Below are 54,770 nucleotides of genomic sequence, written 5' to 3'. Positions count from 1 at the left end.
GCTGGCGTGGTCCTGGCGACGGGTGCGCCGCTTATCGCCGGGCTCCCGCTCTTGGCCTATGGCATGCTCGCCCTCGCGCCGCTTTGCATGATCTGGTCCGGCGCGGCTCTGTTGGCTCAGGCGCAGCGGCTTGCGGCGGAGGTAGGCCGCACACGGTCGCTCACGGACGCCATGTTGGCGCCCTCGCTCGCCGTGGCCGGCGAGGTGTCTGTCGTGGTCTCAGACATTCGCAATGAAGTCGACAGCCTGGAGGCGCGCGTCGCCGTCGCGGTCGCTACGCTGTCCGCCGCCTCGGAGAAGCTGCGCCTTATGGCCGACGCCGACGCCACGACGGCGCGGCGGCGGATCGACGAGCTCGGTGAGGCGGCCTTCGCCGCAGGTCGCACCGCCAATCAGGTGTTCGAGGCCCGGATAGCCGACGCTGACGCCTTGGTGCGCCGGGCGGTCGAAATGGTCGAGGAGGTGGCCGCGAACGGGGAGGCCCGCCTGACCTCGGCCGGCGAAGACGCCCGTGCGGCCCTTGTCGCCCTTGACGCTCTGGTCAGCGAGATCGATGTGCGCGCGTCGCGCCTTCCTCAGGCCATGAGCACGCAGGCCGATCAGGTGCGAACCACGGTCGCTGTCGGCCTGACCGCCCTGGCTGCGGAGGCGCGCCGCACGGCCGAGCAGGCCGCCCTTGCCGACGAGGCGCTGCAGGCCCGTGTCCGGCGGAACTTTGAGATGCTCAGCGAGACGGTGAAGCTGATGGGCATGATGGCCTCTGCGGCGCCGGCTATCCGGCCGGCAGACGCCGCGCCCCCTCCAGCCGTCGAGCCAGAGGTCGTCCCAGAGGTCCTCCCTGATCCTGACGAGGAGTCAGCTGCGAAGGCTGAGCATCCGCGCCTGCGCCTTGCGCCGACTGAGCGGGACAGGGCGTACGCCTCGGTGTTCGCGGTCGGGGAGGGGGTGGCGGCAGGGACAGAGGCACACCCGCCGCCGGAGCCGGACGATGAGGCCTCGGCTGAGACCTGGACCTGGAGCGACCTCCTCGCGTCTATTGGGCCCGAGGCCGGCTCAAGCGAAGTCCGCGACAATGCGGCGACCGCACTTGAAGCCGAGCTCGCCGCTATGGGCGTAGACCCCGCCGCCGCGCCGCCAGCGGGCCGGGTCATGGAAGCCTTAGGCTCGGCGCGAGACATCTCGCTCGCGCGCGACCTCGTCAGGCGCCTGGCGCCGGCGCAAATCCGCCGAATTGAACGCCGCCTGCAGATTGATGACCGACTAAGCGCCGACGTCGAGCCGTTCCTGGTGCGCGGCAGAGCACGGCTGGCCGAAGCCGCCGCCGCGGGAGACGCGGTGTTTGAGCGACGCCTCGCCTCGCGTGATGGTCGTCTCCTGCTTATGCTCGATGCGGCGACGGAGACCACCGGCTGAGATCCCTGGCCGCCCGCGCGGAATCCTGGCCGATCCGCGGCGCCTTCGTCATCTCCCGTGGCGCGAAGACGACAGCGGAGGTGCTGGTGGTCGAAATCGCGCAAGAAGCCGACGTCGGGCGCGGGGAAGCCGTCGCCTATGCCCGCTACGGCGAGACCCTCGACAGCGCGCTCCAGCAAATCGAATCGCTGCGTAGCCAGATCGAGGCGGGGATGGACCGGGCGCAATTGCAGCTGGCCTTGCCCGCAGGCGCGGCGCGCAACGCCATCGACTGCGCCCTATGGGACCTTGCGGCGAAGCAGGCTGGCGTTCGCGCCTGGACCCTGGCGGGGTTCCCCAGGCTGGACCCAGTGAAGACCTGCTTCACCATCAGCCTGGGCGAGCCGCAGGTCATGGCCGAGCAGGCGCGTCTGGAGGCGCGCCGGCCGATGCTGAAGATCAAGATCGGCGGCGCGGATGACCTGGATCGCCTCGTCGCCGTCCGCGCCGCCGCGCCGCGCAGTCGCCTCATCGTCGACGCCAACGAGGCCTTCGACTGGCCGACGTTCCAGGCGCTCGCCCCTGAACTCGCTCGCCTAGATGTGAAACTGGTCGAGCAACCCATGCCCGCCGGCGCCGACGAGGCGCTGGCGGCCTATGCCGGGTCCGTGCCGATCTGCGCCGACGAGTCCGTCCGCACGACGGCGGACCTGGCCGCCTGCGTCGGCCGCTACGCCATGGTCAACATCAAGCTCGACAAGGCGGGCGGCCTAACCGAGGCCCTCCAGATGGTCGGGGCGGCGCGGGCCATGGGGTTTGAGATCATGGCCGGTTGCATGGTGGCCACGTCCTTGGCGATGGCGCCGGCCTTGTTGGTCGCCCAAGGCGCGGCGGCCGTCGATTTGGACGGCCCTCTGCTGCTGGAGCGCGACAGGACGCCAGGCCTGACCTTCCAGGGCTCCGCCATCCTGCCGCCGCCCACTGAACTCTGGGGCTAGGCCGCACGTTGGCTTGTCATGGACAAGCCTGCTCAGCGCGCCCACCAGGCCTGGCGTTCGGCCGAACGGATCAAACAGCTGTCCGACCGCGTCGTGGCGGTTGGCCCTTTCGGCCTGGGCGTTGACGCCCTCATCAACTGGGTCGGCGGCGGCTTGATCTACAGCCTCGGCGCTGGCGCGCTTTTGATCCATGAGGCGGTTCAGGCGCGCGCGGGCGTCGCCACACTCGCGCGCATGGGCGCCTATCTGGCGTTCGACACGGCGACGTCCAGTATTCCCATCGCCGGTTGGGCGGTCGATGCCCTGTTTCCCGGACACCTGATGGCGGCCAAGGCGCTGCAGAAGGACATCGAGGCGCGGCACGGACCTGTGACGGCGCCGGAGCCCTGGCGACTGCGATGGCGGCGTCGGCGCGCCTCTCACGCCTGACAGCGTAGAAGCTGCTTCCCCTGGCGCCAGCAGCGCTCTAGTCACGAATCGATGACATTGATGAACCCCTTCGCCGCTGCGCCCGCGCGGATCGGCGTCATCGGCCTGGGCTATGTCGGCCTGCCCTTGGCGTTGGCCTTCGCCAGGGACGTCGAGGTCATCGGCTTTGATCTGAGCGCAGGGCGCATCGCTGAGTTGTGCGCAGGCGTTGATCGAACGCTCGAAGCCACGGCTGAGGATTTCGCTGCGGCTCGCCGTTTGAACCTGACCGCCGACGAGGCCGATCTCGCCGGCTGCAATGTCTTCATCGTCACCGTGCCCACGCCGATCGACGCCGATAAGCGCCCGGATCTCACAGCCTTGATGGCGGCCAGCCGCACTGTCGGCCGCCGCATTCGCGCAGGCGGCGTGGCGATCTACGAATCCACCGTCTATCCTGGGGCGACCGAGGATGACTGCGTGCCAGTGATCAGCGCGATCTCCGGTTTGACCTTCAACCGTGACTTCTTCGCCGGCTATAGCCCCGAGCGCGCCAATCCCGGCGATCCGGCGCACCGGCTGTCGACGATCATCAAGGTGACGGCGGGATCGACCGCCGAGGCTGCGGATTTCGTCGATGCGCTCTATGCCTCGGTGGTCGACGCCGGCACCCATCGGGCCAGTTCGATCCGCGTCGCCGAGGCGGCCAAGGTGATCGAAAACACCCAGCGCGACCTGAACATCGCGCTGATCAATGAGTTCTCGCTGATCTTCCGGCGTCTCGGAGTTGACACCAATGAGGTGCTGGCGGCGGCGGGCACCAAGTGGAACTTCCTACCGTTCCGCCCAGGGCTGGTCGGCGGCCACTGCATCGGCGTTGATCCCTATTACCTGACGCACAAGGCCGAGGCGCTGGGCTATCATCCGGAAGTCATCCTCGCTGGCCGCAGGATCAATGACGCCATGGGCGGCAAGGTCGCCGATGAACTGCTGCTCGGCCTCGCCGCCAAAGGCGTGGCGGCAAACGGCGCTCGCATTCTCATGATGGGCCTGGCGTTCAAGGAGAATTGCCCGGATATGCGCAACTCCGGTGTGATCGACGTCATCGCCGCCCTGGCTGCGGCGGGTGCGGTTCTGGATGTGTGGGATCCCTGGATTGATCCTGTCGGCGCTGCGGCCGAACATGGCCTGGACCTTATCGCCGAGCCTGAGGCGGGCGCCTACGACGCCATCGTCGTGGCGGTCGCCCATCGCCAGTTCATCGCGCTGGGCGCGGGCGTGCGCGCCTTTGGAAAACCCGACGCCTTGGTCTTTGATGTGAAGGGCGTCCTGCCCGCCGCGGCCGCGGACCTGCGCCTCTAGCGCTTGTAGTAGTCGCGGTACCAGTCGACGAAGGCGCCGACGCCTACCTCGACCGGGGTCGACGGCGAATAGTCCAGCAAGGCGCGAGTCTGGGTGACATCGGCCTCGGTGCGTTGGACGTCGCCAGGCTGCATCGGCATCAGGTTCAACTGCGCCTTCTTGCCTAGCTTCTCCTCCAGCACCTGGATGTAGCGCATCAACTCGACGCGCTGGCTGTTGCCCAGGTTGAGAATACGCCAGGGCGCAACGCCGCTCGTCGCCGGATCAGGGTTTGCCGCATCCCAAGTCTCGTCGGCCGCCGGCGGGCGATCGAGACCGGCGACCAGCCCCTGTACGATATCGTCCACATAGGTGAAGTCGCGCTGCATCTGGCCCTGGCCGTAAACGTCGATCGGCCGGTCGGCGAGGATCGCGTCGGTGAACTTGAACAGCGCCATGTCCGGCCGGCCCCACGGCCCATAGACCGTGAAAAAGCGAAAGCCGGTCGAGGGGATGCCGAACAGGTGCGCATAAGCGTGGGCCATGCGCTCGTTCGCAATCTTGGTGGCGGCGTAGAGCGTGATTTGGTGATCGGCGTTGTCGTGCACCGAAAAGGGCAACTTGGTGTTTGCGCCATAGACCGAGCTGGTGGAGGCGAAGACCAGGTGCTTGGGCTGGGTCGCGCGGCAGCCCTCCAGAATGTTCAGGAAGCCAACGAGGTTGGACTGGCCGTAGATATGGGGCTGCTCAAGGCTGTAGCGGACGCCGGCCTGGGCGGCGAGGTTGACCACGCCTTCGGGTCGCACGTCGGCGAACAGCTTGGAGACCGCCTCCGTGTCGGCCAGGTCGATCTTGGCGTGCCGATAGCGCGAATTGGCTTCGAGCTGGGCCAGCCGTGCGGCCTTCAGCGTCGGGTCATAGTAGCTGTTCAGTGAATCCAGACCGACCACGTCCTGGCCGCGCGCCATCAGCGCCTGCGCGAGGTGGAAGCCGATGAAGCCCGCAGACCCCGTGACCAGGACCGCCATTGAAACCCCCATTTACGCTGACGCTGGCAGATAGCCTTTTTGCAACCGCGCCGTCGACTCCCTGAGCCTTCGAGAGGGCGTAGGACACGGCTTTTTGCGCTTAGTCGGGCAGGCCGTTCAAACGCTTGGCCGCGGTCACCGTGTTCTGCAGCAAGACCGCGACAGTCATCAGGCCAACGCCGCCCGGCACAGGCGTGATCGCGCCGGCGACGGCTTTGGCGGCCTTGAAGTCGACATCGCCGACGACCTTGGTCTTGCCAGCCGCGGCCTTCTCCGGGTCGTCAAAGGGCACGCGGTTGATGCCGACGTCGATCACCGTCGCCCCCGGCTTGATCCAACTGGCCTTGATCATCCGGGGCCGGCCCACGGCGGCGACCAGGATATCGGCCTCACGGCAGACCGCCGCCAGGTCCTTGGTGCGCGAATGGGCGATGGTGACGGTGCAGTCGGCTTGCAGCAGAAGTTGCGCCACGGGCCGGCCCACCAGGACTGAACGGCCGACGACGACGGCGCGAAGCCCCGTCAAGTCGCCCAGAGTCTCGCGTAGGAGAATCATGCAGCCGAGCGGCGTGCAGGGCGTGAGCGCCGCAAGGCCGCTGGCCAGGCGGCCCGCGTTGATCACGTGTAGGCCGTCGACATCCTTGTCGGGATTGATCTTGGCCAGCACCGACTTTTCGTCCAGCGGCGCGGGCAGCGGCAGTTGGACCAGGATGCCGTGGATCAACGGGTCTGCGTTCAACTCGCCGATCAAACTCTCGAGCGCCTCCTGCGAGACGTCGGCCGGGAGCCGGTGGGTCACCGAGTGCATGCCGACGGCGAGCGAATGTTCACCCTTGGAGCGGACATAGATCTGACTGGCGGGGTCATCACCGACGAGCACCACCGCCAAGCCAGGCTGCAGACCGTGTTCGGCCACCAGCTTCGCCACCTCCAGCCGCACCTGCTCTCGCAGGTGCTCGGCATGGACCTTGCCGTCGATCAACGCCGCTTCAGCCATGGGTCAGGGCAGGTCTTCCGCGAGGATCGCCATTTCGAACATGAAGGAGCCGTCGTCATCTTCATCCTCGAAGACCACGCCGACGAACTCTTCGCCGACATAAACCTCGGCCGAGTCCTTCTGCTTCGGACGCGGGGTCAGGACTATGCGCGCGTTGGCGAAGGTGCCACGCAGGTGCGTCTCGATCTTGCGGATCGTCTTTTCGTCCACGCGAGGACTCCTGAAGTTGATTTGGCGCGGAACGTAGCCGCTCACGCGGCCCGCGGAAACCACAGAAGGCGCTTTGCGAGCACTTCCGGTCAGATCACGTAGTCGTAGACCACTTCAGCCAGGGTGTGATCCATGCTCCGGGCCGGCTCCTCGCATGTCGGGCAATTGACCAGGCGAGCCGGCACGCCAGCGGCTGTGCAGCCGGCCGGGACGGGCTTCAGCACCACTGAGCCGGACGCGATCTTGGCGTAGTCGCCGATCTGGATGTTGCCCAGCACCTTCGCGCCCGCACCCAGCAGCACGCCCTTGCCGATCTTCGGGTGGCGATCGCCGCGCTCGGCGCCGGTGCCGCCAAGGGTGACGCCCTGCAGCATCGAAACATCGTCGCCGATGACCGCGGTCTCGCCGATGACGATGCCTGTGCCATGGTCGACGAAGATCCCGCTGCCGATCTGGGTCGCCGGATGGATATCCACCTGGAAGACTTCCGACATGCGGCTTTGCAGATACAGCGCCAGGGTCTCGCGACCTTCCTCCCAGAGCCAGTGGGCGACCCGCTGAACCTGCAGGGCTTGGAATCCCTTGAAGAAAAGGAACGGCTGGACATAGCCCTTGCACGCTGGGTCACGCTCGAAGACGGCGCGCAAGTCGGCCTCGGCCTTGGCGACCAGCGTCCCGTCAGAATCGTAAGCCTGCTTGGCGATGTCGCGCAGGGACATGGCGCGAAGCTCCGTGTCACCTAGCTTGCGGGCGATCTGGTAGGAAAGGGCGTCACCCAGGCGGTCATGGTTCAGCACCACCGAAGCGAGCAGGCTCGCCAGGGCGACTTCTTTGCGCGAGACCGCTTCAGCTTCGTTGCGCAGCGAGGCCCACACCGGCGGCGGCGTGGCGGGGTCGATCACTTCAAGACGCTGGCTCATGACTTCTCTTCCGTCCATTGGCGGCCCCTATAGCATAAGACGTGCGAGCGCACCCGGCAGGTCGCCTTCCCGGGCCATATGGTAAGTCCTCAACAACATCGCCACCGTCAGGGAATCCTGAAGATGGCCGTCGAGCGCGGCGGCAAGCGCCTCGCGAAAGGGCGGACGCGCTAACGTGATGTCTTCAGTTTCATCCGGCTGATGTCGCTCCACGGCGGGTGATAGGTCCAACGCGAGGTAGCCGATCGCGGTTTCGTCCGTGACCGAATTGGACAACTGCATGCGCAGCACTTCGCGCCAGGTGGCGGCCTGTAGCCCGGTTTCCTCGGCCAACTCGCGCTTGGCGCCCTCCAGGGGGTCGAGGCCCAGCGTCACGCCGCCTTCGGGCAATTCCCAGGTGTAGCCAAAGGCGAACCGATCTTGGCCCACCAGGGTCACCGTGCCGTCCGCGTGCAGCGGGAGGATCGCCACGGCGCGGGTTCTGAAGTGGACGAGGCCATAGCTGGCGGGTCGACCCGTCGGCGCGACGGCGTCATAGCGCTCAAGCGCGATCCATGGATTCTCAAAAACCGTATCGGGCTCTGAGCGCGTCCAGGCCGAGCCATGACGTTTCAGCCAGTCTGGTGCTTCCGCCATCGTCGCTGTGCCTTGCTCTCAATCATTGCGACCAATAAGCATTAGCTTTGTGGCCCGCCATCAATGCGAGACATCATGGTTAGCGAATCTCCGGCCTTCGGCGAACCCGTGGCGTTGCAACCTCAGCCGCAGGTGCTTGATTTCCTCGCGCGACGCCGCTCCCACTCCGCGCTGACGCTTACCGCACCGGGCCCCAGCGCCTCGGAACTTTCCGAGCTGCTCCGCCTGGCCGCCCACGCGCCGGATCATGGCAAGCTCAGCCCTTGGCGCTTCGTCATCTTCGAAGGCGAGAGCAAGGCCCGCTTCGCCCAGGCGCTTGAAAATATCGCTCGCGGCCGGGGCGATGAACGCCTCGTGGCCAAGCTGGCCAAGTTGCGGACGCCGCCCCTGACGGTCGCCGTCGTCTCCTCGCCCAAGCCCGGCGCCATCCCAGAGTGGGAGCAGAGGCTTTCGGCCGCCGCAGTCTGCCAGAACCTGCTGATCGCGGTTCTGGCCATGGGGTACGGCGGTAACTGGATCACCGACTGGTATGCCTACGACGGTGAGGCCGCGGCCGTCATCGGATTGGCCCCGGGCGAGCAGGTGGCCGGCTTCCTGATGATCGGTACGTCTTCGGAATCGCCGCGCGAGCGCGAGCGCCCGGACATGGCGGCGATCACCACCCGTTGGGACGGCTAGGCCGCCTCAACCGCGCCCGCGGTAGGCCGCGACGCCCTGGTCGGGCAGCCATAGTCCTTCGGGCGGCGCGGCTGTCTGCCAGAAGACGTCGATCGGAATCCCGCCGCGTGGGTACCAGTAGCCACCGATCCTCAGCCAAGCCGGCGCCAGTTCGCGGACCAGGCGCTGGCCGATCGCGATCGTACAATCTTCGTGAAAGGCCCCGTGATTGCGGAACGAGCTCAGATAGAGCTTCAACGACTTCGACTCGACCAGCCACTCGGCAGGGACATAGTCGATCACGATATGGGCGAAGTCGGGCTGACCCGTCACGGGGCACAGCGAAGTGAATTCCGGGATGGTGAACCGGGCCAGATAGGTCGTGTCCGGGTGAGGGTTCGCGACGCGCTCGAGCACCGCTGCCTCAGGGCTGGCGAAGGCGCCGGCGGCCTGCCCGAGTTGCGTCAGGTGGGTGGTGTCCATGCTGAGGCTTTAGCGCCTGAGGCTTTCGCCGACAACGAATCCACGCCGGGGCGGCGTTCCGTCCTCGGCGGCGCTTGCGGATGTGGGGCTTAGATTTCGCATGAAGGTCACCAACGCACCTGCGAAACGAGCCGCTTTTCGCCATTTAAATAATCGGCGGTGCATTTATGAGGGCATAAAATAGGCGCCTTTGCAGCCTCTGAGCCCCACTTAGGCCCGCTCCGCCTCCCCGCGAACCCTGACTGTGGAATACCGGCGATACGCCCGGAAATCGGGGAAAAAGGGGATACCGATGAAAACTCTGAAACTCTCGCTCGCCGCCGCCGCGGCGACCTTGGCTGTCGCTGGCGCCGCCAGCGCCCAGGACGCGCCGACCTTCGCCTTCAACGTGGGCGTCAACAACGATTATGTTTTCCGTGGTGTGAGCCAGACCAATGAGGATCCGTCGGTCTTCGGCGGCGTCGACGCCAGCTCGGGCATCTTCTATGCGGGCGTCTGGGCCTCTAACGTCGACTTCGGCAACGACACCGACCTGGAATACGATCTGTACGCTGGCGTGAAGCCGGTCGTCGGCGCCGTGACCTTCGACCTCGGCGCCGTGCGCTACGGCTATACGGGAAGCCCGTCGGGTTCGAACCAGGATTATTGGGAATTCAAGGGCGCGGCTTCGGTGCCGGTCGGCATCGGCGCCGTCGGTGTCGCGGCCTACTATTCGCCCGAGTTCTTCGGCGGCATCGACTCGGCTCTCTATTACGAAGTGAACGGCTCGGTGAGCATCCCGGAGACCAAGCTGTCGATCAGCGGCGCAGTCGGTCATCAACAACTGGATGGCCCTGGCGACTACACCACTTGGAACGCCGGTATCGGCTACGCCCTCACCGATCACTTCGCCATCGACCTGCGCTACCACGACACGGACGAACACAGCTTCGGCAAGATCTACGACAGCCGCTTCGTGGCCACCATCAAGGCCATGTTCTAAGCCGTCAGGGCTCGATCGCTGCGGAAATGGCCGTCGCCCGAAGAGGCGGCGGCTTTTCTGTTTGCGCCGAATGGTCGCGGTTCTTAATCTGATGGTGTCGTTCTATTGGCGGAATATCCGCTAGCGGACATCCTGGGCGGACAGATTCTGGCCCCAATGGTGTCGGACTCGGACCTTCCCTTCTGCGGACGTCCTGCGGATTGGGCGAATCGCCTGTCGCGAGAGACATCGGAGTACGCCTATGGAGGGGATGGCCCCGCGAGCCCAGACCGTCGCCATCGATATGGTCGTCGCCGCCGGCGCCTTCGCCCTGGCTTATCTGATCGCTCCGGCTGGCCGCGCTCTCGTGGGCGCCGGCGGCATCACCGGCCTGAATGTGCTGCAACTCGCGATGATCTACGCGGGCATCGCCGGCGCCTTCGCCATTGTCTTCCGCCGGGAGCTGTCACCCTGGCGCTATGCCTCGATCCCCGACGCTTTGGTGCTGGCCCGCATCGCGTTGCTGACGGCCGGTGTGTTTCTCCTGGCGGTCTTCGTCCTTGATCGCGCCCGTGGCCTGCCGCGGGCGGCCTTGTTCCTGGCGCCGATGTTTCAGGTGATCGGCGCCGTGGGGGTCCGGATTATGCGTCGCGCCCTGCATGAACGCGCGCTCGACAGCTTCTCGCCTCTGAAGACGGTCATCGATCGCGTCTCAGCCTCGCCATCGTTGCTGCTGATCGGTCCGCCGGCGCTGGCGGACACCTATCTGCGTGACCTCGCCCGCAGACGTGACCGCTCCTATACGCCGGTTGGCATCGTCGGCGTCGATCCCCGCGACAAGGGCCAGCAGGTGCGCGGGGTCTGCGTGATCGAAAGCCTCACTCGCATTGATGAGGCCCTGGCCGACCTGCGTCGCTGGAACCGCTTCCCCCGCGCCGTCCTGTTTCTCGATGAGCCCGCGCGCCTGAAGGGTCTGTCGGTCGACTTGCTGGGCCGCCTGAAGGCGGAGGGCGTGCGCCTGCTCCGACTGCCCTCCATTGTTGAACTGCCCCAGCACGACAGCGTCACCCTGCTGCCGATGCGGGAGATCAATATCGAGGAACTCCTGACACGCGATCCGATTGAACTCGATCGCGAGGGCATCGCCAAGCTGATCAAGGGCCGGCGTGTTCTGGTGACCGGAGCCGGCGGCAGCATCGGCGGCGAGCTTTGCCGTCAGGTCGCGGCTTTCCAGTGCGCGCACCTGACCTTGCTCGACTTCTCAGAAACGGCGCTCTTCGAGATCGATCGTGAGATGGCGGAGACCTATCCCGCGATGTCGCGACGCGCGCTGCTGTGCGACGTCCGCGACGAGCAGCGGGTCAACGCAGGCTTCGACGTCGAGAAGCCGGATCTCGTCTTCCACGCCGCGGCGCTCAAGCACGTCTCCATGGTTGAGCGCCACCCGGTCGAGGGCGTGCTGACCAACGTCGTTGGCACCTCCAATGTGATCGAAGCCGCCAAGACCAGCGGGGCGGCCCAGATGGTCTTGATCTCCACCGACAAGGCCGTCGACCCGACCAACGTCATGGGCGCCACAAAGCGCCTCGCCGAATCGGTGATCCAGGCGCAGCAATCAACGGGTGGCACGCGCTTCTCAGCCGTGCGTTTCGGCAATGTGCTGGGCTCTGCGGGCTCGGTGGTGCCGATCTTCAAGTCGCAGATTGAGCGGGGAGGGCCCGTGACGGTCACCCACCCTGATATGGCCCGCTTCTTCATGACCATCCCCGAGGCGAGCCAGCTGGTGCTTCACGCCACGGCGACGAATGCGGAGGGCGATGGCCGCCATGCCCGTCTTTTCCTGCTGGAGATGGGCGCACCCGTGCGGATCATCGATCTGGCGCGCCAGATGATCGCGCTCTCGGGCCGCACGCTTGGCAAGGACATGGAGATCGAGGTGACGGGCCTCCGCCCCGGCGAGCGGCTCAGCGAGTCCCTGCTGGACGAGACTGAGCGCTCCGTGCCCTGCGCGCCGAAGGTGCTGGAAGTGATCTCCAGTTCCGCCCTGCGCGTCACGCCCGGCCATCTGCAGCACCTTAAGGAACTGGCCCAGGCCGGTGAAACCGACAAGGTTCGCACGGCGCTTTTCGATCTGGTCGCACAGATCCGCGGCGAGAAGCCGGGCGCTGCGCCGGCCCTGCGCGTTGTGGCGAACCGCTAGATCAGGGGATCGGCTTGGCGCTCGCGTTGGCCCAGCTGACCAGCTTGGTCATCATCTGGGTCACGGCCTGGTCATAGGCGGCGACGATGGCGCCGACCCTGTTGTCGCCGGCCCGCACTTGAGACTCCAGATACTGCTCCGCGACCAGGGTGCGATCGTCGTTGTTGGTGAGGGCGACCCGGGCGCGAACGACGACGAGCGGCGCAGCCTTTTCGCCTTGGTCGTAATGGGTTTCGAAATTCCGCACGTCGATCCGCAGGGCGTAGGCGGCCTTGCCAGCCTCGCCTCGCGCCAGCAGCCTGACCGGGCCCCCATCGCGATCGAAGGCCGTCAGCAGCGCTTCGTCGAACAGTGTGACGGCGGGCGCCACCCAGCGGGTCTGAGCGACATAGGCCGCCTTATCGCCGGTGATGGTCAGCAGGCGGTCGCCGGCTGACTCGCGCTGGAACGAGCCCATCGCACGAAACACCACGACATGGCCGGTCACCGGCGTCGGCTGGACGCTCGCCGCGGGCGCGGCCTGTCCAAAGCGGTAGAGCGTGGCGGGCTTGGCCTTCGGCAATAGGGAAACGCAGCCGCTGAGCGCGAGGGCGCTGGCGCAAAGAAGCGGCAGGGCCCAGGCGGAAGTCTTCAGTCGGGCGGTCATGGCTTCACCTTCACTTCTTCTGCGGGGGCTTTGCCCAACGCGCCCGTCGGGCTTGACTGGACGTCGTTAACCAGGCGCTCAAGCGATTCCGCGGCGTTCTGCAGCTGGATCACCGCGCCGCTGATCTGCGGCAGGCCGTTGGTGGCGAAGTCCGAGGTCGGACCCTCCAGCTTTCCGATCATCTGCTGCGCCGAGCGAGCCGCCCCCTTGGCCTCTGTGGCGGCGTCGGCGACTTGGCGCATGGCCCGGCGGCCGTCGCCGTTCAGGATGTCGTTGCCGGTCACCGCCAGGGTGTTGAAATTCTCCGTCGCCGCGCCGATCTGCTGCAACGCCTTCTGAGCGTCGGCGATGATCTGCTTGCGCTCGCGCAGCTCAGCCGTGAAAGCCTGGGTGTCCGATACCGTCGCTGAGAAGTTTTTGATATTCTGGTCGGACAGAACCCGGTTTACGCGGTCCAACGCCTCGATCGTCCGCGTCAGCACGGTGCCGCCGCCCTCCAGCAGGTCCGACAGCGCGCTGCGTTGGCTGCGCAGGACCGGCACCTCGTTGCGCGGCGTCACGTCCTTCAGCAAGGCCTTGGCGGGCGTGCCGGCGGTGATCTGAATATAGTTCACGCCCGTGATGCCTTGCGGCTCCAGCGTCGCGTAGGAGTCGATCCGGATCGGCACGTCGGAAGTCACTCGAGCCCGGGCGATCACGCGGCTGGCGTTGGTCTTGTCGAGTGCGATCTTGCTGACCTCGCCCACCTTGATGCCGTTGAAATGTACCTCGCCGCCCTGGTTCAGGCCGCGAACCGGCCCTTGGAAAACGACGTCATAGAGGTCGTAGTCGCGCGCCAGGGAGAACCGCGCCAGCCAGACAACGAACACGACCAGGCCGAGAAACAGAAGCGTCGACGACAGGCCGACCAGGAAGTAGTTGGCGTTTTTTTCCATCAGCGGTCGGTTCCAGTCTTGGCGGCCGCGCGACCGCGCGGTCCCAGGAAATATTCTTTGATCCAGGGATGATCCGAACGCTCCAGTTCGTGCACCGGAGCGATCGCAACCACCTTCTTGTCGGCCAGCACCGCCACGCGATCTGTGATCGCATAGAGGGTGTCGAGATCGTGGGTGATCATGAACACCGACAGCCCCAGGCTGTCTGACAGGTCCTTGATGAGTTCGTCGAAGGCGCCGGCCGAGATGGGATCGAGACCGGCTGTCGGTTCGTCCAGAAAGAGCAGCTCGGGATCGAGCGCCAGCGAGCGCGCCAGCGCCGCGCGTTTACGCATGCCGCCAGACAACTCGGCGGGCTTCAGCGCGCTAGCCTCAGGCTTTAGGCCGACCATGGCGATCTTCAACTCGGCAAGGTCATAGATTTCGCTGCGCGGCAGCTTGGTATGCTCGAAGAGCGGCGCTGCAACGTTCTCCTTGATGGTCAGGTTGGAGAACAGCGCGCCCTGTTGGAAAAGCACGCCCCAACGCCGTTCGATCGCCACCCAGCGCCTGCGAGACGCGCGCTGGATATCCTGGCCGAACACTTTGATCAGGCCGGACGCCGGCTCGCGCAGGCCGATGATGGTGTTGAGCAACACCGACTTGCCCGCGCCGGACCCTCCGACAACGGCGAGCACCTCGCCGCGCCGCATCTCCAGGTCAACGCCGTCGTGGATGACATTTGCGCCGAAGGCGGTGACCAGATCGCGCACCTGGAGAACTGGGCCCTTAAGGTCCAGGCCGTCGTCGGCGTCAGCCTCGGCGAGGGCGGTCTCACCGAACACCGTCAAATGTCCATCTCCATGAAGATCAAAGCGAAGACCGCGTCGATCATGATGATCGCGAAAATGGCGTGGACGACGGCGGCGGTCACGCGACGGCCAAGCGATTCAACGTCCCCGCCGACCTCCAGGCCCTGGCGGCAGCCGATACCGGCGATCACGGCCGCCATCACCGGAGCCTTCACCATGCCGACCAGGAAGTGGGTGACCCCGACGTTGTCGATGATCCTCTGGAAGAAGAAGGCCGGGCCCAGGCCCAGCACCGACCATGTGACCAGCATCCCGCCCAACAGGCCCGTGAGGGTGGCGACAAACGTCAGGGGCCAGATGGTGATCAGTAGAGCGGCCATCCGCGGGAAGACCAAAGCTTCGTACGGGTCGACGCCCATGATCCGCATGGCGTCGATCTCCTGGTTCATCTTCATCGAGCCGATCTCGGCGGCGAAGGCCGAGGCCGAGCGACCGGCCAACAGGACAGCCGTGATAATGATGTTGAATTCGCGCAGCACCGCGATGCCGATCAATTCGACGGCGAACACCTGGGCGCCGAATTGCTGGAGCATGTTGGCGCCCAGCAAGGCCACGACCGCGCCGATGAAAAAGGATGTGGTGCCGATGATCGGGATGGCGTCCAAGCCGGCCCGCTCGCACAGAGACACCACCGCAGGCCAGCGGATCGTCCACGGCCGCATAATCGATTTCACCAGGACGATCAACAGATGGCCAAGAAACACCAGGGTGTCGGTGCCCTGTTCGGCCAAGTCGATCACGCCCTTGCCGACACGAACCATGAGGTTGTGGAAGCTCTTGGGTTCGCGCGTGACGACGGGTCGTTCCTTTACCGCCGAGGCGACCAGTTCGATCAGGCGAATCGTTTCCGGGCGGGCGTCGATCCGTCCGCGATCGAAATCGCGGCCCAGGAGACCGATCAAGGCATAGGCGCCGGCGGTGTCCATTCGCCCGACGCCCGTGAGATCGACCGTGGCTTGGTCGTCGAGATTACGCTGCAAGCGCTGGGGCGCATCGCCGAGGTTCGTCGCCGTCCAGTCGCCGGACAGGCTGATCGTCGGGCGGTCGCGCCCAGCATCAGCAGTGAAGTCGGCGGCGTCGGTCATGATGGGCGTAGGCTCGCCGGCTCCTTACAGGTTCTCTAGTGAAGCCTAGCAGAACGCAACTCAGGGGCGAACGGCTTACGGCTCAGGTTGTTCCGATGCGACGATCCTCTGGATTGTCGTGCAAGATTGTCGCAACACCACCTAAACGCCTCCTTTTGGCCCCAGTCGATCGGGAGTCAGGGCAGGCGAGGCCCGCGCCTGCGTCGCCGGACAGGAGAGTACCGTTGAGCCGTCAGATAGATGTCGCTGGAAAGTCCGGCGCCCGATACCGCTATGCGCCTCTGGACGAGGACCGCTTCCTAGCGCCTTCAGGCGCGAACTACCTGATCGGCGAGGACTCCGAGGACGGTCTGAAAATCATCTACGCTGGCGAAACGGAGAATCTTTCGAATCGCCCGTGGCAGGCGGCCCTGGATGAGGCTCGTCGCGATCGCGCGGCGGCCTACATCCTCACCCGGTTGAACGTCACCCGGTCGATTCGCGTCTCGGAACAGGCCGATATCGTCGCCCAGCACGCGCCGCCCATGAATCCAAACCCCGCTGCCGACAACGCGTCAGCGGAGGGCGAGGGCGAACCTTAGCACGCGAATGGCGTTCAGCTTTCCAAACCCAGGGAGAGCCAAGTCATGAAAATCGTCATCGCCGCCGCCGCGACCTTCGCGGCGCTCAGCCTCACCGCGTGCGACCGACCTACCGGCACGGCGCCGGCTAACAGCGAGGTCGGGGCGGCGATGCCGGATACGGCTGCGCCCCGTGCGCCTGACGCTGAGATGACGGCGCCGGACGCCGCTCAGACCGGAACAGTGCCTGGCGCTGGCGCGCCAGCGGTCGCTGAAACGCCTGCGGAAGGCACGGCTGGCGGCCAACCCGTCACCAAGTAGGCAAATCGGCGGGGCCGATCTCGGCCCCGCCGATTCTTCACGAGCCCGTGGTCATCCGGCTGACGGCGTTGGCGTCCGGTCCATCCGGCCCGGCCTTGGTCAGCGAGGCCTCGCCGGTTCGCTTTGTCGCGGCCTTGCTCACCAGACCCGAGCGCTCACCCAACGGCTGAGCAGCGTTCGCCTTGCGACCCGCAGTCTGCGCCTTATCCGTCTTCGCCATGGTCGTCTCCTTCACCTGATGAAGGCAACGCGCGTGCTATGGCATGGGTTCGCGGGATGCGGCTTAGCCGGCGAGGGCGGCGGAGACCACCATCTTGGCCTCGCTCTGAACCTGCGCCAGGTGGTCGGCGCCCAGGAACGACTCCGCATAGATCTTGTAGACATCCTCGGTGCCGGAGGGTCTTGCGGCGAACCATGCGTTCTTCGTCACCACCTTCAGTCCGCCGATGGCCTCGCCGTTGCCGGGCGCGTTGGTCAGGGTCTGTTCGATCGCTTCGCCCGCCAGCGATGTCGCGGTGACGTCAGCGGGGCTGAGCGCGCTGAGACGCGCCTTCTGCTCGCGGCTGGCTGGCGCATCGAGGCGCGCATAGGCCGGCGCGCCATACTGTTCGGTAAGGCCCTTGTAGAGGGCGCTGGGGCTTTCGCCGGTCACCGCAAAGATCTCGCTCGCCAGTAGCGCGAGCAGCAGGCCGTCCTTGTCAGTGCTCCACACCGAGCCATCCAGTCGCAGGAAGGACGCACCAGCGGACTCCTCGCCGCCGAAGCCGACTGAACCGTCCAGCAGGCCGGGCACGAAATATTTGAAGCCGACCGGGACTTCGATTAGCCGCCGGCCGAGGCCCGCGACCACACGATCGATCATCGAGGACGAGACCAGTGTCTTGCCGACCGCCACGCCCGCGCCCCACGCCTGCCGGTGGCTGAACAGATAAGCGATCGACGCCGCCAGATAGTGATTGGGGTTCATCAACCCGCCGTCGCGGGTGACGACGCCGTGGCGATCAGCGTCGGCGTCGTTGCCGGTGGCGATGTCGTAGCGGTCCGCGCCCTCCATCGCGCGGATCAGACTGGCCATCGCCGATGGCGACGAGCAGTCCATCCGGATCTTGCCGTCAGCGTCGAGGGGCATGAACGCGAACTGCGGGTCGACGACTGGATTGACCACAGTCAGGTTCAGCCGGTGTCGATCAGCGATTTCCCCCCAATAGGCGACGGAAGCGCCGCCCAGGGGATCAGCCCCAATCCGCACCCCTGCGTCGCGAATCGCATCCATGTCGAGTGCGCTCGGCAGGTCATCCACATAGTCGCCCAGAAAATCCGCCGCCCCGGCCGCGGCGCGCGCTTCGGTGAAGCTCACCCGCCGGACACCCGTGTTGCCAGCCGCCAGAAGTTCATTGGCCCGTGTGGCGATCGCCTTTGTCGCGTCGGAGTCCGCCGGCCCGCCGCTCGGCGGATTGTACTTGAAGCCGCCGTCACGCGGCGGATTGTGCGAAGGCGTAATCAGCACGCCGTCCGCAAGGCCGCGGTCGCGGCCTCGATTGTAAGCCAGGATCGATCGCGAGATCGCCGGAGTCGGGGTGAATCCGTCACGGCTGTCGACCAGCACTGTCACGCCGTTCCCAGCCAGAACCTCCAGCGCCGTGCGCCAGGCGGGCGCCGATAGGGCGTGTGTGTCTCGCCCCATCATGAGCGGCCCGGTGATCCCGGCGGCGGCCCGTTGCTCGACTATGGCCTGTGTCGTCGCGGCGATGTGCGCCTCGTTGAACCCGCCATCGAGGCTGGATCCGCGGTGCCCGGAGGTGCCGAACACGACCCTCTGGCCGGGGTCGGATGGGTCCGGGGTGATCTCGTAATAGGCCCTTTCGAGGGCCGCCAGATCCACCAGGTCTTCGGGTCGGGCGATCTGCCCCGCGCGCTCATGCATGGGCGAATTTGGTAGTCCGCCGGCTCCGGCCGCGCAATGCGGCGCTTGCGAACCTTGACGCTCGGCGATTGTGCATCTCGAAACGCGGGCATAGCGTCCGCGACCATGGTTCAGCTCCGCACAGCGCTCACCGCCGCCGCCCTGATCGCCGCCGCCAGTCAGGCGACCGCCCAGCCCCTCCCCCCTGCTAAGATTGCCAGTCCCGTGAAGGGCCTGGAGAAGCCGGCGGAGATTCGCATCGACCGCTGGGGCGTCGCCCACATCTATGCCGCCAGCATTCGCGACGCTTTCTTTTTGCAGGGCTACAACGTCGCCCGCGACCGCCTGTGGCAGATCGACCTTTGGCGCAAGCGCGGCCTGGGCTTGTTGTCGGCCGACTTCGGGCCCGCCTATGTCGAGCAGGACCGCGCCGCGCGCCTATTGCTCTATCGCGGCGACATGGCCGCTGAATGGGCCGCCTACGGGCCCGCCGCCCAGGGCCAGGCGAGCGCCTTCGTCGGCGGCGTGAACGCCTATGTCGCCGAGATACGCGCCGGGAAACAGCCGCTGCCTGCGGAGTTCAAACTGGCCGGGACCACGCCCAGCCCATGGTCGGCCGAGGATGTGGTGCGTATTCGCAGCCACGCCCTGTCCCGCAACGCGCCGACCGAGGTGCGCCGGGCTCAAATCGCCTGCGTCGCCGGCATCAACGCCGCCAAGCTTTTCCGCAACATCGAGCCGAAGTGGGATCCGACCCTGCCGTCGGGGCTCGACCCCTGCGATGTGCCCGGCGACGTGCTGACCGATTACACGCGCGGCACGCAAGGGGTGCGGTTCGACCCCGCGACCCGCAAGCTGGCGCTGTTGGACGCGCCCGATGATATCCAAGGCTCCAACAACTGGGCCATTGCGGGCCAGCGCACGGCCACGGGCCGGCCGATCCTCGCCAGCGATCCGCACCGCGAGCACAGCGCGCCGTCCCTGCGCTACGTGGTGCACATGGAGGCGCCCGGCCTGTCCGTCATCGGCGCGGGTGAGCCGGCGCTGCCGGGAGTCTCGATCGGCCACAACGACAAGATCGCCTTCGGCCTGACCATCTTCCCGGCTGATCAGGAAGATCTCTATGTCTACGAGTTGAAGTCCGCCGCGCCGCGCACCTACCGCTATCAGGGGAAGTGGGAGGACATGAAGGTCATCCGCGAGGCCATTCCCGTGAGGGGCGAGGCGCCCCGCATGGTCGACCTCGTCTTCACCCGGCACGGTCCGGTCCTGAAGACCGATCCGGTCCGCGGTCGCGCCTTCGCGCTGCGCAGTGTGTGGTGGGAGCCTGGCACGGCGGCCTATTTCGGCTCCAGCGGCTACATGCAGTCGGCGAACTACGCCGAGTTCAAGACCGCGCTCGAGCGCTGGGGCGCGCCGTCGGTGAACCAGGTGTTCGCCGACGTGAGCGGCGCGATCGGCTGGGTCGCCTCAGCTAAGACCCCCGCACGGACCAACTGGGATGGTCTGACGCCTGTGCCCGGCGACGGCCGCTACGAATGGAAGGGCATGATCGCGCCCACTGACCTGCCCAGCGAAGAAAGCCCGGCGCGCGGCTGGATCGCCACCGCCAACCAGATGAATCTGCCCGACGGCTATCCCTACGACGCTCGGCGCATCGGCTTCGAGTGGACGAACGGATCGCGCAAGGCCCGCATCAGCGAGGTCTTGGCCGACAAGGGAAAGTCGACGCTCGCCGATTCCATGGCGCTCCAGATCGACCCGACGGACGTCCAGGCCCGGCGGATGAACGCCGTTCTGCGGGGCGTGCGGACGCGCGACGACAAGCTGAAGGCCGCCGTCGCCCTCCTGCGCCGCTGGGACGGCCGATCGACGACCGACAGCGCCGCCGCGGCGCTCTATCAGGTGTGGATCACCAACCACCTGGGCGCGGCCATCGTCGCCCGCGCCGTGCCGGAGCGGGCGCAGCGCCTGGTGGGGCAGGGCGACTTGGCGGCGGTCATGCTCTTGTTAGAGAATCCGGACGAAACGCTGCCCCGCGCCGCACGCGACGTGGCCCTGCTGGAAAGCCTGGGAGCGGCCTATGACGAGGTCGTCCGCAGGCTGGGCCCCGATCCGAGGGGCTGGACCTGGGGCGCTCTGCACCAGGCACGCTTTGAGCACGCCCTGACGCCGCTGGTGTCAGCCGCCCAGAAGGACGCCCTGTCTTCCGGGACCGCGCCCATGGCGGGCGGGGCCTATTCGCCGCTCGCCGCCAGCTATCGGCCCAGCGACTACCGTGTGATCGCGGGCGCCTCGTTCCGTATGGTTGTCGACGTCGGCCAATGGGACGACAGCCGCTTTATCAATACGCCCGGCCAGTCAGGTAGCCCTGGCAGCGCCCACTTCCGCGATCTGTTCCCGCTATGGGCCAAGGGTGAATATGCGCCGCTCGTCTTCACGCGCGCGGCGGTGGAGGCGGCGACGGAGACGACGCTCAAGCTGACGCCGGCGGTCGAACCCGTCGCGGCGCCCGCAAGGACCAGGCCCGGGAAGAGGCGCAGCCGGCGCTGAGCCTCTCGCCCCGTCCGACGCCTACTCGCTCCTGGCTGTCTTGATCTCGGCGTCTGCGGCCGAGATCTTCTGGTCCTTGTTGCGATCCTGCTGGGCGAAGGCGCGGGCGCCGGAGGCGTCGTACTCGGCCTTGCTCATCTTGCCGTCCTTGTCCGTGTCCAGCACGCCGAAGCGCACGTGGGTCTGGCGGACCTCGCGCTGGCGGTGCGAGACCTTGTCCTCGGCGGACTCGTCGGAGACGGCGAGCTTCGCGTCGAGGCGGACCTCATACTCAGCCAGGTATTCGGTGGCGGAGACCCAGCCGTCGCTGTTGGCGTCGGTCGCGGCGAACCGCGTCGTACGGCCCGCGTCGAACTCGGCCACGGTCACTTCGCCGTCCTTGTTGGCGTCATAGTCTGAGACGAAGGCTGACAGTTCGTGGGGCGCCGACAGCGCCGGACCGGCCGCGACCAGCGCGACGGCGAGGGCGCTGACGGCCCCGGAAAGCATCTTGCGAAGGTTCATGTGATCATTCTCCAAAAGAAGGCAGGCCGCTATTCGGCGGCTTCGAAGCTCAGGGTGTGGGTGTAGGAGCGGTAAGGCGTGGCCGCGCCAGGCGGCGCGGCGGCGCGATAGCGCACAATGGTCATGTAGAGGCCGGGATCGGGCGCGTTGAAGCTGAAGACGCCGTCTGCGCCGGTGGTGGCTTCGCCAGCGACCTTCTTGCCATCGTAAAGGCCGTGGCCGCGGTAGAGCCGCACGATCTGCCCGGGCAGCGGCTTGCCGTCAATCAGCAGCAGGAAGCGGGCAGGGGACCCGGCGGCGATGTCGCTGGGATGGGTCAAAGGCTTGAGCTCAAGGCCTGCGCCCTTCGCTTCAAGAGCGGCGGTGCTGGGCTTTCCCCGCGTCAGATAGGCCTCCGCCGTGGTGACGCTCTGGGCGTCGACGACGGTGGCTGGATCGGGCTTCACCTCGCTTTCCTCGCCGACGAACAGCCATGGGCCGGCCGCGCTTTTGTACATCTTGGCCGTGCGGCCGAGTCGCGCGCCGCTGGTGACGCGGTAGGTGCCCTCGCTGGTGATTGGCGCCTCCATCACCGCCAGTTCACGCAGATAGGTCGGCGTGGCGATCGCCGTGTCCTGACCGTCGGGGCCGCGGACGGAGAAGAGGTCCGACTTCATCACGACGTCCGGTTGGAAGGGCTCCTCGGTGAACGACGCCTGTACCGTGACGGTGGTCGGCTTTTCGCCAGCGGCGACGGCGAAGTGACTCGGCAGCACGTAGGGCATGTGGGCTGAGGCCGCGCTGGCGAGGCCCAGCGCGGCGCCTGCGGCAAGTATGGTTCGAAGAGTCTGCATGAAGGCTCCATTCGCCGCGCTCACGTGAGGTCACGCGGCGTCGCTATCGCATCTTCATATTAAAACTGAGAATCACTTGCAATTGCAATCCACCCCGTGTCACTAGCCGACGATAGGAATGCGTCGCAATAACGATATGGGGGTTCTCGTTTCATGGTTTTGTTTTCAGTCCGAAAGGCGGCGCTGGTCGCTGGCGCGTCGATCGCGCTGCTGGCCCAAGCGGCGCACGCCCAGGAAGCCGTGCTGACGCATGACGACAGCGCTGCGGCGCGCCTTTCGCTCGGTCGGGTCATCGTTTCGGCTGGCGCCGAGAAAGTGGCGATCGATACGCCTCAGGCCGTGACCTCGCTGGATCAGCAGGACATTGACGACGCCCAGGCCTCGACCATCGGCGAGCTTTTGGAGTTCATCCCGGGCGTTAGCACCCAGGGCGGCGTCAGCGCTCTGGGGCAGGGCTTCAACATCCGCGGGCTGGGCACCGGCCTCGCCGATTCCGACAGTCGCATCCTGATGCAGATCGACGGCGTCACGAAGTTCTTCGAACAGTACCGCATGGGCTCGTTCTTCAGCGAGCCAGAACTCTACAAGCGGGTGGAAGTCCTGCGCGGGCCGGCGTCCTCGACGCTCTATGGCGCGGGCGCCCTGGCGGGTGTCGTTAACTTCACCACCAAGGACGCCTCGGACTTCTTGAAGGACGGCGATCGCTTCGCGCTTCGCCTGCGAGGCGGCTACGAGACCAACGCTGACGCCCGCTTCGGCTCGGCCATTGTCGCGGTCCAGCCTGTCGAGAATCTCGATGTCCTGGCGATGTACACCCAGCGCAAGAGCGACAATTACGAGAACGGCGCGGGCGTGGAGATCAACCCGTCCAACGTCGACTCTAGCGCCTACCTCGTGAAGTCGCGTTACTACGTTGGCGGCGACCGCAAACACTCGATCTGGGCCAGCTACCAGAACTGGCTGAGCGACTCCGCCCAAATCTATGACCAGGCCGAGGGCTTCGGCACGACGCCGGTTCGCCGCAAGGTCGACGACGACACCGCCGTCGTCGGCTACGAGAACGACTTCGGCGGCTCCAAGCTGTTTGACCTTAGCGCGCAGGTCTCGTGGGCCATGTCCAAGGTTGAGCAGCGGGAGACGACCTTCCTGCCCGGCGTCGTCTACTCTGAGTTCTCCTACGAGACTTGGCAGTCGCGCGTCGAGAACCGCTCGCGCTTTGACCTCGCGTCGGATCTGTCAGCCTTCCTGGTCCTGGGTGTCCAGACCTACAAGCAGGAGCGCCGCAACCCTCGGACGACGGCCGCCGGCATGATCACGCCAGGGGCCGCGACGCACCCCGAAGGCGACATGGCCAAGAACGGCCTCTACGCCCAGGCAGAGGTCGTCTGGTCCGACAAGCTGACGATCATCCCCGGCGTCCGCATGGACTGGACCAAGCTCAAGCCCGGCGCCGGCGTCACCACCGCCAATGTCGTCAAGAACGACGCCGCCTCGCCGAAGATCGCGGCGATCTACGCCTTCGGCGACGCGTTTGCGGTGTTCGGCTCGGTCGCCCATACCGTTCGAATGCCGGTGCTGGATGAAATCTACAGCCGCACCAGCGCCACGGCTTCCAACTTCTCGCTCAATCTCAGCCCGGAGAAGTCGGACAACTATGAGCTTGGCTTCACCGTGTCCTTCGACAGTGTCGCCTTCCCGGGCGACGCCTTCCGCCTGAAGACCACGGCGTTCCGCAACGATGTCTCCAATCTGATCGTCCGCGGCGCGGCGACCACGCCCTACTTCATCAATGTCGGTGAAAGCCGCTTCGAGGGCGTCGAGTTCGAGGCCGAATACGCCTCGCGCGGCCTCTTCGCGCGGGCGGGCCTGGCCTTCATCCGCGGCGACGACGAGATCCGCGGTGTCCCGCTCAACACCATCCCGGCGGACGAACTGAACCTGACCGTCGGCTACAACTGGCGCGAACTCGGCCTCTCGGCGGGCTGGCGCGGCGAGTTCGCCGCCGACCAGAACCGGGTGTCTACTGTCAGCCAGCGGTCTGGCGGCTATGCGGTGCACAACCTCTTCGTCGCCTGGCGCCCGGTCTCCGGCGCTCTGGAGGGGCTGGAGGTGCGCGGCTCGGTCGACAACCTGTTCGACGTCACCTTCCAGCGCCACCTGGCGACCTTCGACGCCGAGGGCCGGACCTTCAAGCTGACGCTCGCCAAAGACTTCTGAGGTGAGGGGACGCGCTAGCGCCAATTCGTTAGTCTGGACGGCGACCGCCGCCGTCCACGGCCTTGCGGCCTGGGGCCTGGCGCTCAACCTTGCCCCGAAAGGCGTGTTCCTCGACCCGCCGGTGATGTCGGTGGAACTGGCCGAGGTTCTGGGCGGCGAGGTTCGTCCGCGCCAGGCGGCGTTGCCGCCGGTGCAGCAGACCGAGGTCCTCAAGGACCCGCATCTCGACGCGCCGATCCAACGCTATGTCAGCGTCGCTCCGCCGGAGCCGGCGGCTGCGCAAAGCGTCGGGCCGATCCGATCGCAGGTCGCGGCCGCGCCGCAGGGCGCTGCAGAAGCCGCCCCTGCGCCGCCCGTCGCGCCCGCGTCGCGGCAGGGCGTCGCGCATGGGCTGGATGCCGACGCCCCGCATGGCCCGGGCCGCGACTATTCATCAAGGCTGCGAAGCTGGCTCGAGGCGCACAAGACCTATCCACGGCGCGCGCGCATGCGGCACGAGGAGGGCGTCGTGCAGGTGCGCTTCGTGCTGGACCGCGACGGCCACGTGCTGGACGGCGGCATCCTGCACACCTCCGGGCACCCGACCCTCGACGCTGAGGTCTTGGCGATGCTCGTGCGCGCCGATCCATTTCCACCGGCGCCGCATCACTTGGCCGGCGATCGAATCGAGATCGCCGCGCCGGTGGAATTCTTTTTGCAGAACTAGCTGCGCGGTGGACCTCGGCGGTCCGCCTAGCGGTACATCTGCTCGACAACCTCATCGAGGGTCTCGCGGTCGGTCCCGTAGGTCTTGATGAGCGCCATCGCCTCATCGATGTCCATGTCGTGATCGGCGGCGAACGAACGGGCCTCATCGAGAACGCGGGTCTGACCACGGGGCGCAGTACGGGCCTGAGCAAGGGTAGGCAAGGGGCTTCCTCCACTGACTTGTTACTTGAGTAACGACGAACAAGCGCCGCCGTTCCAAGAAGGAGGCTATGACGGGCACGTACTATTGCGCCATTGATCCAGGTTAGCTTCCCGATCAACTGAACGCGAGCAGAAGAGCGCTAATGCCCCTCTCTGCGGTGGGTCAGCCGGTGATGAACCAGGACGATCAATCCGCCGACGGCCAGGCCGACGAGCGCGGCGAACAGGGCCTGGGCGATCCAAACAGCGACGGGTCCGCCACCGGCGACCGCATGGCCGATGGCGTCGGAGATCTCTGGCACGCCGTGAACATTGAACTCATGCAGACCATGGACGAGAATGCCGCCGCCCACCCAGAGCATGGCCGCGGTGCCCACCTGGGCCAATAGGCTGAGTACGGTGGGCATCCCCCGCACCAGGAAGCTGCCCGTAGCCTGCACGGCGCGGCTCCGGCGCTTCGTCAGATAGAGGCCGATATCGTCCATCTTCACGATCAGGCCGACCACGCCGTAAACACCGATGGTGATCATCAACGCGACCACCGCCAATGCGCCGGCCTGGACGAGCAGCGGCCGGTCGCTGACGTCGGCGAGCGATATCGCCATGATCTCGGCGGACAGGATCAGATCCGTGCGGATGGCGCCGGAGACCTTCGCCGCTTCCAACTCCTGGGAGCTCAAGGCCAGTTGATCAGGCTCCGCTGACGGGGCTTCGCCGTGGAAGGCTTCGAGGATCTTCTCGGCGGCCTCGAAGCAGAGGTACGAGCCGCCGGCCATCAGGATGGGCGTCACCGCCCAGGGCGCGAAGGCGCTGAGCGCCAGAGCCCCGGGCAGCAGGAAGAGGAACTTGTTTCGCAGCGATCCGACGGCGATCTTGAAGACGATCGGCAGCTCACGCGCCGGTGTGAAGCCCATGGCGTAGCCTGGCGTCACGGCGGTGTCGTCGACGACGACGCCGACGGCCTTGGCGCCGGCCTTATGGGCGGACGCCACCACATCATCGACAGAGGCCGCCGCCAGCTTGGCGATGCCCGCTACGTCGTCGAGAAGCGCAAATAGGCCAGACGCCATGAAACCCCATGTGAACTCAGCTACGTGTGAACTCAGCCGCGCGCGGAGCGCATGCCCGCCACGACCTTCAGATCGTTCCGCCGGCTCAGGTTCCGATAGGCGTCGGTCTCGCGCCCGTAAAGCGCCACCCTTCCGGCGGCGGCGTGATGCAGACCAAAGCCGCACTGGTTGACCAGCGGCGAGGCGCGCAGGCAGGCGCGTGACTTCGCCAGGAACGTCGGGCGGCCCTTGAAGTCGCAATTTCCGAAACGTATCTGGGCGTCGCGAGGCCACGTCCTCGACCGCTGCGGCGGCTTCAAGTCCGGGACGGCCCGGCGTTTCTGACGAGGAACGCACCTGTGGCCTGGATTTATCTCGCCGTCGCCGGTCTGCTCGAAGTCGTCTGGGCGCTGCTCATGAAGCAGTCGCACGGATTCACCCGCCCTTGGCCCAGCCTGGGCGCGATCGCTTTCATGATCGCCAGCTTCGGCCTGCTGTCTCTCGCCATGCGCACCCTGCCGCTCGGCACGGCCTACATGGTGTGGACGGGCGTCGGCGCGGTCGGCGCCTTCATCGTCGGCGTGTTTGTTCTCGGGGAACCTGCCGGAGCACTGCGCGTCGCTGCGGCTGTGCTGATCGTTTCTGGTCTTGCTCTGATGAAGTTCGCCAGCACCGCAGCCTAGGCCGTCTCACGCGCGATCGCGACGCCGCCCACCAGCGCCGCCGGCCTGTACGAGCAGGCCGCCCAGAAGTGAGGCGTGGTCTGGAGAGACCAGCAGGTTGCGACGAGGCAAGCCATCTCCGAGCGCGCCGCGGGCAATGCGCACCGGGGCGACCTTCATCGGATCGGCGAACCTCGCCGCGGAGCCGTCGGGAACGGCGACCCGCGTGCCAGCGCAGAAGCAAGGCGTGAAGGTGGCGGTCACATAGAAGTAGTTCCCACCGGGACCGCCGCCGCCGTTGGTGGTGATGATTCCCCGCGGCCCCTCGCCGACATAGGTTTCGGCATAGCCCGGCCCATAGGGATCGCCGTCGCAGGTGAGGGTTTCGCCTGGGGTGAAGGTTCCGTCGCCGACCGTATCGACGATCGTCCTTGGAGCGTAACCAGAGTTCTCGAATTGAACCATGCGTTTCCCCAAGCGGACGCGTCAGGCGTCCGCAACCACCAGCCCCGTCTCAATGATGAGTCGAGGTGCGCATTGTCACAGCGACCGGCGTTAGACGAAGCGGCTGGATTTTTCGGAAATGGTGGATGCGACAGGGATTGAACCTGTGACCCCCTCGGTGTGAACGAGGTGCTCTCCCGCTGAGCTACGCATCCGCCGGGCCGTGACGGGCTTAGCGTCCGTCTCGAAGGGATGCGCCTATAGCGTCTGGGCCGCAGGCTCGCAAGCGTCGAGCAGTCGGACGCAGGCCTCGACGAGTTGGTCGTAGTGGTCGATCAGCACATCAGCGCCCAGTTCGGCGACCGGCGTCTCGGTATAGCCGAAGCTGACCAGGACCAGGCCGGTCCCTGCCGCGCGCGCGGCGCCCGCGTCGGGGGCGGCGTCGCCGACCATCACAGCACGGGCGATGTCGCCGCCGCAGGCCTCTACAGCGGCGATCAGGTGGCGGGCGTCCGGCTTGGGGGCGGGCGCCGCGTCGGCGCCGACGACGGCGTCGAACAGGCCCTTCATGCCCAGCGCGTCCAACAGGGCGACGGACAGATCGGTGCGCTTGTTCGTGCACACCACAAGCGAAGCGCCCGCGGCCCGCAACCGCAGAAGGGCGGCCTCGACGCCCGGAAACGGGCGGGTCTCATCGGCGATCCGCGTCAGGTAGTCGGCGATGAAGCGCTGCGTCAGCATCGGCGCCTCGTCAGAGGGCGCTGGGGCGCCGGCGGCCGTGAATCCGCGCTGTATCAGCCAGGCGGCGCCACGGCCGATGAAGGGCCGTGCCTCGGCGAGCGGGAGCGCCGGATGGCCATGCTCGGCCAGCAGCCGGTTCAGGGCGGCGATCAGGTCCGGCGCGCTGTCGACCAGCGTCCCATCCAGGTCGAAGGCGATGGTCGCGCCCTTCAGGGCGGCAAGGTCGGGCAGCTCGGTCATCCACGGAAGGTCTAGCGGCTTCTCGCGCCGCGCGGCAAGGCTTGCTAAGGCTCGCGACAAGCTTCGATTAGGGAATCGTCCATGGCCGGCCGCGCCGCCGTGATCCTCGCCGCTGGGCAGGGGACGCGCATGAAGTCTCCGACGCCCAAGGTGCTGCACCGCGTCGGCGGTCGCGCCCTGCTCGATCATGTGATTGATATCGCGCAAGCCGTCGACTGCGCCCGCGTGGTCGTGGTCGTCGGCGCTCAGAACCCCCAGGTCGGCGACGCCGCGCGCAAGCGCCTGGGCGAGCGCGCCGTGGTTATCCAGGACCCGCCGTTGGGCACCGGCCACGCCGTCCTCGCCGCCCGGGAGGCCTTGGCCGACTTCGACGGCGACGTGCTTGTGCTGAACGGCGACTGCCCGCTCTTGCAGCCGAGCGACCTGGCCCAGCTGCTGGCTCTGCGCGGAGAGGCGAACCTCGGCCTCCTGGCCTTCGAACCGATCGATCCGCTGCTCTATGGCCGGGTGATTGAGGACGACGACGGGGAGGTCGTGAAGATCGTCGAGGCCCGCGACGCCACGCCGGGGGAGCTTGCCGTGCGGCGTTGTTACGCCGGCATGATGGTCGCTGACCGCGCCGATCTCTTCGGGTGGTTGGGCCAGGTCGGCAATCGCAACTCCAAGGGCGAATACTACCTGACCGACGTGGTCGGCCGGGCGACCGCCGACGGCGCGGCCGTGCGCGCCGCAGTGGTTTCAGAATCCGCAGTGATGGGCTGCGACACGCAGGGCCAGCTCGCCCAGGCTGAGGCGTTTTTCCAGGCTCGCCGCCGCGCCGCCCTTCTCGCGGCGGGCGTCGCCATGCCGGCCCCGGACACCGTTCATCTGTCCTGGGACACCGCCATCTCGCCCGGAGCCACGGTGGAGCCTTATGTCGTCTTCGCGCCGGGTGTGACCGTGGAGACCGGCGCGGTGATCCGCGCCTTCAGCCACCTGGAGGCGGCGATTGTCCGTTCCGGCGCGCTGGTCGGTCCCTATGCGCGGTTGCGGCCAGGCGCTGACATCGGTGAGGACGCCCATGTCGGCAACTTCGTCGAGATCAAGAACGTGCGCCTCGGCAAGGGCGCCAAGGCCAACCACCTGAGCTACCTGGGCGACGGTTCGGTCGGCGCGGGCGCAAATCTCGGCGCCGGCACGATCTTCTGCAACTATGACGGGTTCGGCAAATACGAGACACACATAGGCGCCAACGCCTTTATCGGCTCGCAAACCGCGCTGGTGGCGCCTGTGCGCGTCGGCGACAGGGCCATGACCGCTTCGGGTTCGGTCATCACCCAGGATGTGCCCGACGACGCCCTGGCGCTGGAGCGTAGCCCGCTGGTCATCAAGCCAGGCTGGGCGGCCCGTTTCCGTGAACGTATGCGAGCGCTGAAGGCGGCGAGGGCGAAGGCATGATGAGCGCGGAAGATCAGAAGCGTCAGGTCGGTGAGGCCGCGGCGGCTCTCGTCGAGGCGGGCATGGTGGTGGGCCTGGGCACGGGCTCTACGGCGGCCTGGTTCGTCCGCGCCCTGGCGGAGCGCGGCCTGGACATCAGCGGCGTCGCCACCTCCCTCGCCACCGCCGATCTCGCCCGCAGCCTCGGGATGCGCTTGGTCGAACTTGACGACGTAAGCGCTATCGATCTTACGGTCGACGGCGCCGACGAGATCGGACCGGGGCTGTCGCTGATCAAGGGCGGCGGCGCGGCGCTCCTGCGGGAAAAGCTGGTCTGGGAGGCCTCGCGCCGCTCCGTGGCCATCGCCGACGGCAGCAAGGTGGTCGCTACGCTGGGGGCTTTTCCCCTGCCGATCGAGGTTGTCGCCTTCGGCCACAAGACCACGTCGCTGCGCATCTGCGACGCCCTTGCTGAATGCGATCTTGGCGTCGCGCCGCGTCTTCGGACACGCGATGGGGCGCCGGTGCGCACCGATGGCGGAAACCTTATCTATGACGTCGCCTGCGGACGGATCGAGGACCCGGCCGCTCTGGCTGCGGCGCTGAAGAGCGTCACCGGCGTGGTCGATCACGGCCTGTTCCTCGACCTGGCGGATCTGGCTCTGGTGGCCGGGCCCGGCGGGGTGACGAAGCTCGAACCTTGAAGGAAGCCTGACGGTGGGAACCTACGACTATGATCTGTTCGTCATCGGCGCAGGATCCGGTGGGGTGCGTGCGGCCCGGTTGGCGGCCATCTCCGGGGCGAAAGTCGCCGTCGCCGAGGAGCACCGGGTCGGCGGCACCTGCGTGATCCGCGGCTGCGTGCCGAAGAAATTCATGGTCTATGCCTCGGAGTTCGCCCACGGCTTCGAGACCGCCGAGGCCTATGGCTGGACCGTCGGCGAGACGTCCTTCGATTGGCCCAAGTTCCTTGCCGAAAAGGACAAGGAGATCGCCCGCCTGTCCGGGCTCTACGTTCGCAATCTGCAGAACGCCGGCGCGGACCTGATCCACGGCAAGGCCCGTCTGGTCGACGCTCACACTGTTGAGGTCGAGGGCAAGGGTCGCGTCACCGCTGAGAAGGTCTTGATCGCCACCGGCGGGACGCCCTGGATGCCGGATATCCCTGGCGTTGACTTGGCGATCAGCTCCAACGAGGCCTTCTACCTGCCGGAATTGCCCAGGCGCATCGTCATCACCGGCGGCGGCTACATCGCCGTCGAATTCGCCTGCATCTTCGCCGGCCTCGGCGTCGAGACCACCCTGGTGCACCGCGGCCCGAATATCCTTCGCGGTTTCGACGACGACATCCGCGCCCACCTCGCCGACGAGATGACCAAGCGCGGTATCCGCGTGCTGCTTGGCACGAACCTGACCTCGCTCGAAAAGGTCGACGGCGGCATCCTGTCGACCTGCGACAACGGCCATCTTCTGGAGGCCGATGTCGTGCTCATGGCCCTGGGCCGCATCGCCTACGTCGAGGGCCTGGGCCTGGACGCCGCCGGCGTCGCCCTGGATGAGAAGGGCGCAATCGTCGTCGACCAGTTTTCGCGCACCAGCGTCGAGAACATCTGGGCGGTCGGCGACGTCACCGATCGGATCAACCTGACGCCTGTAGCGATCCGAGAAGGCGCAGCCTTCGCCGAAACGGAGTTTTACGGGCGGCCGACCAGCTTTGATCACGAGATGGTCGCTTCGGCCGTCTTCTCGCAGCCGCCGATCGGTTCGGTCGGCCTGAGCGAGGCCGACGCCCGCCACCAGGTCGGCCGCGTCGACGTCTACAAGACGAGCTTCCGGCCGATGAAGTACGCCTTCGCCGGCATCGACCAGCGCTGCATGATGAAACTGGTGGTCGATGCGGGGAGCCAGAAAATCCTCGGTTGCCACGTGGTTGGACCGGACGCGCCGGAGATCATCCAGATGGCGGCCATCGCCCTGAAGATGGGCGTCACGAAACAACAATGGGATTCGACCTGCGCGGTGCACCCGACGCTCGCTGAAGAGCTGGTGACGATGCGCGAGAAGGTGGCGCCTGCGGAACTCGGCGCGGCGGCCTGATCCCATCGCGATGAACGACCGATTGGGCAAATGGTGTGGCGGCGTCCTGATCTGGGTCGCCGCCATGACGCCGTTGCTCGCCTACGTCGGGCCGTTGGGCTTCGCGCTTCTACCCGCGATCGCCGGCCTCTTGATGGCGCCCGCATTCTGGATTCGCCCTGAGGACCACAGGATCATGCTGGTGCTGGTCCTCGCCTTGGTGTGGGGCTGGATCTCGATGGTCTGGAGCCCGCAACGTCCGACCGAGTTCGAAGACAATGCGGCGGCCAAGCTGACCTTGGCCTTGCCCCTGTTTTGGTCCGCCTGGTGCGGCGCCCGACGCGCCGATCCCCGGCTCGGCGCGATCGCCCTGCGGATCCTGGGCTATGGGATGGCGGGCCTCGGCCTGATCCTGGGCTTTGAAGCGCTTACCGGCGCAGCACTTTATCGGGCGATCCACGAGGCGCTCTACGAGCCGATCCGCCCCGACATCGCCATGCGCAACCTTGGGCGCGACACCTTTGTCGTCGCCCTGATCTGGCCGCTCGCCGCGCTGGGTGCGGCCCGCGCGGGGGCGCCGCGCTGGCTGGCCGCGCCGATGGTGATCGGCATGGGGCTGGCGGCTCACCGGTTCGGGTCGGACGCCCCCTTGCTGGCCGTGGTTGTGGCGGGGATCGTCGGCTGGATGGTCTGGCGCTCGCCGCTGAAGGGCGCGAACAGCCTGGGGTGGGTCGCCGCGTGCTTCTTCCTGTTCATGCCGGCGCTGGTGATGGCGGGGCAGGCGGCCGGAATCTACCAGCCCCTGCGCGCCAGCCTTCAGCTCTCCTGGGCGGAGCGGATGGACTTCTGGGCCGCCGCCGTCGATCTGATCGGCCAGCATCGCCTGAGGGGCTGGGGCCTCGACGCCAGCCGGACGTTCAGCCCGCAGATCCGGCTGCATCCGCATAATGGCGCGATCCAGGCGTGGCTCGAACTGGGCCTCGTCGGCGCGTTCCTGGCCGCGGGTTTCTGGGGACTGAGCCTGCGCAGACTGACCACCACGATTGGCGAGGCCTCCTGGGTCGCTCCTGTCACGGCCGCCTGCGCCAGCGTCTATCTGCTGTTCGGCGCGGTCAATTTCGGCCTGTGGCAGGAATGGTGGCTGGGCCTCGGCGTTCTGGTCGCCATGCTTGCCGCTCTAACGCGCGCCCAGCCTTCGGCGGCCTTTGAGCAGGCCGCGCCCTAGCCATCGACCTTCTCCCCGGTTTTGCTGTAGAAGCGCGCCTTCGTCGCCGCGGGGAATGCGGCGGCCGGAGTTGAGCGATGAGTGAACATTGGACCCCCGCCTCCTGGCGTTCGAAAGCGGTCATCAAGCATGTGCCGGACGACTATCCGGACATGGCCGCGCTGTCGGCCGTGGAGCAGACCCTGCGCGGCATGCCGCCGCTGGTGTTCGCCGGTGAAGCCCGTCGCCTGAAGTCGCTGCTCGGGGATGTCTCCGAGGGCAAGGCCTTCCTGCTGCAGGGCGGCGACTGCGCCGAGAGCTTCAAGGAATTCCACGCCGACAACATTCGCGACATGTTCCGTTTGATCCTGCAGATGGCGGTGGTGCTCACCTTCGCCGGCGGAAAGCCGGTGGTGAAGGTGGGGCGTATGGCTGGCCAGTTCGCCAAGCCGCGCTCATCCCCTGTCGAGAAGATCGGTGATGTTGAGCTGCCATCCTATCGCGGCGACAACATCAACGGCATGGAGTTCACCGAGGAGTCGCGCCGGCCAGATCCCCAACGCTTGTTGCAGGCCTATGGTCAGTCGTCCGCGACGCTCAACCTGCTGCGCGCCTTCGCCGGCGGCGGCTACGCAGACCTCTACAACATCCATCGCTGGACCCTGGGCTTCGTCAACGGCAGCCCGCAAGGCGACCGCTATGCCGAGCTTTCGGAAAAGATCACCGAAGCCCTGACCTTCATGGCCGCCATCGGGGTCACGCCTGAGACTCACCCGGATCTGCACCGTGTGGAGTTCTTCACCAGCCACGAAGCCCTGCTGCTGGGGTTCGAGGAGGCGATGACCCGTGTCGATTCCACGTCGGGCGATTGGTACGATACCTCCGCCCACCTGGTCTGGATCGGCGAGCGCACCCGTCAGCTCGACGGCGCCCACGTGGAGTATTTCCGCGGCATCCAGAATCCGGTGGGCCTAAAGTGCGGCCCGACCATGGAGCCGGACGACCTCCTGCGCCTGGCCGACGCCCTTAATCCGCAGAACGAGGCAGGCCGCCTGACCCTCTATGGCCGCTTCGGCTCGGACAAGATCGCAGGCCGTCTGCCGGCGCTGCTGCGCGCCACAAAGGCCGCGGGCAAGAAGGTCGTCTGGGCGATCGATCCGATGCACGGCAACACGCTGACCGCCGCCAACGGCTACAAAACCCGGCCTTTCGACCGGATTCTGTCGGAGGTGAAAAGCTTCGTTGAGATCTGCAAAGCCGAGGGCGTCCACCCCGGCGGCGTCCACCTGGAGATGACCGGTCAGGACGTCACCGAGTGCCTGGGGGGCGCCCGCGCGCTCACCGAAGGCGATCTTGCCGATCGCTATCACACCCATTGCGATCCCCGTCTGAACGGCGAACAGGCGCTCGAACTGGCCTTCTTGGTGGCTGAAAAGCTGAAGGAAGATCGGGTGGGCGAGGCCGCTCAACGCCTGGTCGCCGTCTAAGACGCGCCGCCGGTCGGCGGCGCCCGGAGCTTCCATGCGCGCCGCCGCCCTCACCGAACTGAACGCGCTCGTCCGCCTGGCCTGGCCCGTGATCGTCGCCCGCCTGGGCATCATGGCCATGGGGTTGACGGACGCGGTCGTCGTTGGGCGCTATTCCGCGCGCGAACTCGGCTATCATGCCCTGGGTTGGGCCGCGACCAGCGTCGTCGTCACCGCCGTCATCGGGCTGCTGGTCGGCGCCCAGGTGATGGCCGCCCGTGCGCTCGGTCGCGGCGACCGGCGCGAGACCGGCGCGGTGCTGCGCCGCGCTGTCGTCTATGCGGTCCTGATCGGCGTTGCCTCGGCGCTCGCCTTGGCGGCGACCGGCCCCATCTTTCTGCGCAACATCGGCCTTGAGTCTGACCTCGCGGACGGCGCGGCTCGGGTGCTCGTTGTCTTCTGCCTATCGCTGCCAGCCTACGCGCTGAGCGCAGCCGGCAGCATGTGGTTGGAGGGGCTGGGGCGCCCAGGCCCCGCGGCGGCGCTGATGTGGGTGGCCAATCTCGTCAACCTCGCCCTTGTCGTCGTCCTCGTACCCGGCGGTTTCGGGCTGCCGGCGCTGGGTGCGGTGGGCGGCGCCTGGGGGACGTTTGGCGCACGCATTTTTCTAGTCATGGCGACTTTCCTCTACATCATCCGCATGGCCGAGGCGCGTGATCTGGGCGTCTTCGACAAGGCTCCGCGTGATCGGCCGGCCGAAGTCGAGCAGCGGCGGATCGGCTTCGGCGCGGGCGCTTCAAATACGTTCGAGGTCGCGGCCTTTGCGGGCATGAATGTCTTCGCCGGCTGGATCGGCGGCCTGGCGGTTGCAGCCTACGCCATCGTCCTGAACGTCTCGGCGATCGTCTTCATGATCCCGCTTGGCCTCGCCACGGCCGCCGCCGTGCGCGTGGGACGAGCATATGGCGCGGGTGACCGCAGGGGAGTGACACGCTCTGGCGTTGTCGCCTTCGCGGTCGCCGCGGCAGGCGGCCTGTTGGCTGCTGCGGTGATCGCGCCGATCGCCGGTCCGATCGTCAGGGGCTACACCCGCGACGCCCTGACCATATCGCTCGCTGTCCCGGCGCTCTTGCTGGCCTGCCTGATGTTCGTGCCGGACTCGCTGCAGGTGGTGATCGCCCAGGCGCTCAGGGCCCGCGGCGATGTGCTGGCGCCCACGGTCACCCATCTGGCCAGCTACATCTTCCTGATGCTGCCCTTGGCCTGGGCGCTGGCGATCCCCGCCGGTCTCGGCGTGATCGGCATCGTCTGGGGCATCGTCATCGCCAGCACCGTCTCGGCGGTCCTGTTAGGCCTGCGCTTCTGGCGATTGAGCCGACGGCCGGTCTAGGCGCCGAGGATCCAACCCTCTTCGCGCTCGGCGTCGAGCACGACGTCCGCCGCCATGCCCTTGGCCGGTGCGAAGACTTCGCCCAGCTTGCCGGCTTCGTCCAGGCGCGCGAAGTGTTCGGCGACCGTCCGCACCTGGGTCAGATCCTTTGCCTCGCCGGCCACCGGCGCGGGCTTCAACAGCGAGGGGTAGACCTCGGCCAAGACCACGTCGACACCGTCGAGATCGGCCTCGGTCAGGGTCTTGAAGCCGGTCTCGAAGGGCCAGATCTTGGCGGAACGCGCATCATGAAGACGGCGCGCCACCGGAATGCCGAGGATCGCCTGACCTCCAACCGACCCATTGTAGTAGAGCTTCCAGATTGAGGCCGCGCCCTTCGCGGCCAGATCCGCATGGCGGAACTCCGGCACGTCGTCGGGCCCATGCGCCCGGGTGCGCTTCGGCTGAAGCGTTGTCAGCGCGTCCTTTGGCGGGCAGCCCCAGAACGGGAAAGGGCCGCCGGTCAGCTTCTGGTTCAGGTTAGAGCCGACGCCAAAGCGGTTGTTGTCGTTGTTGGGCTTGTCCTTGACCAGCTTGTCCAGCTGATCCCACGCTGCGCGCCAAGGCTCGCCCGGCAGCTTCAAGGCGTCGGCGAAGCCCCTCGGAAAGCCAAGCGGGAAATCGAAGCCGACCAACGCGCGCTCCGAACGCTTCTTCAAGTCGTCGAGAATCGCGTTGAGCTTGGTCTCCGCCTCGGCGCGGGTCGCGGGATTGAAGCTCTCGAAGGTCAGGCGGAAACGCAGGTCGCGCTTCATCACGCCGATCCAGATCGAATCAGGGCCCGTCGCGGGCTTGGCGGCCGCGCTCCAATCGACAATCACATAGGCGCTAAACAGGCGCGGCACGGCGGGCGCTCTCAAACACTGAAAAGGGAACGGGCGCAGTCTAGACCTTTGGCGTTGGCGAACCAATGGCGTGACCGTGACAAAAGGCGTTCGCCGGTTGCGCGGCCATGCTAGACGCCCGCCGTCCAAGAGCGATCAGGAGACGCACATGTCCCAGCCCCTGCGCGGCGGCGTCATCGGCGCGGGCGTCTTCGGCGGCTACCACGCCAAGCAATATGCGCGCCTGGACGGCGTCTCCCTGGCGGCGGTGCTCGACCTCGACGCGGCGCGCGCGGCGGCCATCGCTGAGCCTCTCGGCGGCCGTGGCTACAATGACCTTCAGGCGTTTCTCGACGCCGTCGACGTCGTCACGGTGGCCACGCCCGCGACCGTCCACGCTGGCCAGACCCTGGCGGCGCTCCAGGCGAACAGGTCGGTCTATGTGGAAAAGCCCATCGCCACGCGGATGGACGACGCCGTCGCTCTGCGTGACGAGGCGCTCTCTCGCGGCCTGACCATAGGCTGCGGCCACCAAGAGCGGGTTGTCTTCCGCGCCATGGGTCTGTTCGACATTCCCGAACAGCCTTTGCGCCTCGAAGCCGTGCGCCACGGCCCTCCGTCCGAGCGCTGCCAGGATGTCACCGCCGTCCTGGACCTGATGATCCACGACATCGATCTCGCGCTCTCACTGTCCACCGCCCGGCCGCTGGAGACCCGGGCGACGGGCGAGCGCGGACCCAACACCTTCGACGCCATCCGTGCCGACATCGTCTTTGACGATGGCTTCGCCTGCGTCTTCGACGCCTCGCGCCTGGCGCCGGCTCGCAAGCGCACCATGAAGGTGGTCTACCCCTCCGGCGCGGTGGAGATCGATTTCGTCGCCCGCACCTTCCGCAACACGACGCCCTTCGTCCTGAACGAAGCCTTCGCCGACACCCCGGCCGGTAAGGACCCTCTGGGCGCCAATGTGGCGGCATTTCTGATGGCCGCCCGCGGCCTTGCACCCGCGCCGATCGTCACCGCCGACGAGGCGATCGCGGCGTTGCAGGCCTCGCTGGCTGTCGAGGCTTGCCTCTAAAGATCCAACTCCACCACCAGGGGCACATGGTCTGAGGGCTTGTCCCAGCCGCGGACATCGCGGTGGATGCTGACGCCGGTCAGGGCGTCTGCGGCTTGCGGCGAGAGCAGGGCATGGTCGATGCGGATGCCATTATTCCGCTGCCAGGCGCCGGCCTGGTAGTCCCAGAAGGTGTAGGCGCCCGGCGCGCCATCGGCGGCCAGGAAGGCTTCTGTGAGGCCCAGCCACTTCAGGGCGCGGAAGGCTGCGCGAGTTTCCGGCTGAAAGAGCGCGTCGCCCAGCCAGTTGCTTGGATTCTCCGCGTCCCTGGGTTCAGGGATCACGTTGAAATCGCCGGTCAGGACCAACGGCTCCTCAAGGGTCAACAGGTCCTGGGCGTGGCGGTGCAGCCGGCCCATCCAGGCGAGTTTGTAGGGGAATTTCTCAGTGTCGATCGGATTCCCATTAGGCAGGTAGATCGAGGCGACGCGCACGGGACGAGGGCCGGAAATCACCGCCTCGATATAGCGCGACTGCTCGTCTTCGCCGGGATCGGGCAGGCCGCGACGGACATCCTCCATCGGCCGCTTCGAAAGCAGGGCGACGCCGTTGTACGACTTCTGGCCATGAACCTCGACGTTGTAGCCGAGGCGTTCAAACGCCTCCGTGGGGAACTTCTCGTCGACGCATTTGATCTCCTGCAGGCAGGCGACGTCTGGCTGGGCGGCCTCGAACCACTTCAGCACCGTCTGGAGGCGGGCGTTGACCGAATTGACGTTCCAGGTGGCGATGCGCATCCGGCATGGATAGCCGCTGGATCAGATCCGCGCCAAGTCGATTTCGGCCCTGGGGCTTTCGACCGAAATCCTGTCGATTTCGACCCGCGCCAGGTCGACCCGTTGGTCGCCGACGACAGTGTCGCGCAGCAGGGCCGCCAAGCTCGTCGACGGATCTGAATCGACCGTTACGCAGGCCACGCCACGCTTGAGCAGGGCGTCTGCGCGGTGGGCTAGTTCTTCCTTGGCGGCGCCGATGTCAGCCACGAGCACGGCCAAAGGGGCCGCGCCTTCGGCGAAGGGCGGATAGCGCAGGACCGCGGAGTCCGTGAGTTGGCAGTGGCCGGGATCCAGCAGGGCCAGGGCGTCTGCGCCGATGGTCACCGCCAATTCAGCGGCCTGCTGGGTGGTTTTGTCGTCTCCCGGGATCAGCCGAGCGAAATGATAGGCCATCGCCGCCTGCTGATGGTGCTCGCCAGCCGGTTGGACATAGCCTTCGGTCAGCAACTCCTGGGCGGCGCCGAGGTGACGCTCGGCGATCTCGGTCCAGGCCTGCGTCCAGCCGTTCAGGGCTGGGGCCTTGGCCCGCACCGCCTCGATGTCGGTTAGGGGCACGCCCGCCAGACGCATGCGCGGGGCGAGCGAATCGAGAGCCTCGGCTGTGGTGGAAATCTGGCGCTCATGCGCCTGGGCGCCGTTCAGCGTTGTCGCTGTCAGGCCCGCGCCGGCGCTGAACTGGAGCATAGCGCGTCGGTTTAACTGGGCCATGGGTCGCCTCCCTTATGATTGCGGTCCGATTTCGATCGGACTCCGCAGCTTCGGTCAGTTTGACCTTTGCTGCTTGGGGAGTTGAACCTTGGCCGCAGGCGGTGGCAAGCCCAATCGCTAAACGACCGGTGCAATACCTCAGATCGAGAAGCTCACGCCGCAGCCGCAGCTCGACTTGGCGTTGGGATTGCGGACACGAAACTCGGCACCGACCAGTTCGTCGACGAAGTCGATCTCCGAGCCCTTCAGCAGGGCCAGCGACATGGTGTCGACGACCGCCGTCGCGCCATCGCGCTCGACCCGCAGGTCGTCAGCTTCCGTCGCGTCTACGAGATCGAAGACATATTGGAAGCCGGAGCAACCGCCGCCTTCAACACCGATGCGGAGCATAAGTTCGCGCCCCTCGCTCAGGCCGACATCACGGATGCGGCGGGCGGCGGCTTGGCTCAGGGTAAGGTCGATGGCGGTCATGGGTGTTAAACCGGCTCCAGGCCTAGACTATATGATGCTTCTTCGGCTTCGACCAAGAGGCTGCATCTCGATCGGTGATTGGAGCCCATGAGCATTCCCCGCGCGCCCTACGCCGAAGACCCCGCCAAATCGCTGGGCCGCAAGATCGACGAACCCGTCAGCGCCACCCGCACGCCCTTCGCCCGCGACCGCGACCGCATCATCCACGCCACCGCCTTCCGCCGCCTGAAGGAGAAGACCCAGGTCTTCGTCGCTCATGAAGGCGACCATTTCCGCACCCGGCTCACCCACTCCCTCGAGGTCGCCCAGATCGCGCGGTCGCTGGCCACGGCGCTTGGGCTCGATGCTGACCTCGCCGAAACGATCGCGCTCGCGCACGATCTGGGCCATCCGCCCTTCGGCCACGCCGGAGAGGACGAGTTGCAGATCCAGATGGAGGCCTACGGTGGGTTTGATCACAACGTCCAGACCTTCCGCGTCGTCACCGAATTGGAACGCCGCTATCCGCTCTATGATGGTCTCAACCTCACCTGGGAGACCCTGGAAGGCGTCGTTAAGCACAATGGCCCCGTCGACCACCAACTCAGCAAGCCGGCGTGGGGGGCGGTGGCGGCCTTCGATGCCGAATACAGCCTTCGTCTGGACACCTGGGCGTCCGCCGAAGCCCAGGTCGCCGCCCTCTCCGACGACATCGCCTACAACAACCACGACGTGGACGACGGCGTTGGCGCGCGCCTGTTTCGGCTGGAGGACTTGCTCGACGTGCCCCTCATTGGCCCGCACATCGCCTCCACCCTGAAGGAATTCCCCAGCGTCGACTCTCACCGCCAGCGCCTGGAAGCCGTTCGTCGCATGATCGGCGCCATGGTCGGCGACGTGCTCTCGGAGACGACCCAGAACGCCCAGGCGCTCAAAGTCGGCTCCGCGGAAGAGGTCCGCATGCTGGGGCAGGCGCTGGTGTCTTTCTCGCCGGCGATGTTGCAGGATCTTGCGCAATTGCGCCTGTTCCTGAGCGAACGGATGTACCGCCACTGGCGGGTGAACCGCACGCGCAGCCAGGCGCGACGCATCTTGGCCGATATGTTCAAGCTTTTCATGGCGGAGCCCGACGTCCTGCCCGCCGAGTGGTTCGCTCAGACGCTCGATCGCGATGATTGGGGCCGGGCGCGCGTGGTCTGCGACTACATCGCCGGGATGACGGACCGCTTTGCGATCGAGGAACACCGCAAGCTGTTCAACCTCGATGTGCTGAGCGGCGGCTGACGATCCACAGCTAGGCGCGGCAAGGGACGTCCGCAGGCGGACGGGGTGGGGTAAACTGGGGGTTAAGCAGTCTTGGCTGCTGATTCGCCGCTCACCTGGCAATCGTCTCGGAGCCTCTCCTCATGTCCGATCACGACCGCGGCGCCTACACGCCACCGACTGAAGCCCCGCTGGCTTTCGACCCACGACAGCAGCCCCGCGGCGGCGGGCAAATTCCCTGGGCCATGGTGCTCAGCCTGCTGGTCCTGGGCGCGCTCGCTGCGGCCATCTTCATCTTCTACCAATCGGGCGTGCGCCAGCAGGGCCAGGCGCCCCAGACCGTCGGCGCGCCAGTGGGCGACATCCGCAGCGCTGCGCCGCCTGAGGCCCAGACGCCAGACCCCGCCGAGGGCCTGCAGATCTATCGGTCCGAGCCTGGGCAGCCCGGCGAGGCCGCGCCAGCCCAGCCCAACTTCGTGCCGCCGCCGGAAGCGCCCCAGGCGCGACCCACCGCGCCAGTCGCCATGAACGCCCTGCCGCCGGTCGCCGCCGCGGCGCCGCCGCCGAAGACCGTCGTCCCGCCCTTGCCAAAGCCCGCACCGCCCAAGGTCGTCACGCCTGCGCCGAAGGTCGCGACAGCGCCCGTCGCCGCGCCCAAGGCGGTTGCGCCGGCGACCGCTCCTAAGCCGGCCTCTGCTCCGGCCACGGTTCAGATCGGCGCCTTCTCGTCCCAGTCGCTGGCGGACAAGGGCTGGAGCGACGCTGCGGCGATCGCCCCCGGCGCCGCCGCTGGCAAGGGCAAGCGCGTGGAGCGTGTCGAACGCGAGGATGGCTCAACGCTCTTCCGCACCTCGGTCACGGGCTTCGCGAGCCGCGAAGACGCCCAGGCCTTCTGTGGCCAGCTGAAGGCGGCGGGCAAGACCTGCTTCGTGCGATGAGCGTGTCGGCGGCCATCTTCGGGCTTTCCGGCCCGCGCGTGACCCCCGAAGAGGCGGCGTTCTTCCGCGCGCTCGATCCCTGGGGCTTCATCCTCTTCGCGCGGAATATTGAAAGCCCGGATCAGGTCCGCGTCCTGACCGCCACTCTGCGCGACCTCGTCGGGCGCGCCGATGCGCCGATCCTGATCGATCAGGAGGGCGGTCGCGTGCAGCGTCTTGGTCCGCCGCAGTGGCCGCGTTACCCGGCTGGTCGCGTTTACGGCGCCATCGCCGAGCCGGGTGAGCGCGCCGCGATCACCTACCTGGGCGGACGCCTGATCGCTCACGACCTTCATCAACTGGGGATCAACGTCGACTGCCTGCCGGTGCTAGACGTGCCTGATCCCCTGGGCCACGAGATCATCGGGGACCGCGCCTATGCGGCCGATCCCGCCAGCGTCGCTGATCTCGGCCGAGCCGCGGCGGAGGGCCTGTTGGATGGCGGTGTCCTGCCGGTCATCAAACATATTCCGGGCCATGGCCGGGCGAGGGCCGACAGCCACCTGGAATTGCCGGTCGTCGAGGCCGGAGTGGAAGATCTTGAGGCCCGTGATTTTCGGCCCTTCGCCGATCTGGCCGACATGCCGCTCGCCATGACCGCGCACGTCATCTACGCCGCCGTCGACCGGCTCAACCCAGCGACGACCTCGCCGGAGGTCTTTCAGCAGGTGATCCGGGGCCGGATCGGCTTCGATGGCCTGGTGATGAGCGACGACCTGTCGATGAAGGCGCTCAGCGGCGACTTCACGGCGCGCGCCCGAGACTCACTCGCCGCCGGCTGCGACGTGATTCTGCATTGCAACGGTGACATGGCCGAGATGCAGGCGGTGGCCGAAGGCCTAGGCGTGCTCACCGGCAAGTCCGCGGACCGGGCCGCGGCGGCTCTGGCCTGCATCGCTGATGGGCCCGACGAATTCGATCCTCATGAGGCGCGGGCGCGCTTCGATGCGGCTTTCGACGGGGCCTATGCCGCATGAACCGGCCGCTGCGCGACAAGGCGTTCCAGCCCGCTCTGGACTTCCTGTCGGCGACTGGCGCGGCGGAGGACGGCGAGGCCCTGATCGTAGATCTTGACGGCTATGAAGGCCCGCTGCACGTCCTCCTGGCCCTGGCGCGCAGCCAGAAGGTCGACCTGATGCGGCTGTCGATCAGCCGGCTGGCTGATCAGTACCTGGCCTTTGTCCAGCAAGCACGTCGGCGGCGGTTCTCCCTGGCGGCCGACTATCTCGTGATGGCGGCTTGGCTCGCCTATCTGAAATCCCGACTGCTTCTCCCGCGGGCCGAGCGGCCGACTGCGGAGGAACCGCCCGCCGAGGAAGTCGCCCAGCGCCCGGCCTTCCGGCTCGCCAAGCTCGACGCCATGCGCCGGGCCAATGAACGGTTGCAGAATCGGCCGCACCTGGGCCGCGACGTCTTCGTCCGCGGCGATCCGCAGGCGATCCGGATTATGCCGTCCAGCGAGATCGAGGGCGACCTCTACGCTCTGATGAGCGCCTATGTGGGTCAGCGCGCCCGCGCCCAGGAGGTTCGCTACACGCCGCGCCCGCCGGAAGCCTATCCATTGGAGGAGGCGCGCGATCGCCTTCGCCAGTTGCTGCCCGAGCTTGCAGCCTGGACGCCGCTCGCCGATGTGGCGCCGGAGGAGGCTGGTCAGGGCGAAGACGGGCCCAGCCGCGCCTCTTTCGTCGCCTCGACGCTGTCGGCCAGTCTGGAACTGGTCAAGGAAGGCGCCCTTGAGGCGCGCCAGGCCGACGCCTTCGCCGCCATCTACCTGCGCGCCCGCGCCGCGCCGCGCCGGGCCGCATGAGCGCGGCCGACACCGAACGCGAGGTCGAGGCGTTGTTGTTCGCCGCGGCCGGCCCGCTCAGCGAGGCCGAACTGGAGCGGCGACTGCCGCAGGGCGCCGGTGTCGCCGCGGCCCTCGCCGCCTTGCAGGCGCGCTACGCCGGTCGCGGCGTGGAGCTGGTTTGCGTCGCCGGCCGGTGGCGGTTGCAGACCGCCGCGGACCTCGCCTGGCTGATGACCGAGGAGCGCGACGAGCCACGTCGCCTCTCCAAGGCCGCCCAGGAGACCCTGGCGATCATCGCCTATCACCAGCCGGTCACGCGGGCGGAGATCGAGCTGGTCCGTGGCGTCCAGACCAGCCGCGGCACGCTGGACACCCTGCTGGAGTTGAGCCTGGTGCGCATGCGCGGACGCCGGCGGACGCCGGGCCGACCCGTGACCTTCGGTACGACCGACCGCTTTCTCGAACACTTCGGTCTGGCGAACCTTGCCGACCTGCCCGGCATCGGCGAGATGCGCGCGGCGGGCTTGCTCAGCCTCGACCTGCCGGCGGATTTCGCCGTGCCGACGCCCGGGGCGACGGACGGGGTCGATGAGGATCCGCTCGAGGATGAGGCGCCGGAATTTAACCAGGACTTCATCGGCGAGCGCGAGGACGAAGCCTGAGCGCGCGCATTCGCGCCGGTGGCGCCGACCTTGCGAACAAACTATATGGTCGGCTTGAAGATTGTCGCTCGCCAACACCTTGGGCGAGGCCGAAGGAGCGGTTGAAATGGGTTCGCTAAGTTGGGTTCACTGGCTCATCGTCCTGGTCATTATGGTCGTGCTGTTCGGCGGCCGCGGCAAGCTGTCGGGTCTGATGGGCGACGCCGCCAAGGGAATCCGCGCCTTCAAGGACGGCCTCAAGGGCGATGAAGCCGAGGTCGCCGAAGAGGAAGAGGCCAGGCCTCTGCCGCGCACGGCGTCGAAGACCACGGCCGCCAAGAAGACCAAGACCAGCGCCTGAGGCTACCGACCCGCTGATCCCTTGAACGCCGGCCGGATATCCCCCGGCCGGCCGTCGCCTAGGCCGCCCCATGCTTCCCGAAATCGGCGCTTCAGAGCTGCTTGTCATCGCCGTCGTGGCCTTGATCGTGGTCGGTCCCAAGGATCTGCCGGCCCTTTTGCGCAAGCTCGGCCAGATGATGGCCAAGGCGCGCGGGATGGCCGCCGACTTCCGGGCGAGCTTCGACGAAATGGCCCGCCAATCTGAGCTCGACGAACTGCGCCGCGAGGTCGAGGCGATGCGCCGCGGCCAGCTGGCCGATATCGGCCAGGCTGAGGCCAGCGAGACTTTCGGCGAGATCCGCAAGAGCCTTAACGCCGCCGACTGGGCTGACACCGCCCAGGCTGCTGACCCGCCGATGACCATCGAACAGATCCCTGAGGCTGGCCCGGAGCCGAAGCCGGCCCGCAGGCGCTCACCGAAGCCGAAGGTCGCGGCTGACGCCGCCGCCAAACCCGCTGCGCGCAAGTCCCGCGCCAAGGCTAAACCGACCGCGGACGACGCCGCATGAGCCTCGACGACGACTCCGAAATCGAAGCCTCGCGCGCGCCGCTGCTCGAGCACCTGGTCGAACTGCGCAAGCGCCTGATCATCTCGGTCGCCGCCTTGGGGATCGGCTTCCTCATCTGCTTCACGTGGTCGACGCAGATCTATGTGCTGCTGCTGCACCCGTTCGGCGTCGCGGCCCAGCTGCTCGCCGCACGCCAGTCGGCGCCGCCCGAGACAGGAATCTTCGCCGTCTTCGAGGGCGGGGCCAACCTGTTCCTGACCCTGATCGGCCTGCGCGAGGCGCCGCCGCTGGCTTCCAGCGCGGCTGGGCTCAAGCTGGTTTTCACCGCGCCGCTCGAGTTCTTTTTCACCAAGCTGAAGCTGGCCGGCTTCGGCGCCGTGGTCCTGGGATTCCCAGTACTGGCCTGGCAAGTCTACGCCTTTGTGGCGCCCGGCCTCTATAAGCGCGAGCGTCGCGCCTTCCTGCCGTTCCTCCTGGCCGCGCCGGCCCTGTTCATCCTGGGCGCCTCGCTGGTCTACTACATCATCCTGCCCTTCGTTCTGTGGTTCTCGCTGTCCCAGCAGATTGTCGGCGTAGGCGCAATCTCGGTGGAGTTGCTGCCCAAGGTCTCCGATTATCTGAGCCTGGTGACGACCCTGCTGCTGGCCTTCGGCCTGTGTTTCCAGTTGCCGGTCGTCCTGACGCTGCTCGGCATGGCCGGAGTCGTGAACGCCAAGATGCTGTCAGCCGGCCGGCGGTACGCCATCGTCGGCGTCTTCGTGGTGGCCGCCGTCCTGACGCCGCCCGATCCGATTAGCCAGACCTTGCTCGCCGTGCCGCTGATCCTCCTCTACGAGGTATCGATCTGGTGCGTGCGCCTTATTGAGCTTCGCCGCGCCAAGGAGGCCGACGCAGCCGACTGAAGGCGGGCTTTCACACTTGGCCCGTCCGCCGCGCGCGCCGGACCCTGTCGGTCAGGTGGACTCACCTGACCGGTTGAAAAAGGGCCTGTCTTCAAAATTTTAGAGCGCGTCAGACGGGTGAACCGGCTTCCACTTCACCCTGACGCGCTCTAGAGAAATGGGCTTAACCACCCTGCCAGGCGGCCATGCACGACATCCGAGCCCTTCGCGAGACTCCCGACGCCTATGCGCGCGGCTGGGACTCCAAGGGTCTTTCAGGCCAGGCCCTGGTTGAGCAGATCCTCGGCCACGACACCCGCCTGCGCGCGGCCCAGACCACGCTGCAGACCGCCCAGAGTCGCCGCAATGAAGCCTCCAGGCTGATCGGCCAGGCTAAGGCCAGGAAGGACGAGGCCGAAGCCCAACGCCTGATGGCCGAGGTCGAGGGCCTCAAAGGCGTGCTGGCCAGCGAAGGCGAGGCCGAAGCCGCCGCTAACGGCGCCCTGCGCGAGTTGCTCACCAGCCTGCCTAACATCCCCGCGCCGGACGTGCCGCCAGGCAAGGACGAGGACGACAACGTCGAGGTCGGCCGTTGGGGCGAGCCCTACGCCATCGCCAATCCGCGCGATCACGTGAGTCTGGGTGAACCCGGTCGCCTGATGGACTTCGAAGCCGCCGCTCGCATGAGCGGCTCGCGCTTTGTCGTCCTGCGCGGGCAGTTGGCGCGATTGGAACGCGCCATCGGCCAGTTCATGCTCGACATGCAGACGACGGAGCACGGCTATCTTGAGATCAGCCCGCCGCTCCTGGTGCGTGACGAGGCGATGTTCGGCACCGCCCAACTGCCGAAGTTCGCTGAGGATCTGTTCCGGACCACTGATGACCGGTGGTTGATCTCCACCGCGGAGGTCTCGCTGACCAATCTTGTCCGCGAGCAGATCACGCCGCAGGAGGAACTGCCGCTCCGACTGACGGCGCTCACGCCTTGTTTCCGGTCCGAGGCCGGCGCCTCTGGCCGCGACACCCGCGGCATGATCCGCCAGCATCAGTTCACTAAGGTCGAGATGGTGTCGATCACCGCGCCGGAAGACTCTGAAGCCGAGCACGAGCGGATGCTGGGCTGCGCCCAGGCTGTGTTGAAGCGCCTGGAGCTGCCTTTCCGCACCATGCAGCTTTGCGCTGGCGACATGGGCTTTTCTTCGCGAAAGACCTTCGATCTGGAGGTCTGGATTCCCTCGGAAGGCCGCTATCGGGAGATCAGCTCCGTCTCTAACTGCGGCGACTTCCAGGCGCGTCGGATGGATGCGCGCACCCGGGCCGCCGGCGAGAAGGGCTCGCGCTTCGTTCACACGCTGAACGGCTCTGGCCTGGCGGTCGGCCGGACTCTGGTCGCGATCCTGGAGAACTATCAGGACGAGGATGGCCGCATCGCGGTGCCGCAGGCGCTTCACCCCTATATGCCTGGCGTAACCCATATCGGCGGCCCGAAAGCCGGCGCGTCGGCGTGAGAATCCTCGTCACCAATGACGACGGCTTCCACGCGCCGGGCCTGGCCGCGCTGGTCCGGATCGCTGAGACCTTGAGCGACGACGTTTGGGTGGTCGCGCCCGAGTTTGAACAGTCCGGCGCCAGCCGAGCGCTGACGCTCGCCGAGCCGATCCGTATTCGCCAGTACGCACCGCGCCGCTTCTCAACGACGGGCACGCCGACTGACTGCGTCATGCTGGGCGTCAACGACGTCCTGGCCGATGGCCGGCCTGACCTCGTGCTCTCGGGCGTCAATCGCGGCGCGAACCTTGGCGAAGACGTCAGCATGTCCGGCACGGTCGCCGGGGCCATAGAGGCGATGGCCATGGGGGTTCCCGGCATCGCTTTGTCGCAAGCCGGCTACGAGCCGACCGACCTCTCCTTCGCGCCCGCCGAGCATTTTGCGCCGGGCATCATCCGGCGCGTCATGGAGATCGGCTGGCCAGCTGACGTCATCATGAACATCAATTTCCCGAACCTGCCGATCGAACAGATCACAGAGGTGGAGGTCACCCGCCAAGGCTTCCGCGACGCCCATATCCGCCACGCCGAGAAGCGCCAGGACCTGCGCGGCCAGCCCTACTATTGGGTGGGCTTCCGCCTGGAGGACTCCAAGCCCGCGGACGGCACGGACCTGGCGGCGGCCCAAGCCGGCAAGATTTCCGTCACCCCCCTGCACATCGACCTCACCCATATGCCGACGGTCCACGACCTGAAGCAGGTGTTGGGCGGCTCGCCTCCGCGCGCCTGATATGAGCAAGCCCAAAGATCACGAAGAGCCGGGCGCCGAGCTCGCCCGCCTGATGCTGGCGCTGCGCGCCCAGGGCGTCACCGCCGCCAACGTCCTGAAGGCCATCGAGACCACGCCGCGCGAGGTGTTCACGCCGGACCTTTTCAAGGCCCGGGCCTGGGAGGATTCGGCCCTACCGATCGCCTGCGGCCAGACGATCAGCCAACCCTTCATCGTCGGCCTGATGACCCAGGCCCTGCGGATCGACAAGCGCGATCGGGTGCTCGAGATCGGCACCGGCTCGGGCTACCAGACGACCATCCTCTCGAAGCTGTCGAGGCTGGTCTACACGGTGGAGCGCTACCGGACGCTGATGCGCGAGGCCGAGGCCCGCTTCAAGACCCTGGGTCTCGTGAATGTGATCACCCGCTTCGGCGACGGCGGGGAGGGGTGGCCAGAGCAGGCGCCTTTTGACCGCATTATGGTCACAGCCGCGGCGCCCGATGAACCTAAGGCCTTGTTGTCGCAACTGAAACCGTCGGGGGTTCTTGTGGCGCCAATCGGCAAGGGGCCGGTGCAAAGCCTTCGTCGTTACACTGGCGACGGGCAGGGCGGCTTCAGTGTAGAAACCCTGACAGATGTGCGTTTCGTGCCCTTGCTGGAGGGTGTGGCTAAGGAGCTGTGAGGGGGTTGGCTTCGGCGCAGGCCATCACCCACTATCCCGCGGCGCCTCGATTGATTCCTTCTATGTCCCTGCCGGAGCGGCGATGACGCAATTCCTTCCGCGAACAGCTCTGATCCTCCTGGCCACGAGCGCGATAGCCGCCTGCTCGACCAGCGGGACCACGCCGAACTTCCCGATCCAGAACGCGCCTGCGCGCGTGCCGCCGCCGGCCGCCATGCCGCCCGCCGTCACGGCTGCGCCGGAAGATGCGCCGATCGCGCCCAGGCCGACGGAGGCGGTTGAATCGCGGCCGCTCGACGCGCCGACCGCCACGGCTCCGGCCGCTGCATCGCCCTCTGCGGCGCCGGCCTCTCCGCCGACCGCCCCGGAACCTGCTCCGGAGCCGACCCCGCCGCCGCCCGCGCCGGAACCGCCGCGCTACGAGACCGTGACCCGCCGCAGCGTCACCGGCCGCGTGGTGGCGGTCGCGGGTGCGCCGGTGAGCTACACGGTGAAGTCGGGCGACAACCTCGATGGCATTTCCAAGCGGCTTGGGCTCACGGTTGAGGAACTGAAGAAGCTCAACAAGCTCAAAACAGACCGGATCGACCCTGGCGACAAGCTCGTGGGACCGCGTGACGAGGCAAAGGCCTATGTCGCGGGGCAGGGTGACACGCTGTCGGCGATCGGCAGGCGCTTTGGCGTGACGGCTGAACAGCTGCGCGCCGAGAACGAACTGGCGCGCAACGCGGTGATCCGCTCAGGCCAGACCATTCGGCTGCCGGACGGCTACAAGGACCGCGGCCCGCTCGTGACCAGCAGCCAGGTTCTGGTGTCCGGCTCGGAGGCCGCCATCGTGCCGACGCCGACGCCGCTGCCCGCGCGTCGTCCGACCCGGCCTGCGCCGACCGTGATCCCGGAGCCAGAGCCGGAAGCCGCCGCACCCCCCGCCGGGCCCGAGGCGTCGAGCTATCGGACCGTGACCACTCGTAGCGTCACCGGCCGGGTCATTGAGATCCGCGGCAAGGCGGAAACCTACACGGTCAAGTCCGGCGACAACCTGTCCAGCATCGCACGCAAGCTCGACACCACGGTCGATCAGCTGATGAAGGACAACAAGCTGAAGTCGAGCGCCCTGGACGTCGGCGACACGCTCACAGGTCCTGTGGGCGCCTCTTCAAAGGCCTATGTCACGGTCGCCGGCGACACCATGGCCGATGTCGCCCAGCGCTTCCGCGTGACGCCACGCGCCCTGGCGGCGGAGAACGGCCTCAAGGTCAACGCCACGCTCAGGGCCGGCCGCCGGTTGAACCTGCCGGACGGCTACCGCGACCGCGGCGCGCTTACGACCACCAAACGGATCGAGGTCGAGGCGCCTGCGCGGCCGGCTCCCGCGCCGACGCCCCCTGCGCCGGTTCGCCCGGCGTCAGCTCCATCGTCGTCGCCCGTGACGCCTGCGCCTGCGCCGGAACCGCGTCCCGCCGCCCCGGCGTGGACGCCGCCGCCGCTTCCGCCGCGCCCGCGGCCTGCCCCCACCCCGGTCCCCACGCCTGCGCCGGCGGCGACCACTTCGCCAGGCTACCTGCCCCCTGAACCGGCGTTCCGCCCCGCGCCCCTCGATCGAACCCCGCCTGCGCCCGCCGCCAGCGGCGCGGCCGCGGTGGGCGACATGGCGGTCGCCAACCTCGGCCAGGGCCGCTTCATCTGGCCGATGCAGGGCGAGATCATTTCCGACTTCGGGCCGAAGTCGGTCGGCCAGCGCAACGATGGTTTGAACCTGCGCGCCGTGCCGGGCACGGCGGTTCGTTCAGCGGCGGCCGGTGACGTGGTCTACGCCGGCGACCAGGTGCCGGGCTTCGGCAATCTGGTGCTGGTCAAGCACGCCGAAGGCTGGGTCACGGCCTATGGCCATCTGGCGCGCGTCGACGTGAAGATGCAGCAGAAGGTCGCCCAGGGGCAGCAACTCGGCCAAGCCGGCGCGACCGGCGCCGTCACCGAGCCGCAGCTACACTTCGAGGTCCGCTTCGCGCCCAATCCGACGGAACGCGCGCGGCCGGTCGATCCCAAGCTGGTGTTGCCCTCTCGTTAAGGTTCTGGCGGCGTCCGAACTCCAGGCTCATCGTCGATGCGCCACATCGCACGGTCGAGCAGGGGGTGAAGCCTTATGGAGAGGCTCATGCTCGCCAGGTCGCCGCTACGGAAATCAGCGATGCGCTGCTCCGCTTCCTCGAAGCGCCTGCACGGATCGCGACGCGAGTGAGAAACGCGCCCAGGCCGTTGTCTTGTGGCGTGCGCTTCAGGGCGTACTGCGCAATAGCGCGCGCCTCATCGATCAGGCCGATCCGCAGGGTCTGTTCGGCCAGGCCAGGCGCAACCGCGTAATATCAGGGGTGAGCGCGCATCCTTCCCTGAGCGCGCTTGGCGCACAGCGGCCAGAGCCGCCGCTTCGTTGCCGGCGCGACGGAGCTGCGCGCTCTTTTGCAGAATTTGCGTCGCAGTTTCTGCTCACTCGGTCACTTGTGCGCCTTACGCCTATTCGAACTCGTACGATCTTGAGAGCTAGTCCTCGGTTGGAACGAAGGGCTCCTTGAAAGACCGGCGCCATTCGACGTCACGGCGCAGCAGCTTGGCGGGCACGCCGCCGTAAGCGCAAAATTCTTCCGTGTTCTTTGTCACCAGGGAACCCTGGCCGATGATCGACCCTCGGGCGATACGTACTCCCTTACTGATCGACGCGCCTCGGCCGAGCCATGTCCGCGGCCCAATGAAGATCGGCTTGGCCGCATTGACCCGGTCGCCAGTCTTGCGATCATAGATCGGGTGGCCGTCGGTCGGCATGATCTCAAGGTCCCAGGAGAAGAGGCATTCGTCGCCGACCACCACCTGATTGTCGTCTTCCGACACGACGATCGAACCGCCCACCCAACTCGTACCCTGGCCGATAACGGCGGAGCCGGCGCGGTGCTTCAGGGCGATTCGCGTCGTCTTGAAGCCGCAGTGATCGCCGATGATCACAATGCCGAACTTGCCAAAGCAGGAGATGCTCATCGAGCCTAAGTCGACCTCTTGCCCGATAACCACGACGTTATGGGTGCCGACGAACTTGAACCGGACCATCTTGCCGATCTTGGTCGACTTGTGGACGAGAATGAAGTTGGCCTTGCCCATCGGCGCGCCAGCGGGGGTCTCGGTGTGGATGACATTGTAGGCGTCGAGGTCTGTTACATCGGGTAGGGTGAGACCCGGTCCGAGCAGTTCGGCGCATTCCTTGCCGCGACGTTGAACACGCTGGTAGGCATCGATGAATCCGGGGGCGGCCGTCATGCTTTTCTCGTCGTGTGGCGTGCCTGCGGTCTCCAGGCTTGCTGGCCCAGAAGGCGAGCCGGTTGGCTTCAAGCGCACACTCTATAAGGTATTTGCTTGCGCTGTTGCGACAAGCCAGCGACGCGCGCCGCGAATTTCGACCCTGAGGAAGAATGAGGCGGAACGCTCCGCCGTGCCCGGATGAATCTCGCCAATAGGGATGGCTCGTGTCGAAGTGTTGACGTATGGGAATTCTCTGTTGACCGACCGGCGGTATTTTTCCGAAAGTTGACAAAGAGATGCGGCAAATCGCCCTATGAGTCAGCTCCGGGCTTTGGAAGTTGCAAGGTTGGGAGGCGCGAGCGGGTCATTTGAGTCCGGCTCGCGAATTTTGGAGCAGTTGTGCAGACGCGAGTTAGTTTCGACATAAATGTCAGAAATATCGTGCTGCTGCGCGTAATTGTGACCGCCCCTACGCATCCGCAGCGTCGCCGCGCACCGTACGGGTCGTTAGACGCTCAAGCCGGGCGTCGCCAAGGCGCCTATCCATGACGGTTCTGATCGAAGGAAAAGACGTTCGGGTCGTCCTTTCGCCAGGCAGTTCCAAGAAACTTCTGGCGGTGACCTTCACCGGGCGAGACCACGCACCGCCGGCCGCCATGGGCGCTGGCCAGGAATTCTTCGAGAAGAACGACATCAGCGCGGTCCACATCATCAGCAAGGCCAATCATTGGTGGCTGACCAAGGAATTTGCGCCCACGCTTGACGTCGTGCGGTCTTATGCTGATCGCGAAGGCTACAAAGAACTCATCACCTACGGTTCCAGCATGGGCGGCTATGGGGCGCTTGTGGGGTCGGGGCGGCTGCGAGCCAACCGCATGGTCGCCTCCGTCCCGCAGTACTCGATCGATCCGGCGAAGGCGCCGTGGGAAGATCGCTGGCTTAAGGACGCGGCCAAGCTGCGCTTTGAGCTTGAGGATTTTGAGAAGCAGGTCGGCAGGGGCGACATCTATATTTTTTCCGATCCGCTCTACGAGCCGGACCAGAAACACGTTGAACGAATCCGCGAACACCGCCCGATCAACCATCTGAAGGTGTCTTTCGCAGAGCATGACGTTTCGCGCATCTTGGTGGAACTGGGCATCATCAGCGCCGTGACCCTGGGCGCTGTTCGCGGCGAGATCGACCCTGCTGGGTTCGGACGCATGGTCCGCGATCGTCGCGGGTCATCGCCTCTGCTGATTGGCGGCGCCTCGCGCCTCACTCGTCGCCGCAACAAGTCCAAGGCGACGGACGTGCTCGGCGGACGCGCCATGGAGATGTTGCTGGCGGCGCCGCCGGAGCGATTACGCGGTGAGCATGAGCGCCTGGTCCAGGGTTGGGTTGAATTCCTGATTGAGAAGCGACGGCCGGAGGCGGCGCTGTCGGCCCTGGACCGTTGGGCGGAGGTGTCGCGGAAGGAAAACTGGCTGTTCCAGCGTCTCCGCGCCCGAGCGTTGTACAGCATGGGCGACGGGGCGCGGGCGCTCCAGGCCGCCAGCGAAGCCTTGCGGGGGCGCCCGACTGAACGGGCGACGATGAACCTCGTCGCCGACTGCGTTCGCGATTTCGCTACGGACGAACAGGCTCAGGCGATCTACCGGGAATTTCGGGACACCTTCATGCGCTCGGGCCCGGCTGCGCAGAGATTGGCTAAGGCGCTTCGCAGCGCTGGCCTTGATATTGAGGCTGACGACCTGGAAGCACGCCTCAGCGCCGCCTGAAACAGGCCTCTGAAGTTCATAGGGTGAGGGAGGAGGGCGGCCGGACGCCGCCCTCTGTTACTTGCTCTACGCTCGACCGATGGAGGAGTATTCGAATCCCTTGGATCGGACGTCTGCGGGCAGGTAGATGTTTCTGAGGTCGACCAGGACGGGCTTGTTCATGAGGCCCTT

General features: G+C 66.8%; 57 protein-coding genes and 1 tRNA gene (1 of these 58 running past the window's edge). 33 read left to right on the top strand and 25 right to left on the bottom strand.

Annotation, left to right across the window (positions count from 1 at the left end):
- The 4 genes in view from BN1313_RS14335 to BN1313_RS14320 are tightly spaced (at most 60 nt apart) and all read left to right on the top strand, a layout consistent with a single transcriptional unit that may run on beyond the window.
- Positions 1-1,413: the 3' portion of a hypothetical protein gene (locus BN1313_RS14335; RefSeq protein WP_141653162.1), read on the top strand. 114 nt of this gene lie to the left of the window's left edge; only the last 1,413 of its 1,527 coding nucleotides appear in the window; its start codon lies beyond the left edge, outside the window; its stop codon occupies positions 1,411-1,413.
- Complete coding sequence (gene dgcA, locus BN1313_RS14330) at positions 1,410-2,390, top strand: N-acetyl-D-Glu racemase DgcA (RefSeq protein WP_091742870.1); 981 nt, start codon at positions 1,410-1,412, stop codon at positions 2,388-2,390. The genes BN1313_RS14335 and dgcA overlap by 4 nt, the downstream gene beginning before the upstream one ends.
- Positions 2,391-2,408: 18 nt before the next feature.
- Entirely contained in the window at positions 2,409-2,819 is a 411-nt protein-coding gene (locus tag BN1313_RS14325; RefSeq protein ID WP_091742868.1) for a DUF4112 domain-containing protein, read from the top strand.
- 60 nt (positions 2,820-2,879) lie between these two features.
- Positions 2,880-4,160: a nucleotide sugar dehydrogenase gene (locus BN1313_RS14320; RefSeq protein ID WP_091742866.1), complete on the top strand. Its 1,281-nt coding sequence runs from the start codon at positions 2,880-2,882 to the stop codon at positions 4,158-4,160.
- On the opposite strand, the gene BN1313_RS14315 is transcribed toward BN1313_RS14320, so the two are convergent.
- The 5 genes from BN1313_RS14315 to BN1313_RS14295 form a co-directional block, all read right to left on the bottom strand.
- Positions 4,157-5,167, bottom strand: coding sequence for an NAD-dependent epimerase (locus BN1313_RS14315; protein ID WP_091742864.1), 1,011 nt, complete (start codon positions 5,165-5,167; stop codon positions 4,157-4,159). The two genes, BN1313_RS14320 and BN1313_RS14315, sit on opposite strands and share 4 nt — an antisense overlap.
- Positions 5,168-5,267: 100 nt before the next feature.
- Entirely contained in the window at positions 5,268-6,164 is an 897-nt protein-coding gene (gene folD, locus BN1313_RS14310; RefSeq protein ID WP_091742862.1) for a bifunctional methylenetetrahydrofolate dehydrogenase/methenyltetrahydrofolate cyclohydrolase FolD, read from the bottom strand.
- Between the two features lie 3 nt (positions 6,165-6,167).
- A complete protein-coding gene (locus BN1313_RS14305; RefSeq protein WP_091743186.1) occupies positions 6,168-6,374 on the bottom strand; it encodes a DUF3126 family protein in 207 nt (68 codons plus the stop codon).
- An 89-nt stretch (positions 6,375-6,463) separates the two neighbouring features.
- Positions 6,464-7,294 (bottom strand): serine O-acetyltransferase, encoded by an 831-nt coding sequence (gene cysE, locus BN1313_RS14300; RefSeq protein ID WP_091742861.1) that lies wholly within the window; start codon positions 7,292-7,294, stop codon positions 6,464-6,466.
- 27 nt (positions 7,295-7,321) lie between these two features.
- Positions 7,322-7,930 carry an NUDIX domain-containing protein gene (locus BN1313_RS14295; RefSeq protein ID WP_091742859.1) on the bottom strand — a complete coding sequence of 203 codons (609 nt, stop codon included), beginning with the start codon at positions 7,928-7,930 and terminating at the stop codon, positions 7,322-7,324.
- Between the two features lie 75 nt (positions 7,931-8,005).
- Here BN1313_RS14295 and BN1313_RS14290 point away from each other — a divergent pair, with 75 nt between their 5' ends.
- Entirely contained in the window at positions 8,006-8,608 is a 603-nt protein-coding gene (locus BN1313_RS14290) for a nitroreductase family protein (protein WP_091743185.1), read from the top strand.
- A gap of 6 nt (positions 8,609-8,614) precedes the next feature.
- On the opposite strand, the gene queF is transcribed toward BN1313_RS14290, so the two are convergent.
- Positions 8,615-9,070, bottom strand: a complete 456-nt coding sequence (gene queF, locus BN1313_RS14285; protein ID WP_091742857.1) for a preQ(1) synthase — start codon at positions 9,068-9,070, stop codon at positions 8,615-8,617.
- Between the two features lie 292 nt (positions 9,071-9,362).
- On the opposite strand from queF, the gene BN1313_RS14280 reads away from it, so the two are divergent.
- A complete protein-coding gene (locus BN1313_RS14280; RefSeq protein WP_091742855.1) occupies positions 9,363-10,052 on the top strand; it encodes a TorF family putative porin in 690 nt (229 codons plus the stop codon).
- A 250-nt stretch (positions 10,053-10,302) separates the two neighbouring features.
- Positions 10,303-12,231: a UDP-N-acetylglucosamine 4,6-dehydratase family protein gene (locus BN1313_RS14275; RefSeq protein WP_176696046.1), complete on the top strand. Its 1,929-nt coding sequence runs from the start codon at positions 10,303-10,305 to the stop codon at positions 12,229-12,231.
- Between the two features lies 1 nt (position 12,232).
- On the opposite strand, the gene BN1313_RS14270 is transcribed toward BN1313_RS14275, so the two are convergent.
- Genes BN1313_RS14270 through BN1313_RS14255 form a run of 4 tightly spaced genes read right to left on the bottom strand, consistent with a single transcriptional unit; the run spans position 12,233 to position 15,748 of the window.
- On the bottom strand, positions 12,233-12,877 hold the full coding sequence (locus tag BN1313_RS14270; protein WP_091742841.1) for an ABC-type transport auxiliary lipoprotein family protein: 645 nt from the start codon (positions 12,875-12,877) through the stop codon (positions 12,233-12,235).
- A complete protein-coding gene (locus BN1313_RS14265; RefSeq protein WP_091742839.1) occupies positions 12,874-13,812 on the bottom strand; it encodes an MlaD family protein in 939 nt (312 codons plus the stop codon). Before BN1313_RS14265 ends, BN1313_RS14270 begins: the two co-directional genes overlap by 4 nt.
- Positions 13,812-14,591 carry an ABC transporter ATP-binding protein gene (locus tag BN1313_RS14260; RefSeq protein WP_245620256.1) on the bottom strand — a complete coding sequence of 260 codons (780 nt, stop codon included), beginning with the start codon at positions 14,589-14,591 and terminating at the stop codon, positions 13,812-13,814. The genes BN1313_RS14265 and BN1313_RS14260 overlap by 1 nt, the downstream gene beginning before the upstream one ends.
- A gap of 47 nt (positions 14,592-14,638) precedes the next feature.
- On the bottom strand, positions 14,639-15,748 hold the full coding sequence (locus tag BN1313_RS14255; RefSeq protein ID WP_091742835.1) for an ABC transporter permease: 1,110 nt from the start codon (positions 15,746-15,748) through the stop codon (positions 14,639-14,641).
- Positions 15,749-15,972: 224 nt separating this feature from the next.
- On the opposite strand from BN1313_RS14255, the gene BN1313_RS14250 reads away from it, so the two are divergent.
- On the top strand, positions 15,973-16,329 hold the full coding sequence (locus tag BN1313_RS14250; RefSeq protein WP_091742833.1) for a GIY-YIG nuclease family protein: 357 nt from the start codon (positions 15,973-15,975) through the stop codon (positions 16,327-16,329).
- A gap of 45 nt (positions 16,330-16,374) precedes the next feature.
- Entirely contained in the window at positions 16,375-16,629 is a 255-nt protein-coding gene (locus BN1313_RS14245) for a hypothetical protein (protein ID WP_091742831.1), read from the top strand.
- Positions 16,630-16,666: 37 nt separating this feature from the next.
- On the opposite strand, the gene BN1313_RS14240 is transcribed toward BN1313_RS14245, so the two are convergent.
- Both BN1313_RS14240 and pgm read right to left on the bottom strand, forming a co-directional pair.
- The gene (locus tag BN1313_RS14240) at positions 16,667-16,849 is read right to left on the bottom strand and encodes a hypothetical protein (protein ID WP_091742829.1); all 183 of its coding nucleotides are present in this window, start codon (positions 16,847-16,849) and stop codon (positions 16,667-16,669) included.
- A 63-nt stretch (positions 16,850-16,912) separates the two neighbouring features.
- A complete protein-coding gene (gene pgm / locus BN1313_RS14235; protein ID WP_091742827.1) occupies positions 16,913-18,553 on the bottom strand; it encodes a phosphoglucomutase (alpha-D-glucose-1,6-bisphosphate-dependent) in 1,641 nt (546 codons plus the stop codon).
- Positions 18,554-18,658: 105 nt separating this feature from the next.
- Here pgm and BN1313_RS14230 point away from each other — a divergent pair, with 105 nt between their 5' ends.
- Positions 18,659-21,085: a penicillin acylase family protein gene (locus BN1313_RS14230; RefSeq protein WP_091742825.1), complete on the top strand. Its 2,427-nt coding sequence runs from the start codon at positions 18,659-18,661 to the stop codon at positions 21,083-21,085.
- Between the two features lie 21 nt (positions 21,086-21,106).
- Here BN1313_RS14230 and BN1313_RS14225 read toward each other — a convergent pair whose 3' ends face one another.
- Complete coding sequence (locus BN1313_RS14225) at positions 21,107-21,589, bottom strand: EF-hand domain-containing protein (RefSeq protein ID WP_091742823.1); 483 nt, start codon at positions 21,587-21,589, stop codon at positions 21,107-21,109.
- Positions 21,590-21,618: 29 nt separating this feature from the next.
- Positions 21,619-22,422 (bottom strand): DUF4198 domain-containing protein, encoded by an 804-nt coding sequence (locus BN1313_RS14220; protein WP_091742821.1) that lies wholly within the window; start codon positions 22,420-22,422, stop codon positions 21,619-21,621.
- Positions 22,423-22,575: 153 nt separating this feature from the next.
- On the opposite strand from BN1313_RS14220, the gene BN1313_RS14215 reads away from it, so the two are divergent.
- Together BN1313_RS14215 and BN1313_RS14210 are read left to right on the top strand one after the other, a co-directional pair.
- A complete protein-coding gene (locus tag BN1313_RS14215) occupies positions 22,576-24,639 on the top strand; it encodes a TonB-dependent receptor domain-containing protein (protein ID WP_218054403.1) in 2,064 nt (687 codons plus the stop codon).
- Position 24,640: 1 nt separating this feature from the next.
- A complete protein-coding gene (locus BN1313_RS14210) occupies positions 24,641-25,345 on the top strand; it encodes an energy transducer TonB (RefSeq protein ID WP_218054402.1) in 705 nt (234 codons plus the stop codon).
- 26 nt (positions 25,346-25,371) lie between these two features.
- On the opposite strand, the gene BN1313_RS16645 is transcribed toward BN1313_RS14210, so the two are convergent.
- The 3 genes from BN1313_RS16645 to BN1313_RS16380 form a co-directional block, all read right to left on the bottom strand.
- Entirely contained in the window at positions 25,372-25,548 is a 177-nt protein-coding gene (locus BN1313_RS16645; RefSeq protein WP_176696045.1) for a hypothetical protein, read from the bottom strand.
- A gap of 140 nt (positions 25,549-25,688) precedes the next feature.
- Positions 25,689-26,618 (bottom strand): DUF808 domain-containing protein, encoded by a 930-nt coding sequence (locus BN1313_RS14205; RefSeq protein ID WP_091742818.1) that lies wholly within the window; start codon positions 26,616-26,618, stop codon positions 25,689-25,691.
- A gap of 32 nt (positions 26,619-26,650) precedes the next feature.
- Positions 26,651-26,917, bottom strand: coding sequence for a DUF6157 family protein (locus tag BN1313_RS16380; protein WP_141653161.1), 267 nt, complete (start codon positions 26,915-26,917; stop codon positions 26,651-26,653).
- 39 nt (positions 26,918-26,956) lie between these two features.
- On the opposite strand from BN1313_RS16380, the gene BN1313_RS14195 reads away from it, so the two are divergent.
- Positions 26,957-27,280 (top strand): DMT family transporter, encoded by a 324-nt coding sequence (locus BN1313_RS14195; RefSeq protein ID WP_091742816.1) that lies wholly within the window; start codon positions 26,957-26,959, stop codon positions 27,278-27,280.
- A 6-nt stretch (positions 27,281-27,286) separates the two neighbouring features.
- On the opposite strand, the gene BN1313_RS14190 is transcribed toward BN1313_RS14195, so the two are convergent.
- From BN1313_RS14190 to gph, 3 genes are all read right to left on the bottom strand, one after another.
- A complete protein-coding gene (locus BN1313_RS14190; RefSeq protein WP_091742814.1) occupies positions 27,287-27,724 on the bottom strand; it encodes a Hint domain-containing protein in 438 nt (145 codons plus the stop codon).
- Between the two features lie 119 nt (positions 27,725-27,843).
- Positions 27,844-27,918 (bottom strand) — tRNA-Val (locus BN1313_RS14185).
- Between the two features lie 43 nt (positions 27,919-27,961).
- Positions 27,962-28,675, bottom strand: coding sequence for a phosphoglycolate phosphatase (gene gph, locus BN1313_RS14180; protein ID WP_425415043.1), 714 nt, complete (start codon positions 28,673-28,675; stop codon positions 27,962-27,964).
- 90 nt (positions 28,676-28,765) lie between these two features.
- Here gph and glmU point away from each other — a divergent pair, with 90 nt between their 5' ends.
- The 6 genes from glmU to BN1313_RS14150 all read left to right on the top strand — a co-directional run bounded on the left by glmU (position 28,766) and on the right by BN1313_RS14150 (position 36,236).
- A complete protein-coding gene (gene glmU / locus BN1313_RS14175) occupies positions 28,766-30,121 on the top strand; it encodes a bifunctional UDP-N-acetylglucosamine diphosphorylase/glucosamine-1-phosphate N-acetyltransferase GlmU (protein ID WP_091742810.1) in 1,356 nt (451 codons plus the stop codon).
- A complete protein-coding gene (gene rpiA, locus BN1313_RS14170) occupies positions 30,121-30,804 on the top strand; it encodes a ribose-5-phosphate isomerase RpiA (protein ID WP_091742808.1) in 684 nt (227 codons plus the stop codon). The genes glmU and rpiA overlap by 1 nt, the downstream gene beginning before the upstream one ends.
- A gap of 13 nt (positions 30,805-30,817) precedes the next feature.
- A complete protein-coding gene (gene gor, locus BN1313_RS14165) occupies positions 30,818-32,197 on the top strand; it encodes a glutathione-disulfide reductase (protein WP_091742805.1) in 1,380 nt (459 codons plus the stop codon).
- Positions 32,198-32,207: 10 nt separating this feature from the next.
- Complete coding sequence (locus tag BN1313_RS14160; RefSeq protein ID WP_091742803.1) at positions 32,208-33,401, top strand: O-antigen ligase family protein; 1,194 nt, start codon at positions 32,208-32,210, stop codon at positions 33,399-33,401.
- A gap of 77 nt (positions 33,402-33,478) precedes the next feature.
- Complete coding sequence (locus BN1313_RS14155) at positions 33,479-34,867, top strand: class II 3-deoxy-7-phosphoheptulonate synthase (protein WP_091742801.1); 1,389 nt, start codon at positions 33,479-33,481, stop codon at positions 34,865-34,867.
- Between the two features lie 34 nt (positions 34,868-34,901).
- Positions 34,902-36,236, top strand: a complete 1,335-nt coding sequence (locus BN1313_RS14150; RefSeq protein ID WP_091742799.1) for an MATE family efflux transporter — start codon at positions 34,902-34,904, stop codon at positions 36,234-36,236.
- On the opposite strand, the gene BN1313_RS14145 is transcribed toward BN1313_RS14150, so the two are convergent.
- Entirely contained in the window at positions 36,233-37,120 is an 888-nt protein-coding gene (locus BN1313_RS14145; RefSeq protein WP_091742796.1) for a cobalamin biosynthesis protein CbiG, read from the bottom strand. The two genes, BN1313_RS14150 and BN1313_RS14145, sit on opposite strands and share 4 nt — an antisense overlap.
- Before the next feature lie 148 nt (positions 37,121-37,268).
- Here BN1313_RS14145 and BN1313_RS14140 point away from each other — a divergent pair, with 148 nt between their 5' ends.
- Positions 37,269-38,177: a Gfo/Idh/MocA family protein gene (locus BN1313_RS14140; RefSeq protein WP_091742795.1), complete on the top strand. Its 909-nt coding sequence runs from the start codon at positions 37,269-37,271 to the stop codon at positions 38,175-38,177.
- On the opposite strand, the gene xth is transcribed toward BN1313_RS14140, so the two are convergent.
- From xth to erpA, 3 genes are all read right to left on the bottom strand, one after another.
- Entirely contained in the window at positions 38,174-38,953 is a 780-nt protein-coding gene (gene xth, locus BN1313_RS14135) for an exodeoxyribonuclease III (protein ID WP_091742792.1), read from the bottom strand. The two genes, BN1313_RS14140 and xth, sit on opposite strands and share 4 nt — an antisense overlap.
- 21 nt (positions 38,954-38,974) lie before the next feature.
- A complete protein-coding gene (locus tag BN1313_RS14130) occupies positions 38,975-39,700 on the bottom strand; it encodes a hypothetical protein (protein WP_141653160.1) in 726 nt (241 codons plus the stop codon).
- Positions 39,701-39,838: 138 nt separating this feature from the next.
- Entirely contained in the window at positions 39,839-40,171 is a 333-nt protein-coding gene (gene erpA, locus BN1313_RS14125) for an iron-sulfur cluster insertion protein ErpA (protein ID WP_091742788.1), read from the bottom strand.
- Positions 40,172-40,258: 87 nt separating this feature from the next.
- Here erpA and BN1313_RS14120 point away from each other — a divergent pair, with 87 nt between their 5' ends.
- From BN1313_RS14120 to BN1313_RS17005, 12 genes are all read left to right on the top strand, one after another.
- Positions 40,259-41,434, top strand: a complete 1,176-nt coding sequence (locus BN1313_RS14120; protein WP_091742786.1) for a deoxyguanosinetriphosphate triphosphohydrolase — start codon at positions 40,259-40,261, stop codon at positions 41,432-41,434.
- Positions 41,435-41,556: 122 nt separating this feature from the next.
- On the top strand, positions 41,557-42,351 hold the full coding sequence (ftsN, locus tag BN1313_RS14115) for a cell division protein FtsN (protein ID WP_091742784.1): 795 nt from the start codon (positions 41,557-41,559) through the stop codon (positions 42,349-42,351).
- Positions 42,348-43,367: a beta-N-acetylhexosaminidase gene (gene nagZ / locus BN1313_RS14110; RefSeq protein ID WP_091742782.1), complete on the top strand. Its 1,020-nt coding sequence runs from the start codon at positions 42,348-42,350 to the stop codon at positions 43,365-43,367. The genes ftsN and nagZ overlap by 4 nt, the downstream gene beginning before the upstream one ends.
- Positions 43,364-44,197, top strand: coding sequence for a segregation and condensation protein A (locus BN1313_RS14105; protein WP_091742780.1), 834 nt, complete (start codon positions 43,364-43,366; stop codon positions 44,195-44,197). Before nagZ ends, BN1313_RS14105 begins: the two co-directional genes overlap by 4 nt.
- Entirely contained in the window at positions 44,194-44,841 is a 648-nt protein-coding gene (gene scpB / locus BN1313_RS14100) for an SMC-Scp complex subunit ScpB (RefSeq protein WP_091742779.1), read from the top strand. The genes BN1313_RS14105 and scpB overlap by 4 nt, the downstream gene beginning before the upstream one ends.
- 106 nt (positions 44,842-44,947) lie before the next feature.
- A complete protein-coding gene (locus tag BN1313_RS14095; protein ID WP_091743183.1) occupies positions 44,948-45,181 on the top strand; it encodes a twin-arginine translocase TatA/TatE family subunit in 234 nt (77 codons plus the stop codon).
- A 70-nt stretch (positions 45,182-45,251) separates the two neighbouring features.
- Positions 45,252-45,731, top strand: a complete 480-nt coding sequence (gene tatB / locus BN1313_RS14090; RefSeq protein WP_091742777.1) for a Sec-independent protein translocase protein TatB — start codon at positions 45,252-45,254, stop codon at positions 45,729-45,731.
- Entirely contained in the window at positions 45,728-46,633 is a 906-nt protein-coding gene (gene tatC, locus BN1313_RS14085; RefSeq protein ID WP_091742775.1) for a twin-arginine translocase subunit TatC, read from the top strand. Before tatB ends, tatC begins: the two co-directional genes overlap by 4 nt.
- 185 nt (positions 46,634-46,818) lie before the next feature.
- Entirely contained in the window at positions 46,819-48,120 is a 1,302-nt protein-coding gene (serS, locus tag BN1313_RS14080; RefSeq protein WP_091742773.1) for a serine--tRNA ligase, read from the top strand.
- Positions 48,117-48,890 carry a 5'/3'-nucleotidase SurE gene (gene surE / locus BN1313_RS14075; RefSeq protein ID WP_091742771.1) on the top strand — a complete coding sequence of 258 codons (774 nt, stop codon included), beginning with the start codon at positions 48,117-48,119 and terminating at the stop codon, positions 48,888-48,890. Before serS ends, surE begins: the two co-directional genes overlap by 4 nt.
- A 1-nt stretch (position 48,891) precedes the next feature.
- Complete coding sequence (locus BN1313_RS14070; RefSeq protein WP_091742769.1) at positions 48,892-49,554, top strand: protein-L-isoaspartate(D-aspartate) O-methyltransferase; 663 nt, start codon at positions 48,892-48,894, stop codon at positions 49,552-49,554.
- 82 nt (positions 49,555-49,636) lie between these two features.
- Complete coding sequence (locus BN1313_RS17005) at positions 49,637-51,622, top strand: LysM peptidoglycan-binding domain-containing protein (RefSeq protein WP_091742767.1); 1,986 nt, start codon at positions 49,637-49,639, stop codon at positions 51,620-51,622.
- Between the two features lie 470 nt (positions 51,623-52,092).
- On the opposite strand, the gene BN1313_RS14060 is transcribed toward BN1313_RS17005, so the two are convergent.
- Entirely contained in the window at positions 52,093-52,857 is a 765-nt protein-coding gene (locus tag BN1313_RS14060; protein WP_091742765.1) for an acyltransferase, read from the bottom strand.
- A gap of 527 nt (positions 52,858-53,384) precedes the next feature.
- Here BN1313_RS14060 and BN1313_RS14055 point away from each other — a divergent pair.
- The gene (locus BN1313_RS14055) at positions 53,385-54,599 is read left to right on the top strand and encodes a tetratricopeptide repeat protein (RefSeq protein ID WP_091742763.1); all 1,215 of its coding nucleotides are present in this window, start codon (positions 53,385-53,387) and stop codon (positions 54,597-54,599) included.
- The last annotated feature ends 171 nt before the right edge of the window (positions 54,600-54,770 follow it).

It is taken from the genome of Phenylobacterium immobile (ATCC 35973) (genome assembly GCF_001375595.1).
GTDB classification, from domain to species: domain Bacteria; phylum Pseudomonadota; class Alphaproteobacteria; order Caulobacterales; family Caulobacteraceae; genus Phenylobacterium; species Phenylobacterium immobile.
This window is presented reverse-complemented; position numbering and strand designations above follow the sequence as displayed.

What these genes read in the sequence shown, in the direction of transcription:
- BN1313_RS14325 (WP_091742868.1), top strand. Translation starts at nt 2,409, where the DNA reads ATGGACAAGCCTGCTCAGCGCGCCCACCAGGCCTGGCGTTCGGCCGAA.
- BN1313_RS14320 (WP_091742866.1), top strand. Translation starts at nt 2,880, where the DNA reads ATGAACCCCTTCGCCGCTGCGCCCGCGCGGATCGGCGTCATCGGCCTG.
- BN1313_RS14315 (WP_091742864.1), bottom strand. Translation starts at nt 5,167, where the DNA reads ATGGCGGTCCTGGTCACGGGGTCTGCGGGCTTCATCGGCTTCCACCTC.
- folD (WP_091742862.1), bottom strand. Translation starts at nt 6,164, where the DNA reads ATGGCTGAAGCGGCGTTGATCGACGGCAAGGTCCATGCCGAGCACCTG.
- cysE (WP_091742861.1), bottom strand. Translation starts at nt 7,294, where the DNA reads ATGAGCCAGCGTCTTGAAGTGATCGACCCCGCCACGCCGCCGCCGGTG.
- BN1313_RS14295 (WP_091742859.1), bottom strand. Translation starts at nt 7,930, where the DNA reads ATGGCGGAAGCACCAGACTGGCTGAAACGTCATGGCTCGGCCTGGACG.
- BN1313_RS14290 (WP_091743185.1), top strand. Translation starts at nt 8,006, where the DNA reads ATGGTTAGCGAATCTCCGGCCTTCGGCGAACCCGTGGCGTTGCAACCT.
- queF (WP_091742857.1), bottom strand. Translation starts at nt 9,070, where the DNA reads ATGGACACCACCCACCTGACGCAACTCGGGCAGGCCGCCGGCGCCTTC.
- BN1313_RS14280 (WP_091742855.1), top strand. Translation starts at nt 9,363, where the DNA reads ATGAAAACTCTGAAACTCTCGCTCGCCGCCGCCGCGGCGACCTTGGCT.
- BN1313_RS14275 (WP_176696046.1), top strand. Translation starts at nt 10,303, where the DNA reads ATGGCCCCGCGAGCCCAGACCGTCGCCATCGATATGGTCGTCGCCGCC.
- BN1313_RS14270 (WP_091742841.1), bottom strand. Translation starts at nt 12,877, where the DNA reads ATGACCGCCCGACTGAAGACTTCCGCCTGGGCCCTGCCGCTTCTTTGC.
- BN1313_RS14265 (WP_091742839.1), bottom strand. Translation starts at nt 13,812, where the DNA reads ATGGAAAAAAACGCCAACTACTTCCTGGTCGGCCTGTCGTCGACGCTT.
- BN1313_RS14255 (WP_091742835.1), bottom strand. Translation starts at nt 15,748, where the DNA reads ATGACCGACGCCGCCGACTTCACTGCTGATGCTGGGCGCGACCGCCCG.
- BN1313_RS14245 (WP_091742831.1), top strand. Translation starts at nt 16,375, where the DNA reads ATGAAAATCGTCATCGCCGCCGCCGCGACCTTCGCGGCGCTCAGCCTC.
- BN1313_RS14240 (WP_091742829.1), bottom strand. Translation starts at nt 16,849, where the DNA reads ATGGCGAAGACGGATAAGGCGCAGACTGCGGGTCGCAAGGCGAACGCT.
- pgm (WP_091742827.1), bottom strand. Translation starts at nt 18,553, where the DNA reads ATGCATGAGCGCGCGGGGCAGATCGCCCGACCCGAAGACCTGGTGGAT.
- BN1313_RS14230 (WP_091742825.1), top strand. Translation starts at nt 18,659, where the DNA reads ATGGTTCAGCTCCGCACAGCGCTCACCGCCGCCGCCCTGATCGCCGCC.
- BN1313_RS14225 (WP_091742823.1), bottom strand. Translation starts at nt 21,589, where the DNA reads ATGAACCTTCGCAAGATGCTTTCCGGGGCCGTCAGCGCCCTCGCCGTC.
- BN1313_RS14220 (WP_091742821.1), bottom strand. Translation starts at nt 22,422, where the DNA reads ATGCAGACTCTTCGAACCATACTTGCCGCAGGCGCCGCGCTGGGCCTC.
- BN1313_RS14215 (WP_218054403.1), top strand. Translation starts at nt 22,576, where the DNA reads ATGGTTTTGTTTTCAGTCCGAAAGGCGGCGCTGGTCGCTGGCGCGTCG.
- BN1313_RS14205 (WP_091742818.1), bottom strand. Translation starts at nt 26,618, where the DNA reads ATGGCGTCTGGCCTATTTGCGCTTCTCGACGACGTAGCGGGCATCGCC.
- BN1313_RS14190 (WP_091742814.1), bottom strand. Translation starts at nt 27,724, where the DNA reads ATGGTTCAATTCGAGAACTCTGGTTACGCTCCAAGGACGATCGTCGAT.
- glmU (WP_091742810.1), top strand. Translation starts at nt 28,766, where the DNA reads ATGGCCGGCCGCGCCGCCGTGATCCTCGCCGCTGGGCAGGGGACGCGC.
- rpiA (WP_091742808.1), top strand. Translation starts at nt 30,121, where the DNA reads ATGAGCGCGGAAGATCAGAAGCGTCAGGTCGGTGAGGCCGCGGCGGCT.
- BN1313_RS14160 (WP_091742803.1), top strand. Translation starts at nt 32,208, where the DNA reads ATGAACGACCGATTGGGCAAATGGTGTGGCGGCGTCCTGATCTGGGTC.
- BN1313_RS14155 (WP_091742801.1), top strand. Translation starts at nt 33,479, where the DNA reads ATGAGTGAACATTGGACCCCCGCCTCCTGGCGTTCGAAAGCGGTCATC.
- BN1313_RS14150 (WP_091742799.1), top strand. Translation starts at nt 34,902, where the DNA reads ATGCGCGCCGCCGCCCTCACCGAACTGAACGCGCTCGTCCGCCTGGCC.
- BN1313_RS14140 (WP_091742795.1), top strand. Translation starts at nt 37,269, where the DNA reads ATGTCCCAGCCCCTGCGCGGCGGCGTCATCGGCGCGGGCGTCTTCGGC.
- xth (WP_091742792.1), bottom strand. Translation starts at nt 38,953, where the DNA reads ATGCGCATCGCCACCTGGAACGTCAATTCGGTCAACGCCCGCCTCCAG.
- BN1313_RS14130 (WP_141653160.1), bottom strand. Translation starts at nt 39,700, where the DNA reads ATGGCCCAGTTAAACCGACGCGCTATGCTCCAGTTCAGCGCCGGCGCG.
- erpA (WP_091742788.1), bottom strand. Translation starts at nt 40,171, where the DNA reads ATGACCGCCATCGACCTTACCCTGAGCCAAGCCGCCGCCCGCCGCATC.
- BN1313_RS14120 (WP_091742786.1), top strand. Translation starts at nt 40,259, where the DNA reads ATGAGCATTCCCCGCGCGCCCTACGCCGAAGACCCCGCCAAATCGCTG.
- ftsN (WP_091742784.1), top strand. Translation starts at nt 41,557, where the DNA reads ATGTCCGATCACGACCGCGGCGCCTACACGCCACCGACTGAAGCCCCG.
- nagZ (WP_091742782.1), top strand. Translation starts at nt 42,348, where the DNA reads ATGAGCGTGTCGGCGGCCATCTTCGGGCTTTCCGGCCCGCGCGTGACC.
- BN1313_RS14105 (WP_091742780.1), top strand. Translation starts at nt 43,364, where the DNA reads ATGAACCGGCCGCTGCGCGACAAGGCGTTCCAGCCCGCTCTGGACTTC.
- scpB (WP_091742779.1), top strand. Translation starts at nt 44,194, where the DNA reads ATGAGCGCGGCCGACACCGAACGCGAGGTCGAGGCGTTGTTGTTCGCC.
- BN1313_RS14095 (WP_091743183.1), top strand. Translation starts at nt 44,948, where the DNA reads ATGGGTTCGCTAAGTTGGGTTCACTGGCTCATCGTCCTGGTCATTATG.
- tatB (WP_091742777.1), top strand. Translation starts at nt 45,252, where the DNA reads ATGCTTCCCGAAATCGGCGCTTCAGAGCTGCTTGTCATCGCCGTCGTG.
- tatC (WP_091742775.1), top strand. Translation starts at nt 45,728, where the DNA reads ATGAGCCTCGACGACGACTCCGAAATCGAAGCCTCGCGCGCGCCGCTG.
- serS (WP_091742773.1), top strand. Translation starts at nt 46,819, where the DNA reads ATGCACGACATCCGAGCCCTTCGCGAGACTCCCGACGCCTATGCGCGC.
- BN1313_RS14070 (WP_091742769.1), top strand. Translation starts at nt 48,892, where the DNA reads ATGAGCAAGCCCAAAGATCACGAAGAGCCGGGCGCCGAGCTCGCCCGC.
- BN1313_RS17005 (WP_091742767.1), top strand. Translation starts at nt 49,637, where the DNA reads ATGACGCAATTCCTTCCGCGAACAGCTCTGATCCTCCTGGCCACGAGC.
- BN1313_RS14060 (WP_091742765.1), bottom strand. Translation starts at nt 52,857, where the DNA reads ATGACGGCCGCCCCCGGATTCATCGATGCCTACCAGCGTGTTCAACGT.
- BN1313_RS14055 (WP_091742763.1), top strand. Translation starts at nt 53,385, where the DNA reads ATGACGGTTCTGATCGAAGGAAAAGACGTTCGGGTCGTCCTTTCGCCA.